Below are 57,671 nucleotides of genomic sequence, written 5' to 3' on the forward strand. Positions count from 1 at the left end.
AGGCTTCTTTACATTTCAATCGATTCTCGGTGCGAGGTTTCGACAAGGTCACCAAGGAAGCCGGAATCGTAATACTGGCGTTAAATATTATGAAACTGGTCACGGTAGGGACCAACTTTAAAAATCAAAGGCGTAAGCGAATGGGACGAGAAACCAAAATTCGGTTTCTCGTCCCATTCGCTTATACAGAGGCTAGTTATGTCACAGCCTCTACTCAACATTGCTATTTTTATTCGATAACACATTCGGTTCGTGATTATTCAGTATCAGTCATGATTAAAACGTGCCAAGTTTAGATTATTGTTCGTCAGCCGGTGTGCGTCCTATGCCGACCTCCGGGGCTGGGTGCCAATTGCTGGAACGCAGCCGACGTCGATTTGAGCTAACGCATAACCCGCGTCATCTCAAATACGAGTCTTATTCTAAGCCGGAAGCAGACCACTTCCAGCTAAGAATAATTTGGCTACTGAGCATTGTCACCCAGCCCCTCCAGTCTCAAGCCTGTGAGGGGTCACGGGTTGAAGCCGAGCATTGCCTAGCCAACGGATTAATGCGGTTTTGGCATTAGTCCGTTGGCGTAGCAAGCACAAGGCTTTAGTGGCACCGAACACGTTTCGGGAAACCGCTCGAATGGCTGATGAACGACCACCTAATTTGGTACAATTAGTCGCTGACTATTTTGATGCTGGAAGTTTAAACAAAGCGCTAGGTACATTAAGCACTCTGTCAAGAGATTAAATCCTACTACACCGATTCAGGATTAGTGAGCCATCTCAATATTATTTTCAGTCTGACAGTTGATTAACAAAATTATCGTTTATAAAAAGCAACGACAAATTCATCAAAAGTTGGTGCATCCATGTCAGCCATTCGAATACTGTCCCGACTGGAAGGCGTTTCGGCCAATGCCCAGTGGTGAAATTTCACTTAGCAAGCGTCTTGTGCTTGGTTAGTGAAAGGCCAGTATTTGAGACGTGATTTTTCGGCTCAAATCTGTGCCCACCACGTTCCGGCAATTGGCAGAAATGCCTGGAAGTCGGTGTAAGGCGCACACACCAAGCAAGTCTACGCTAGTCCGAACTTTTTCCAGCGGTCTTAAGCTGGCTGCTTTTGAACTTAAGAAATGGCACGTTTTAATCATAATTCATGAAATATTTACTTGCACAATGCGGATCGATTACGAATCATACTAAAGTAACGAGTACGCCGCCAATAATCACTTTAATCACGTGCTTCATGACTATCCTGAATTCGTTTGAACATCCGTTCCATGTCTGAATTCGTGAAGTGTACCGTCACCGGGCGGCCATGTGGGCAATTGAACGGATTCTCGCAGGTCGGTAACTTGGCTAATAACGCGCGGGCCTGCTGATCATCCAAATGGTGATTGGCCTTGATTGCCCGTTTACAGGACATCATGATAGCTGACTTTTCCCGAAATTGGGCGACCGTCAACTTATCATCCTGTAAGAGCCAATCAATCATTTCACGAATCGTATCTTCTTCTTGCCCAGCTTTGAACCAGGTCGGATGGGCATGAACAATGAAGCTGTTGCCGCCGAATGATTCCAGATGAATCCCTAATTCTGCTAGTAACGGCAATTTTTCCTTGATCTTTAAAACATCGCTCGTCGGGTAATCTAAAATAATCGGAACCAATAAATTTTGTTGATCCGCACTAACCTCACCTATCGCTTGGCGATAATATTCATAGTTGATTCGCTCCTGGGCCGCATGCTGATCCAAAATGTACATACCATCATCCGCCTCAGCTAACAGATAAGTCCCGTGCATCTGACCAAGATAGCGTAACTGTGGAAAACGTTCCGTATCCGGCGCTTCACTAGTCGGCGCGCTTGCAGCCGTGCTGGTTTCTAACGGTTCAGCAGTTTCACCAAAGGGTAAAGCGCCTGATTCTGCCTGGTAACGCTGGTCAAATGCTTGAACTGGAGTAGCTGTCAGTTCGTCGCGATGGCTAATCATAATCGGCGGGTTGGCAGAACTTGCCGCTGATTCTGACGGAACAACCGCACTAACTGCTGCACGGTTTACCGCTGATGGCTGTGCTGAAGTAGTACTTACCATGGTCGTTGCCGAGCTGGGCTGCATGGTTGCCGCTGCCAGCGAGGCTGCAAACTGCTCAGTCGATGCCGGCGTTGTCTTATCCGCTACTTGATACTGTGACGAAACGGCGTTCAAATCCATCGCCAGCTGGTCTGTATTTAGATGTTCACGCCGATGGCTGCCAAGATTGGTCAATGCTGACGGAATCAAGTTCACATCCACTAACCGGTCCGTAATCGTGGTGCTGACCAGTTTGGCTAATTCTGGTTCCTTACTCAAACGGACTTCTTGTTTCGTGGGATGAACATTGACGTCCACCAATAAAGGATCCATTGTTAAAGCGATCACCGCGATTGGATAACGGCCGACCATCAACTTAGAACCGTAACCTTTGATGACGGCTTTGGTCAATTGCTGGTTCTTGATAGCACGACCATTAATCAGAACAGTAATATACTGGCGACTGGCCCGCGTCAGCTCAGGTAAAGCCACAAAGCCACTCAATTTAAAATCAGTGGTCGATCCTTGAATGGCAACCATCTTGCGCGCATTTTGGACACCGTAAATACCAGCAATGACTTGTTGTAAGTCACCGCGACCAGCCGTTTTTAATAGCTCTTTCGCATTATGAACTAACCGAAATGCCACCGCTGGATAGCTAAGTGCGATGCGGTTAACCACGTCTAAAATATTCGCTAATTCCGTTTGGGGGGACTTCAAATATTTTAGTCGCGCAGGTGTATTAAAAAACAAATCGGTGACGGTAATGTCCGTCCCTTGCCGCAACGGAGCGGGCGATTGTTGTAATAGCTTACCGCCGCGATAATGAATACTCGTCCCAGTGGCGCCGGTACTCGTATTCATCACCACGTCCGCTACTGACGCAATACTTGGCAACGCCTCACCGCGAAAACCTAAAGAATGGACGCGAAACAAATCTTCACGTGATGTGATCTTACTCGTCGCATGCCGTTTAAAAGCGGTCAGGACTTCAGCGTCATCAATACCGTCACCGTCATCGATAACCCGAATTGACTGAACACCCGACTCTTGCACCAAAATATCAACCTGCGTCGCGTGCGCATCAACAGCATTTTCAACCAGTTCTTTAACGACCGAGGCGGGCCGCTCCACAACTTCGCCGGCAGCAATCTGGTCGGCCAGCACAGAAGATAACTCATGAATTTTTCCCATTTCCATCGGTCCTTTCACATAAAATAATTAAGCTCGTGTCCTGCACGAACATTTTCGATTACCACAACTAGCAATAACTGACTAGTGTCGACCTACCTGTCCGTCAGACGCACCAATAGCCCATCATAACAGCTTATTGCGCTCATTTATGATGAGTTAAAATGCGCCTACTTGCCTAATTTTTGTTGCCATTTATACAGCTGGTTCATTACATCCATCGGAGTCATCGCCATCAAGTTCAACGTCTTCAGCTGTTGTAAAACCTTTTCACCCTTCGCATCCGTCACCGCCGGCTCAGCAAATAACGACAGCTGTTCATCACCGGCTTCAGCGACCGGAGCTTCGGCAACCGGGGTCTCCGATTCTACTGGCTGTGACTCATCGGCGGCCTCAACCGGCATTGAAGCCGCTGTGTTAGGTGCCACGCTATTAGCAGCATCACTAGCAGCAATCGAAGCCGCTGTCGTCGATACCGTACTCGTTTGATTTTCCAAACTCGTTAAAATCTTATTGGCCCGTTCCAATAAACTCGTTGGCATCCCAGCCAACTTGGCAACGTGCACCCCGTAGGACTTATCGGCGGCCCCGGGCTCAACTTTATGCAAGAAGACGAGCTCGCCATCCTGTTCAGTCGCACCCACATGCACGTTTCGTAACCCGGATAATTCTTGATCTAACGCGGTCAACTCATGATAATGCGTCGAGAACAGTGTCTTGGCATGAATATGGTTATGCACAAACTCAATAATTGCTTGGGCAAGCGCCATGCCATCGTAAGTCGCCGTCCCCCGGCCAATCTCGTCAAACAACACTAGACTATTGGCTGTCGCATGTTGCAAGGCATTATTGGCTTCCTGCATCTCCACCATAAACGTACTTTGACCGGAAATTAAGTCATCCGTGGCACCGATACGTGTAAAAATTTGGTCAAAAATTGGAAGTTGCGCTGATTTAGCCGGTACAAAACAACCAATTTGCGCCATGATGACCGTCAATGCTAATTGACGCATGTACGTACTTTTACCGGACATGTTAGGACCAGTAATCAAAAGGACCGTCTCATCAGGTGACATTGTCACGTTATTTGGGACGTAACTCTGGTTACCCATCACTTTTTCAACGACCGGATGACGACCATCAACGATCTTCAAATCATGTGATTTAGTTAATTTCGGTCGAACAAAGTGGTAATCTTCACTAACGACGGCGAAACTTTGCAAGACATCAATTGCTGCGACCGCCTTCGCCAATGTTTGTAGCCGCTGAATTGCCTTTTTAACCGTTTCACGAACCTTTGTGAAGAGTTGATACTCAAGATCCGTAGAATGGCTCTCAGCTTCTAAAATCAGGCTTTCATGCGATTTCAGTTCAGGAGTACTAAAGCGTTCAGCATTCGTTAACGTTTGCTTACGTTCATAGCGGTCCTTCGGTAATTGGGCCAAGTTGGCCTTCGTGACTTCAATATAATAGCCGAAAACCCGGTTAAACCCTATCTTAAGATTCTTGATACCGGTTGTCGCCCGTTCCTGGGCTTCCAACTCAGCAATCCATTTTTTCCCATTATTCATAGCATCCCGATATTGATCGAGTTGCTCGTTATAACCATCCTTGATCACACCACCGTCCGTTACTGACAAAGGCGCGTCTTCAACGATTGCCGCGTCAATCAAATCCGCAACGTCTTCGACTGGATCCAGCTGATTAACTTCATCATTAAATACCTGCGTATCTAATTCCGATAAGATATACCGAATCTTTGGAATCTGACGCAAGGATGTCTTGAGTTGCACTAAGTCACGCCCATTCACGCTACCAAAAGCCACCCGGCCAGCTAAACGCTCCAAGTCATAAACTTTAGTCAACTCTTCTTGTAAGTTACTACGTTCAAAATAATGATCTAATAACGTCGCAACCTTATTTTGACGCGTTTCAATATCGGCCTTCACAATCAATGGCCGGTCGATCCACTGCTTTAATAGTCGTCCGCCCATCGCCGTCTTAGTTTCATCTAATAGCCACAGGAGAGTTCCTTGCTTTTTACCAGTTCGGATGGACTTCATTAATTCCAGATTATACTTGGAATTATGATCGAGTTTCAGGAAGTATGACGGCTCATAAGCGATCGCCTTTTGTAAGTGCGCGAGGCTCCGCTTTTGAGTCACCGTAATATACATCAATAACCGTTCCACGACCTGTTGTTCCAAATCGACCGTCAAGTCCTGAGTCAAGTAGCTCAATTCAGCCTGGGGGGTGACGTTATTCTGTTCTGAAATTAGAATTCCTAGCGTCTTAATTTGATCGCGCAAATCGCTAGCAACAGAGTCGTCGACCACAATTTCTTTAGTTTGCAAGCTGGTCAACTCGTTAATTAGGGTATCGTTAGTCGTTAAGACACTCGTTTTTAGTTCCCCAGTCGACAAGTCGGCGTACGCAAAACCATATTGTTGATCACGCTGAATCAGCGCAGTCAAGTAATTGTTCGTCTTAGCTTGTTCCGCGCCCCGTTCCAACGTCGTACCAGGTGTCACGAGCTGAATCACTTCGCGTTTGACCATGCCCTTGGCTAATTTGGGATCTTCCATCTGTTCACAAATAGCGACTTTGTAACCTTTATCTACTAAAATATCAATATAATTTTGCACGGCTCGATGGGGAACCCCACACATCGGTATGGGGTTTTCCGCCGAATGATTCCGCGTCGTTAAGGTCAACTCTAATAACTGAGCACCTTTAATCGCGTCATCAAAAAACATTTCATAAAAATCACCAAGTCGGTAAAATAAAAACGCATCGGGATATTGATTTTTAACTGCAAAATATTGACGCATCATCGGTGTATCTTTTGTTTTCTGTGGCACGCTTAATCCTACTTTCTATCGTAAATCTTAGTCATCAAAATATGGGTGGTCCGGATTAATCAAAATCCGGGCAATCTTTTTCGCCCGACCACTCTGACCATCAACGTCGATCACACAACCCGACAACACTGCCGGACTATCCTCTTGCACGTTGAAACGGGTCGGCATTTGTTCCAAGAAACGCTGAATAACATTCTCACGGGTCATTCCTAAAATACCATTATACGGACCCGTAAAACCAACGTCACTTAAAAAGGCCGTCCCATTTGGCAATACGCGTTCATCACTCGTCTGCACATGGGTATGGGTGCCAACTACCGCACTCACCTGACCATCCAAATACCACGCCATGGCTTCTTTTTCACTTGTCGTTTCAGCGTGAAAGTCGATGAAGATGTTAGGTGTCTCTTCCCGCAATTGCTCGACCAATGGTTGGACAGTCGTAAAAGGATCCGCTAAATTTTGCCCCATAAAGACGTTTCCTTGAAGATTAATCACGGCCAACTTCACCGTATTGACCTTCACGATCGTATAACCAACCCCCGGAGTCGTCGCTGGCGGAAAATTCAACGGTCGAATCAACTTCTTAGCACCATTAATAAAATCAAAAATTTCATTATTATCCCAGGTGTGGTTGCCCATCGTAATGACATCAGCCCCCGCAGTCAAGATGTCCTTATACACTTCCTGATTAATGCCGCGGCCGCGGGTGGCATTTTCCCCATTAACAATAGTAACTTGTGGCTTGTAGCGCCGTTTTAACTTAGGTAGGTACGTGGTGACCGCCGTTTGGCCGACATTGCCCATGACATCCCCAACAAATAGAATTCGCATAGATTGCTCCCTTGTTTTAACGTTATACCAATTATTTTAGCATTATTTAGCCTTGAAAACGTGATTGAATTCTGCTGGCAACTAAAAAAATGAGCTTAGGTCAAGACCTAAACTCATTTCCCGGTTATTTAGCGTAATCCACTGCTCGAACTTCCCGAATAACCGTAACCTTAATATGACCGGGATATTCAAGTTCATTTTCAATCTGCTTTTTGACATCGTGCGCCAAAACCGTTGCCTGTAAATCAGAAATCTCGTTTGGCTTAACGATGACTCGAATTTCACGACCAGCTTGAATCGCATAGCTCTTCTTGACGCCATCCTCATTATTAGCGATCGCTTCCAGCTTCTCGAGCCGATGAATATAATTCTCCAGCGACTCACTCCGAGCACCTGGCCGGGCGGCTGAAATTGAATCAGACGTCGCAACCAACACCGCGATAATCGACTTAGCTTCCACATCACCATGATGGGAGGCAATCGTGTTAATCACGACGGGGCTCTCTTTGTACTTCGTTGTTAATTCCACGCCAATTTCAACGTGGGAACCTTCGACCTCATGATCGACGGCCTTACCAATATCGTGTAATAATCCTGCGCGTTTCGCGAGTGTAACATCTTCACCAAGTTCAGCGGCTAAAACGCCCGCTAACTTCGCAACTTCAATTGAGTGATTCAAAACATTTTGACCATAACTGGTCCGATAATTCAGCCGACCAACAAGCTTGATCAAGTCAGGATGCATCCCGTGCAATCCTAAATCAAAGACAGCTTGTTCACCAGTTTCACGGATCTTTTCGTCCATTTCCTTACGCGCTTTTTCAACCATTTCTTCAATTCGAGCTGGATGAATCCGCCCATCTTGAATCAGCTTTTCAAGCGCGATCTTTGCGATTTCACGACGAATCGGATCGTAACCACTTAAAACGACGGCTTCTGGCGTGTCATCAATAATTAAATCAATTCCCGTCAGCGTTTCCAACGTTCGGATGTTACGACCTTCCCGACCAATAATCCGGCCTTTCATGTCGTCATTCGGCAAAGAAACGACCGAAACCGTGGTTTCAGAAACCATATCGGCAGCACTTTGCTGAATCGCTTGGACAATTAAGTTTTTGGCTTCTTTTTCAGACTGCGCTTTCACTTCGTCCGTATTTTCTTTAATTAACACGGCCCGTTCATGCGTTAATTGTTCGCGCGTTTGGGTCAAAATCTGATCGCGAGCTTGTTCTTGCGACAAGGCGGCGACCCGTTCTAACTCAGCTTGACGTTGCGTGATTAGTGAAGCTGCACTTTGTTGCTGTTGTTCAACGCGTTTTTGCTCATTGGCAATCTTATCTTCTTTTTTACCTAAAGCATCCTCGCGCTTTTCAAAAGTATTCTCTTTGTGATCTAAAGTTTCTTCACGTTGAAGCAACCGGTCTTCTTGCTTTTGAACTTCATTCCGACGTTGCTTTAACTCCGTTTCAACTTCAGCCCGGTAGCGATGACTCTCTTCCTTAGCTTCAAGGACTTTTTCTTTCTTATGAGTCTCCGCTGCCCGTTTGGCCTCAGAAATAATACCTTCGGCTGTGTTCCTGGCAACGTCCAATTCTTTTTCATGGACGTTCTTGCGTACATAGTAACCAATCCCATAACCGACAACAATTGCGATGACTGCGAGGATTATACCGAAAACATTCATGTTTCCACCTCCGCACCACCAAAATCCAGTTAACATAAAATCAACTACAAATTTTCAGATGTTATATTTTGATTATTTACACACTTGTTATTCTAATGTTAGAAACGAATAGTGTCAACTTAAAGTCTTATGGCAACCGCTCTCTGCAGGCTACTTTTGTCGTGCAAACAAGCTAAGTATGTACAAAAAACGCCCAAAATAAATATTTTGGGCGTTGCATAACAAACTGTCTATTTTTCGGTTGGTTGGTCGCCGAGATCGAGAGCAGTTTCCGCTGGTGTCGCTTTAGTGGACTTACTTTGACCCTTACTGCCATTCTTAGCAGTTCCCTTATCCTTAGCTTCTTTGGCCTGATCATCAGTTTCAGACGTTTCTTCACCAGTTGCATCCATACCATATGCATCACGAACCTTTTGGCGAATCTCCGTCATGACATCAGGATGCTCGTCCAAATACTTCTTGGCATTTTCACGGCCTTGACCAATGCGATCGTCACCATATGAATACCAAGAACCACTCTTCTTAACAATATCCTTTTCAGCAGCCATATCAACAATTTCACCAGTTTGTGAGATACCTTGACCATACATGATATCCACTTCGGCACGCTTAAATGGCGGTGCAACCTTGTTCTTAACGACTTTGATCCGGACACGGTTACCAATAATATTGGTTCCTTCCTTGATCTGTTCTGCCCGCCGTACTTCCAAACGAATCGTGGCGTAAAATTTCAAGGCCCGACCACCAGGAGTCGTTTCAGGATTACCAAACATCACACCAACTTTTTCACGAATTTGATTGATAAATAACGCGATTGTCTTGGTTTTGTTCAATGTCCCTGATAACTTCCGGAGCGCTTGTGACATCAGCCGCGCTTGTAACCCAACGTGTGCGTCACCCATTTCACCTTCAATTTCGGCACGTGGCACTAAGGCCGCCACCGAGTCAACAACTAAAATATCGACCGCACCACTGGAAACTAAGGCATCTGCAATTTCAAGCCCTTGTTCACCAGTATCTGGTTGCGAAAGTAACAGGTCATCAATGTTGACCCCTAGGTGTTCCGCATAAACGGGGTCTAGTGCGTTTTCAGCATCGATATAGGCCGCCGTACCACCCTGCTTTTGAACTTCAGCAACCGCATGTAGTGCCACGGTCGTTTTACCTGAACTTTCAGGACCGTAGATTTCCACGATCCGACCACGTGGGTAGCCGCCGACACCCAACGCGTCATCTAAGGCCAACGATCCACTTGAAATCGTTGAAATAGTCGTCTGGGCAGCGTCACCCATCCGCATAATCGCCCCTTTACCGAAATTCTTTTCGATCTTTTTCAGGGCAGTATCTAGTGCTGCTTTCCGTGCATCAGCCAAATTATTTCCTCCTTTGGTGCTCGTTTCTAACTCTTAATATCATAGCTGTTCAAAGTTAGAATTGCAAGCAAAAAGCGAACAAAAGTTCGTATTATTTTTTTAAGTCCGTATCTTCATTCAATGCATGTCTCAATAGGTCTAACCCGGCCATCACACTGCGTTCCCGAATTTGTTGTCGATTACCAGCAAAATGGTACTGCTTGGCCTTCACGGGTCGATCACGGTAAGCAAGACCAATCCATACCGTTCCAGCCGGTTGACCTTCCAAGGTTCCTGGACCGGCAACGCCTGTAAAACTGATACCAACATCAGTATTTAGCTGCTGCTTAGCACCACTCGCCATGGCCTTAGCGGTCGCTTCTGAAACCACGCCCTCAGCGTCAATAATTGCTTGTGGAACGTTCACTAGCTGATGTTTGGCCTCATTCGCATACGTTACAAAGCCGCCCGGAAAGATTGCGGAGACCCCGGACACACTGCCGATGGTACTCTGAAACAGCCCAGCTGTTAAGCTTTCAGCGGCTGTAATACTCAGCTTAGCCGCAATCATTTGATTAATAACAGTAGTAACTAACGAGTTATCGTCTCCATAACCGTAAAAGTACGGCCCAATGGTAGCCTTGATCTGGTGGTCAACTTTGTCGATCATTCCCCTTGCAGCCGTTTCCGTCATAGCTTGGGCACTTAATCTGAGGGTAACCTCGTTAGTCTTGGCATAGGGTGCAATCGTAACCGCCTGCTGTTCATCAATCAAGGGTTGCAACCGGGTCGCCAATTCAGACTCACTGATGCCATAAAAACGCATCACTCGCGAATAGATTTGGGCTTGTTCCCCATATGCAGCTGCCAATTTCGGTTTTGCCTCAGAATCAAACATTACGGCTAACTCACGGGGTGGACCTGGCAATAACAAGAAATCAGCACTATTTTCTGACTGATAAAACGCACCAACAGCCATTCCGTTATGATTAGTCAACGGTTGCGCGCCTGCCGGATACAATGCCTGTAATCGGTTGTTGGCCGTCATTACTTTGTCATTAGTGGCAAACCAGGCCGTAATTTTTTGCATTGCTGCCTGATCTTCAACCAAGGCAACATTCAAATAATGCGCGAGCGTCTGCTTCGTCAAGTCATCCTTGGTCGGCCCCAAACCACCCGTTAAAATAACTAAGTCATTCCGCTGGGCCGCAATTTCAATGACGGTCGACAAACGTTGCCGATTATCACCAACCACCGTTTGATAATAGCTATCAATTCCTAATTCGGCCAATCCACGTGCGATGTACGTACTGTTCGTGTTCGTAATCTGACCCAGTAAAATCTCGGTACCAACCGCGATTATTTCTGCTTGCATGCCATATATGCCTCCCCGTAATCCTATCGATTACACTCAGTGTGGGCGCGATGATTATCGTCCTACATTAAGTATATACGAAAATGACGATCGACCCCATTAAAAAGATTAGCATTTTCAAATACCTTCATTTGACATAACCTGCCAACGCGACTCATCGTTAAAATTATCGACTGACAGGAGTCATGATTAATTAATAAGGGCAACACGTTAATGGTATACAAAAACGTCTCACCGAATGCAAGACTCGGTGAGACGCTCATGATTAATTTTATTTGAAGCCATCTGCAAACACGTCACGATTCTGAACAAAATAATCAATGCCAGAATAAATAACGAAGAATAAGCAGATATATAACATAATTGCCGCAAATGGAATGTGGATTGCCGCAAATAAGACATTGTTCAGCAGCAGGAAGATGATGGCAATCATTTGTGTCGTTGTCTTAATCTTCCCGGGCATAGCAGCAGCCATCACTTTACCATTATTTTCAACAATCAATAATCGTAACCCCGTTACCGCGAGTTCACGACACATGATAATGGCAACGACCCAATCAGGGGCCGCATTTAACCGAACTAAGATGATGAACGCGGTCATTACTAACATCTTATCTGCCAGTGGATCCGCAAACTTCCCAAAATTCGTAACCAAGTGTTGACCCCGGGCAATCTTGCCGTCCGCTAAGTCAGTTAATGACGCAACCGCAAAAATGACAGTTGCAACCACTTGGGTGACTGGAATTGTTGTTCCAGCCCACACAACCTGTCCCCAACTAAGGGGTAACACCATAATAAGAATGAAAACTGGAATCAGAATAATCCGAAACACCGTTAATTTATTAGGTAAATTCAAAGTACCCGCCTCCTCCGCAACGTTATTTGATGGTCAAGGTAATCGTCCGAACTTGTGACGTACTGTTCTTCGGATTAAAATTGAACGCCTTACCATTGATTGTTACGGTCGTGGCAGTTGCGTTCCCAAACTGGAACTTAACCGTCGTAGCATTACTTGGTAACGTTAATGTATGTGAGCCATCCGCCTTTAGCGTTCCTTGCCAAGTCTGAGTACCGTTAGTCGTAACGGAAGTCCAAGCAGCCTTAGTAGACTTGATGACCACTTTGTTCTTATCCGCACCATTCGTCAAAGTATAAGCCGTATCGCTACTGCCGTTAGCCTTGATTGTTTGTTCCTTGGCAGAAGACGCTTTAGAACTAGACTTTGCTGATGAACTAGCTTTCGACGAACTCGATTGCTTCTTAGAACTCGAAACTTGTACAGAAGAACTGTCCGCACTCGTGCTAGAGCTTGAACCAGCGTGCGTGCGAACCGCCATAAACCAAATAAATAACAAAATCAAAACCACAATGGCAGTGACGATGATCGTTGGTAAATAGTTACGCACGCGGCTCGCTGGTGAAGCAGGTTGTTCGCGACTAGCAACCCGGGTAGGTTGAACTTCATCAACATTTTCAACGATGGTTTCAGTATGAACACTCGGTAATTGGTCTCGATATTCTTCTAACAACGCGTTACCATCTAAAGCGACTGTTTCCGCATATTGCTTAACAAACGCCCGAACGTAAAAATCACCGGGAAGTTTATCGAACTGTTCATCTTCGATTGCAATCAAATAGCGTTTCTGAATCTTGGTGATTTGTTGCAAATCATCAATTGTGAGGCCTTTCGCTGTCCGGGCAGCCTTTAAGCGCGCCCCAATCGTTGTTGTTTCTTCGTTATTTTCACTCATTGACTTTTTCTCCACCCTAAGTCTATTTTCAAAATCTTACGGTTAATAGTATATCACAGCAACTAAATTTAGCAGCCCCATGACCATTAAATTTCAGATTTCCTTAACTCTTTGCTTGTGGTCGAATCTGGTATTCACTGATTGCCTGAGAAGTCAATAATTGTTCAGCAACCGTCTGCAAGTCTGCAAGGGTCAACTGATCAATTATACCCGGTTCATCAAAGATTGTCGCCGTCCCGAATAGCCGTTGATCATACCGGTTCGCGATTGCCTCCAAGGAGTTCGCCATGAAGACGACCCGCCCAATCATTTCCTTCTTGACTAATGCGAGTGCTGCTTCCTGACCAACTACAGCCGTCCGCCAGTTTTCTAGCACATCAATGATGGCTGCATCAAACTGGGCTGGATCATCCGTTTCACCACTAAAAGTGACAAAATTAAATCCAGACTGTAATTCGAAATCATAACCAAACGTATCATCGATGATACCCTGATCATATAATCGCAAATAATCTGCTGACGTATCGCCAAACAATAATTCTAATAAAACGTTAACCGCTGCACGGTACTTCAAAGCAGCAGCCCCCGCTTCAATCGGCAGCAAGCCTTTGACACCAACGATTGATTTGGCCCGATTGACTGGCATATCAATCGTCCGATAAGGAATAATGTCATGTCCATCCGTTGCGGTTTCAGGAATCTTACGTTCAATCGGTTGAAAGGCAGCAAATTTTTTAGTTGCTTGATTAGTCGTAATCCACCCTAACACTTCGTCTGGATCAAAATTACCAACCACAAATAACGTCATGTTCTCAGGATGATAGAACGTCCGATAAGCGGCGTACAAGTCATCAGCCGTTATCTTAGCAATCGACTCAGTCGTCCCCGCAATATCATATTGTAGTGGGTGGTTCGGATATAGATTACCAATCATTCCGAAATACAGGCGCCAACTTGGATCATCATCGTACATCTCAATCTCTTGCCCAATAATGCCCTTCTCCTTGTCAACTGTCGCTGGCGTAAAATACGGATCTTGAACAAAATCTAAGAGGGTCATGAGGTTGTCCTGCAGGTGCCGGGTAGCTGAGAACAAATAGCTCGTCTTCGTGAAGCTAGTGAAGGCGTTCGCGCTCGCCCCGTACTGACCAAAAATTTGAAACGCATCATGGTTAGCCTTCTCAAACATTTTATGTTCCAGAAAGTGGGCAATTCCATCTGGGAAGCGTTGCATTTCAGTACTTCCGGCTGGAACAAAGGTATTGTCGATCGAGCCATAGTTCGTTGTAAACGTTGCGTACGTTTTGTGATAACCGGCCTTAGGTAACAACGTCACCGTCAGCCCATTATCCAACTGAGCTTGATAACAACTTTCATTAAATTGATCATATTTTTTTACTTTCATGCGGTTACCCCACTCAAGAAGAACCCATTATTAAGGGTCACCATCTTCGCGACTGCAATGATCTGTTCACGCGTCACACTTTGAATCTGCCATAGCCATTCAGTATCCGTAACGCGTTGTTGCGTTAAATCATCGATCAAGGCTTGCACAGCGAATGTCCGTTGACTATCCAAACTGGACTCAAAATCGTTGATCAAGCCCAGCTTCAGCTGTTCAACTAAATCATCCGTAAAATCACCGGCTTGAATCGCCGTTAATTGGGCCGCAATAATTGCTAACACTTGGTCATGATTTTTGCCATCAATCCCAGCTTGCACCTTAAGCACCCCACGGAAAGTATCCAATGAGCTGCTGGCATAGTAAGCCAGACTCGCCTTTTCACGTACATTCATAAACAATTTAGACAGCGGTGACCCACCAAATAGTTCGTTGAAAACCAAGGCCGCGTAATAATGATTGCCACGATAAAAGACTGGCAAATCATAACCTAAATTTAGCTTTGCTTGGCTGAGTGCCTGTTGTTCACTCACTTCGACGTACTGGTTTGTATTATGATGTTGATAAAATGGCCGTGGGCGCCCCGTCAGTCGATCCTCAAAACCAGCTTGTTGCCACTGAGCTAAAACGGCCGCCTCATCAACGTCACCCGTCACGATAATATCGATTTGATCATTTTGGATCATCATTTGATAATAGTCGTACAAACCTTCCGCAGTGAGGGCTGCCAAATCACTCGCCGTACCGTAACTTGGCACTTGTTGCGCAGGTTCGTCCGCAAACAACGCCGTATTTAACTGCTGTGCAGCATAATATTGCTTATCATCAGCGACCGACATAATCGCCGCTTCCAAATTCTTTTTTTGGCGGTCAAACGTCGCTTGATCAAACTGACCGTCCGCCACTAGCGGCTGTAAAACGACTTGTTGTAAAAACTGGATGGCCTGATTTGTCAGTGGCTGATCCGTTGCCAAATACCGTTCATTCGCAACGGTGATGGCTAATTGCAAGTTATGCGTTGGTCCCTTACGACTAACACCCGCACCAAACGCAGCACCATACATGGCAGCCAATGCGTTGGCTAACGCTCGCTGATCTGGATAATCACGAGAACTTGTTTCTAATAAATTCGATAGTAGCGACCGCTGAGTAATTGTTTCACGTGCAAGCGGTGCCCGAAAATTGATAATAATCTGGTTGGTTTTAAATTGATGACTCTGAACCGTCGTCAATTGGACCCCTTTTGCTAACTGAGTTTGCAACATGTTTCCTCCTTGCATATGTAATAAATAATAAGCGAAAGGCCGGATTGACGCAACTTTCCGTCCTATTGTTTTTTTTATTTTCAGATTATGGTCGCCAAAATGATTATTTTCACGATTAAATTAAATTCTCGTGAGTGGCAATTAACATTGCCAAGTCGCGATTTGTCTGCTATTCTTTTCATTATTGATAAAATTAAGGAGCGGTTAATGTGAAAGTAATTAAATTTGGTGGCAGTTCCCTTGCTAGTAGTCAGCAACTGCAAAAAGTCCTCGCGATCGTTGAGGCTGATCAAAAACGTAAATATGTGATTGTATCGGCACCTGGTAAACGGTTCGATGGCGACACCAAAGTCACTGATTTACTTATTCAATATGCCCGTCAAACGATCCATCATCAAGATACGCAAGCCGTTACCGCAGCTATCATTGACCGTTATGCAGAAATCGGTCACGGGTTTAACGTTCCCGAAGCACAATTGACTCCGATTTTTGAAACAATTCGCAACTTACCAAAACAATCATACGCCGACAACACCTACTTGATGGCAGCTTTCAAAGCGCACGGCGAACGTCTCAATGCGCAACTGGTCGCCGCTGTTTTTCAACAAAGCGGCCTCAACGCTCGCTACCTTGACCCTAAAGATGCGGGAATGGTCGTTACGGACGTTCCTGATGATGCTCAGATTATCAAGAGTAGTTATGACCAGCTCGCTAAGTGGGCCAACAGCGAACAAATCCTAGTTATCCCCGGATTTTTCGCCTACAATCGTAACGGCCAAATTTGTACCTTTTCACGCGGTGGCTCCGACATTACTGGCGCAATCATCGCTCGGGGTGTCCATGCTGAACGTTATGAAAACTTTACCGATGTCGATGCAATTTACGCGGTCAATCCTAGTTTGGTCGCAAAACCAGCGGCCATTAGTGAAATGACGTTTACTGAGATGCGCGAACTTTCTTACGCTGGCTTTTCTGTCTTTCACGACGAAGCGTTGATTCCAGCAATCGAAGGCAACATTACCGTCAACGTCAAGAATACGAACCATCCCGAGGCCCCGGGAACTTTGATTCAGTCAACTCGCGAACCCAATCCCCACTACCCGGTGACTGGGATTGCCAGTTCTTCTAGTTTTTGTTCACTATACTTACGTAAGTATCTGCTCAACAAAGAAGTTGGGCTGGGCCGTAAAATTCTAACGATTTTAGAAAATCATCATATTAGTTATGAACACATGCCATCTGGGATCGATGATTTGACCATCATCTTTGATGAACATCAGTTGACGCCCGAATTAGAGAAAACGTTAGTTGCAGAAATCTCAGCGGCCATCAATCCCGATGAAATTTACTTTACGCACGACTACTCAATCTTAATGCTCGTTGGCGAAAACATGCGCAACCGCGTCGGCATCATGTCACGTGCCGCCACCGCATTAGCCAACGACAATATTAAATTAATCATGGTCAATCAAGGCGCCTCCGAAATTTCTATTATGTTCGGTGTACACGACAATGATGCCGATCAAGCCGTTATTGCGTTATATAAAGAATTTTTCGATTAACCCATACGTCCGACTAGTCAACTAGTCGGGCATTTTTTATGGCCGTGTTTTTCATCAATTGTTGTTGAAAGGTGCCGGCAATTGACCCCGGATACTCGTTCGTCAGCATGTACGTGTCCTATTCCGACCTCCGGGGCTGGGTGACAATTGCTGGAACGCAGCCGACGTCGATTTGAGCTAATGCCCAACCCGCATCATCTCAAATACGAGTCTTATTCTAAGCCGAAAGCAACCCACTTTCAGCTAAGAATAATTTGGCTACTGAGCATTGTCACCCAACCCCTCCAGACTAAAGTGTGCGAGGGATCACGGGTTGAATTTAAGCATTGCCTAGTCAACGGATTAATGCGGTTTGGGCATCAGTCCGTTGGCGTAGCAAGCACAGGATTCAGCGTCACCGCGCGCGTTTCGTTAAGCCGCTCGAATGGCTGATTAACGGCCACTTAACTTGGTGTAATTGGTCTTTTAATACCGGAGCTTCAAATAAAGCGTCAGGTGTAAATCTCTATGTTTATCGAGAAGTTCAATTATTGCTACATTGGTTCAGAAATAGTGAACCATAACAATATCATTTTCTGTCTGACCGTTGCTTGACAAAGTTATCGTTTATAAAAAGTAATGACAAGTCCATCACAAGTTAGGTACATCTTCGTCCGCCATTCGAATACTGTCCCGACTGGAAGGCATTTCGGCCAATGCTCAGCGGTGAAATTCCACTTAGCAAGCGTTCTTTGCTTGGTTAGTGGAAGACCAGTATTTAAGACGTGGTCTTCGGCTTAAATCTGTGTCCACCGCGTTCCAGCAATTGGCCGAAATGCCTGGAAGTCGGCTTAGGACGACGCTAGCCAAGCAAGTTTATGCAAAACTCGAACTTTTTCCAGCGGGCCTTAGCTGGTTGTTTTTGGCCTTATAGCGGCACCTTTCAACAATTTTTCGTGTATAAGTTTAAGCCTTCAATCCCATTTTGTCTGCGTGCCAATATAAATAGGCTTTCCAAGACATCGTCCGTCTTGGAAAGCCTATTTATGATTAGTTGCTCACCGATAACTGGGGTCACTGAATGACAAGTCCTGCCACGTCACGCTAGTTTTCAACTTTTTGATTACCAAACCATTTCTTGTTGATCTTATCTAACGTTCCGTTAGCCTTCAACGTCTTTAGGCCGGCATTAATTTTGCGTTTCATCGTTTTGTCACCCTTACGCATCCCAACTGCGAAGTCTTCCGACTTAAAGGTGCCTTGCGTTTCTTGGTAATCCGCAGAGTTCGCTTCGTGCTTAATATAATAGCTCGCGTAGACGCTATCAATCAAGAGCCCTTTAATTCGTCCAGCATTCAAGTCGAGGAAGGCATTCGTGAAGGTATCGTATTGAACTGGCGTTTTCTTAGCAATCTTATCCTTCAGCAGTTTCGGATTGTTTTCCAATGACTCATAGCCCGAAGAACCTGACTGAACACCCAACGTCTTACCAGTCATATCGTCAAATGAGTTAATATGATTTTTCTTTAAAGAAACGAGGACTTGCTTGTTCTTCAAATAAGTATTACTGAAAGCCACCACTTTTTCACGTTGGGGATTTTTCGTGTAGCCGTTCCAAATCAAATCAATTGTGCCATTGCGCAATTCGGTCGCATTCATGGACCAGTCAATCGTTTGAAAGCTGATCTTAATACCGTACAACTTAAAGACGGCCCGGGCGAGGTCGATATCATAACCAACTAGTTTCCCAGACTTTTCGCGAAAGCCCATCGGGACAAAACTGTCGTCCAAACCAACGACAACGTAACCGCGTTTCTTGATTTTAGACCAAGTATCTTGGGTGTCAGCGCGTTTAGTCACATTTTGACCACAGCCACTTAACGTCGTTGCCATACCCAGGAGCATCACAACGATCAAACTGAGTGCAAATAATCTTTTCTTCATTCTGACGCCCCCTATTGCTTCTTGGTTGGTTCAACGTGGAACATTTCATCCGCGATATTTTCAGCAAAGGTTAAATCATGGGTCACCACAATTTGAGTCATGCCATCAGCCTTTAAGCCTAAAATCAACTTTTCAACTTCCTGTCGTAAGTTCGGGTCAAGTGCTGAAGTTGGTTCATCATAGCATAAGACATTCGGTTTCATGGCTAATGCCCGGGCAATCGCCACTCGTTGCTTTTGACCACCTGATAATTCGAAAGGATACTGGTCAGCGTGATCACCGAGATTCAAACGATCTAATAAAGTCTGCGCCTGCTGTTCTGCTTCTGCGCTAGACTGCTTTAAGACCGTGGTCGGTGCTAAAGTAATATTCTGCATGACTGTTAAATTGGGAAACAATTCAAAATTTTGGAATACAACACCAATCACACTATCGTTACTCCGATTAGTATAGGGGTCAAATGGTTGGCCGTCGACTAAGAACTCACCGGCATTCACCTTTTCAAGCCCCGTAATACAGCGTAATAACGTTGTTTTACCAGCACCTGAAGGGCCCACAATACTTAGAATCTCGCCATCCTTAACGGTTAAATTCAAATTCTTAATAATTGTCCGTGAACCAAAGCTTTTTGTAATATTTTTTAGTTCTAACATATGATGGCCTCCCTATTTCCAGTAACTGTAGTGTTTTTCGATTCGTCCAAGCACAAAAGTCGTTACGGCTGTCAGTGCTAAGTAAATGATTCCGACTAATACTAAGGGTACCAAAGTAACATCGCGCGCTGTCGCAACGTTACCGGCACGTAACAAGTCGCCGAGACCAATGACATAAACTAACGATGAATCCTTGACCAAGTTGATGACTTCATTGCCAACTGACGGTAAAACAATTTTGATCACTTGGGGAATAACGATTTTACGAATCGTCTGCCAGTAGCTCAGCCGCAAGACCCGTGCACTTTCATATTGACCATTGTCAATCGACTGTAACCCACCACGGAAGATTTCCGCGAAGTAGGCCGCGTAGTTCAGAATAAATGCGAATAACGCGGCGTAGTACCGTGGAAAAACAATCCCAATCAACGGTAAGCCGTAAAAGACAAAGATTAATTGCAGTAACAACGGGGTACCACGCATTAACCAAACGTAGAAATGCAATAACCATTGCAGCGGCTTGAAGTTAGACATTAATCCCAGACCAACAACTAACCCCAATGGTAGCGACCCAATCAGGGTCCAAATGAAAATTTTCAGTGTCATAACGGCACCGGATAATAATGATGGCAAAATTTCTAAAATATACTGCATGTACTTTCCCTCCCAAATTTACAGGTCACATTGTCCTGCGTCCACTAATCGGTCACGACTCAAGTACACAAAAAAGTCCCCTTGAGTCGAATACTCAAGAGGACGGTTATCCGTGGTGCCACCTCACTTCGTAATAACTTCACAGTTATTACCTCAGGGAGTTTTGTGATAATAAAAAAATCGTCCTTAGGCCAGCATGCCTAAGAGGACGATTTAATCGCGGTTCCACCTCATATTCACTAGTTGCTCACACAACTAATCTCAACGAGTTTATCACTAAACTCCGCCGCTAACGAGGCCAACCGAAACAGCTTACTAACTTCAGCTGTCCAACTCACAGATGTGGTTCGTTGTAATCCTTGGTCATCTTCCCATCATCGATAACTCGCTCGGCAAGGTCCTTACAACTACTCTTCTGTTCCCTGTTTTTTAATGTTGAGTTCATACTAATCGAAAATTAATCAACCGTCAAGCCTTTTTTACTTGCCACGATGAAAAATTCCGGCGATTCGTGACCAAACACCCGGTTTAGGTGTATCCAAATTCATTAATGGCACCGTTTCACCTTCGATTCGGCGGGCAATGTTGCGGTAGCCTTGTGAGGCTGGATTCTTAGGATCAAGAACGATCGGTTCACCGTTATTTGAAGTCCGAATGACGGCATCGTCATCGAAAACGATTCCTAGCAAGTCGATCGATAAGTGATGCGTAATTTCATCAATATCCATCGTCTCACCATCTTGCATCATGCGCGTCCGGATTCGATTAATCACTAACTTAGGTGCTTCGGCTAACGGATATTGTTCCAATAAACCAACGACCCGATCCGCATCACGAATTGCTGAAATCTCGGGTGTCGAGACGATAATAGCCGCATCCGCACCAGCAATCGCATTCATGAAACCTTGTTCAATTCCGGCGGGACAGTCGAGCAAAACGTAATCAAAATCTGGTTTCAACTCGTCTACGATTGCCCGAACTTGGTCAGGATTCAATGCATCCTTGTCCGCATTTTGTGCAGCTGGCAATAAAAACAATAAGTCATCAAACCGCTTGTCTTTGACCAACGCCTGCCGTATTTGAGCACGACCTGCAACTACATCCACAATATCATAAAGGATCCGGTTATCGAGACCCAAAATAACGTCTAAATTCCGCAATCCAATATCTAAATCAACTAAGCAAACTTTCTTGCCCATCAAAGCAAGGGCCGTCCCTAAATTGGCCGTAGTGGTCGTTTTGCCGACCCCACCCTTACCAGAGGTGATGACAATTGCTTTTCCCATCAAACACGTCCTCCATTTCGAGTAAATAGCTTCGGTCGTACCCGTTTTAATTGCTGGAGCGGCTGGTAGTCCAACGCTTGAATGTCATTAATATAGACGACGTTCGTCCCATCAACAACTTTTTCAAGGTCCACTAATTCTAACAATTCACCGACTCGAACCCGCGGGACGGTCGCTAAGGGGCTAACGATCACCGCATCATTGTGATCGGGATAACCGGCCTCAAGCGCACCGTTTACCTCACCCATCACAAAGATACTACCCGTCGCCCGGAGCACCCCACCTTCATGGATCTTACCGAAGAACAACACGTCCCCCGTAATCTCAACGACCTGACCGTTGCGAATAATCTGATTAACCAGATGCACCGTATCACGTTCAATCATCGCTAAAGCATCCGCCGTCAAAATAACATCTGCCGTTAGCTTATGAATACTGAATAACGGATATCGTTGAATCAACTGTGTCACTTTTTGATTTTGTTCCGCAGTCAGTAGTCGACTAGCCGTATCCAGGTCAAACGAGATTTGTTTATCAGTCGTATTATCAGCCTGCAACCGATCCAACAAGACCTTCAAGTCGACCATAATATCATCGAAACTTGCTTCTTGCCGTAAAATCAGTTCATAGCCGTCATTACTGGCCTTTAAAACTACACTCTGTTGCATGTTAGAATTCCTTTCTGCCGACTAATTAACACTCAGATATAACCGACGCATTGGATAATATAATATGACAAAGATGGCTAGGTTGACCGCAATCGTCGGTCCTAGCGTGTACACCGCAAAGTCTGCTAACCCACTAGAGATCACATGGCTCATCGTGTACCAAATATACGTAAATGCTTCCAAAATGGTCAAATTAATAATATAGATCATCAGTAACGTTAAAAAGTTCAGGTCGATCCATGGCTTGATTTGTCGACATATATAGACTACCAACGGTAAGCCAATCATGTAAACGCCTAAAATCCCAGTATAGTACCAGTCAAACACCAAGCCCACGAATGCAGACCAGATTCCAACCGACAGATTATCACGGTCGTCTAAAAAGACAGCGAAGACAATCCACAGTAAAACTAGGTGTAAGACACTGGCGTACGGGTAACTAAATAGTTTACCGGCAAAAACATTTGACACCGAGCCGTCTAAAAAGAGTGCAACAAATAACCCAATTGGAAAGATGATTTTTAATCTTGAGTAACGCACCGTTGCACCTCCCTACTGTTCAGCGACCGTCACAACTGTTAAGTCACTAAGGTCCGCTGCGGGTGTGATTTCCACTTCGGATGCTAGCCCGTAATCATCCTGCTTGACACTAGCAACCGTGCCGACATAAAGTCCCTTCGGCGTATTGCCGCCTAAACCACTCGTCACGACTTTATCGCCTTTTTTGATTTTAACGTTAGACGTCACGGAACCCATCTCTAAAAGATTATTGCTCTTATCATAACCTGAAATAATCCCGTTAACAGTCTTACCAGCACTATTCGTAATCTGAATAGCAAACTTATTCGAAGACGAACTCGTATTAGAAATTAATTCAACCTTAGAATTCGTTTGGTTAACTTCCACGACCCGGCCAATTAAACCCTTTTGTGACATGACAGGCATATTCTTCTTTACACCGGATGTCGCACCCTTAGAGATCACGAGTTGGTTCATCCAAGATGATGGTGTCCGCGTCAAAACATTGGCGGTCACCGTCGTATAATCAGATAACGAATTATTTAATTTCAACTGCTTGCGTAACTGCTTGTTTTCCGCACGCGTCGTCTGGGCACTAACCTTGGCCTGCGCCAGTTGATCAACTTGCTTCTTCAATTTTTGATTTTCTTGATAGGTGTTCAACAAGTCAGAAACTGAGTTGGTCGCACTTTGTAAGCCATTGACTGGCCAAGCAATCACCCGGTCAACCGCACCAGCCACATCGTTTCCAAATTGTTGGATCAATGGTGGTGTCGATTTCTTATCACGAATGGCTACTGAGACACTCATCAAGCCGAAACTAATAATGAACACGACAATCGCAATCACTAGTTTTCGGTTAGAAAAAAACTTTTGCATAATGAACCCCCGGTCGAAAATTCAATGATTTAACAATAAATAAGCGGGAAGACGTCTTCCCGCTCACCTGTTATCGCTTTTTCATAACGTCGATGCTCTTGAGTGATTCACCGGTCCCAACTGCAACACAGTCAAGCGGTTCGTTAGCGATGAAAACCGGTACTTTGGTTTCGTCCGCAATCACTTCGGAAAGATTCTTCAATAAGGCACCACCACCGGTCAAAACAATCCCGTGGTCAATTACGTCAGAGGCAATTTCTGGGGAAGTTTCTTCAAGGGTTTCTTTAATGGCTGAAATAATTTCAGAGACCACTTCTTGGATGGCTTCTGAAACATCTACAGATGAGATTTCAACCGTCTTTGGTAAGCCCGACAAAAGATCTCGTCCACGAATCGTTGACCCTTCCAAGTCTTCAGCGGCTTCCAAAGATGCTGAGCCACAGTCGATTTTAAGTTGTTCGGCTGTGCGTTCACCAATTAAAAGATTAAACTTCTGGCGAACATGGTAAATGATTGAGTCATCGATCTTATCGCCAGCCATTCGAATTGAACGGCTTGATACGATCCCACCTAAGGAAATTGTCGCAACATCGGTAGTCCCACCACCAATATCAACGACCATGCTCCCAGTTGGATCCATGACTGGCAGCCCTGCACCAATAGCGGCTGCAAATGGTTCTTCAATGACATATGCATCCCGCGCACCTGCAACCCGTGTTGCATCAATAACGGCCCGCTTTTCAACTTCGGTAACCCCACTTGGTACACAAACCATGACGTATGGCTTACCATTTGAGCGGCCGAGTGTCTTTTGAATAAAGTACTTCATCATCGCAACGGTCGTATCGTAGTCCGCAATAACGCCATCCTTCATTGGCCGAATCGCCACAATGCTTGCTGGGGTTCTCCCAATCATATCCCGTGCTTCTGAACCAACTGATACAATTTCACCAGTTTTCGTGTTCTTCGCAACTACGGATGGTTCACGTAATACGATGCCCTTGCCGTCAACGTACACAATTGTGTTGGCCGTACCGAGATCGATCCCGATATTCTTTGTCCCAAATCCGAACACTACATTCATCCCTTCATCATTAACAAATTTAATTTTTTATTTAGTCATAATAGTAAGTATTATAGCATAGTCGCACTGCATTAAAAAAGCATTGCCTGAATCCTAGCATACCGTAAATTAATGAAAAATACAGTCCCACTATTTAACTTAGATAAAATTTAACAAAAAAAACGCGATCAGGCCGATTAAATTATCGGTCCTAACCCCGTTATTTTACCACATTCTGTTACGAATCCGTATTACAATTTAACACGCCCTGCTCGGCAAAACTAAAGTAATCGTTTACACCGATAATAAAGCTATCCAAGAGCGGTAACCCCATCAGTTCACAAGCCAGTTGTAACCGCTTGGTAAATTCAACGTCTTTTTTTGACGGCGTCACATCACCACTCGGATGATTATGTGCAATAACGACCCGGGCAGTCGGTGTCGTTAGGGCAACTTTAATAATTTCCCGCGGTTGAGCCGGACAACTATTGAGCGTGCCCTGAAAGACGACCTGGCGTTTGATCACTTGATTTTTCGTATCTAAGCATAACAATTGCAACTGTTCCTGCTCTAAGTTGGCAAAGTCCCGTGCTAAAACGGCTCCCAGTTGTTCACTACCATATACCTGCCCCAAAATTAATCGACTTGGCCGGGGTAATAGTTGCCCACATCTGAGCGCCACGATTAAACCTTGCCAGCGCGGATTTTCAGACGACTCATGTAACCACTCTATAGCGTCCTCTATCGGGTACTCACGCTCAAAGGCCTGCATCGCGCTAGTCACCGCGTCGTTGGGTAAAAACGTCCCAAAGTAGGCTTGCATTAATTCACGAACTTGTGCTGTCGGTATTTGTTCTTCGCTGATCATCGTCATTGAAACCACCCTTTCTACCTAGTAGTTTCGTAAAGTGACCGGCTAACCATTAATTCACCGACATTTTAACGCAATTTTTTCAGTTAACTCACAATCATCTTTGATAATATCAGTACCAAGGACGCAGTATTATTTCTTGCGCAATTGTCTTCTAAGCATCCGTGTCAGCCCCTAATCAGTTTCTGAGTCGCTGCCATCCTTGAAATAAGCCCGTACGTCACTAATAAAGTACAGCGACCCCGTTAGTAGTAACGCATCATCACTCGACATTTCTTGGAGTGTCTGCATCAAGGCAGCTTGCCAATTATCAAATACTTCAGCGGTCCGGCCATTTGGCATTTCATGTGCCAACATCGTCGGGTCGGTCGCTGGACGTTTTGCGTTCGGACCTTCGAATTGTGTCAACCGTAATTGAACATTAGGTAATGCGCCCAAGGTCTGAATCATTTGTTGATGCTGCTTATCCGCTAAGACCGCAAAGATGACATAAACGGTTTGCTGTCCAAATCGCTCACTCAAAGTAGCTGCTAATTCAGTTACTGCCGGCTCATTGTGCGCACCGTCAATCATGATCAGTGGGTCCTGATTCAAGCGTTCGAAACGGCCAGGCCATTGTGTTGCTGTCACAGCCGCTTTGACGTCGCTAGTGACCACGGGTAGCTGAGTCGCTTGGTGGTAAGTTAGGTACGCCGCTATTGCAACGGCCGCATTATCAACTTGATAGTCTCCCAGTAGCGGAGTTGTCAAGTCTTTAAAATGCGCCTCTAACCCGTCAAAGTTAAACCGTTCTTGCCAGCCTTGGGGCGGTAATAATTTGGTTGTAAAATCAACTCCCAACGTCCGCAACGGCGCCCGTTTGCTCATGGCGGTATCAATCATCACTTGCTGTGCTTCAGCCGGTAATTTACCAACAATTACCGGCACCTGCGTCTTAATGATACCTGCTTTTTGAGTCGCAATCGCCGTCAATGTATTACCTAGAATTTGCATATGATCATAACCGATCGTAGTAATCACACTAACGGCTGGTGTCCAAACATTGGTAGAATCGTATAACCCACCCAACCCAACTTCAATAATGGCAATATCGATTGGCTGAGCAGCAAAGTAAAGAAACATCATTGCGGTAATGATCTCAAATTCTGTGGGGCCCCCACTTGCCAATGTCGCGTCAAGCTTGGCAACGATCGGTTGAATCTGTTGCACCAGACCAACAAGTTCTTCATCGCTGATGGGGGTGCCGTCAACACTGATCCGTTCATTGAAGCGAACAATGAACGGCGACGTGAAAGTTCCCACCGTTAGCCCATCTGCCATAAATAATTCGCGTAAATTCGCAACCGTCGACCCCTTGCCATTGGTCCCCGCCACGTGAATGCCGGCCACCTTTAACTGTGGATCACCCAATTCATGTAAGAATTGGCGCATACGACTGAGTGTCGGGGCTTTTTTGAACTGAGTCCGGCCGTGAATAAAGGCTAATGCTGCTGAATAAGTGTCAATCATGTTGGTCTTCCTTCCTGTAAACCGCGCGAATCATCATTTGGCCGTTTGCTCACCATACTTCTAGCTAATGAGCCCTTATATTTTACGTTTTAATAATAAAATGGTAACCATCCCAAAACGGGACGATTACCATTTTACCAGTAACACACATTTCAGTTAACTATTATCGCAAATTAAGCTTCAGCCTTAATATCAACTAAACGTTGCTTTAAGGCAGCTAGTTTTGTCTGATTGTCCGCTAACTTCTCTTTTTCACTATTAACGACGTCTTCAGGGGCATTGGCAACAAAGCGTTCGTTACCTAACTTCTTCGTCGCCCGTGCGGCTTCGCTTTCAAACTTGGCTTGTTCTTTTTCAAGTTTTTTGACTTCTTCATCGAGGTCAACAAGTTCAGCTAACGGAATGTAAACTTCCGCATCACTAATCACTTGTGTCATGGCTAACTTCGGTGCAACCACGTCGGCGCCAATTGACAGTGTCTTCGGATGTGCAAACCGTTGAATATAATCTTCATTAGCTTTGAAAACAGCTTGTAACCGAGTGTTGTCCGTCTTAATTAATAGATCCACGGCTGATGACATCTTCGCATTAGCTTCTGCTCGAATGCTCCGAACGGCCGTAATCAATTCAATAAGTGAGGCCATATCACTTTCCGCCGTTTCGTCATCAAATTCAGGATGGTCAACAGGATAAGCAGCGACTACTAAGGATTCACCAACGTGTGGCATTGATAACCAAATCTTTTCGGTCACAAATGGCATGATTGGGTGCAATAACCGTAAGATTTGATCCAAGACATAGGCTAACACGTTTTGGGTATTGGCCTTGGCTTGAGCGTCATCACCGGTCAAGACTTCCTTACTCATTTCGATATACCAGTCACAGAAGTCATTCCAGATAAAGTTGTACAAGGCTCGACCAGCTTCACCAAAGTCAAACTTATCAAAGGTAGTCGTCACTTGTTTGACCGTCGCGTTCAAACGACTCAAAATCCACTTATCTGCTAACGTCCAGTCACTTGCAGCTGGTAATTCCGGTTTGTCCATGGTGCCCAGGTTCATGATAACGTAACGGCTGGCGTTCCAAATCTTGTTAATAAAGTTCCATGCAGCATCCATCTTTGTATAGCTGAACCGCACATCTTGGCCGGCCGTCGACCCGTTAGATAAGAACCACCGTAATGCATCGGCCCCGTACTTTTCAATCACATCCATTGGATCAATCCCGTTACCGAGTGATTTGCTCATTTTAACACCATGTTCATCACGAATCAGGCCATGTAAAAGAACATTCTTGAATGGTCGCCTTCCTGTAAATTCAAGACTTTGGAAAATCATCCTTGAAACCCAGAATGGCAAAATATCATAGCCAGTCACTAAGGTATTCGTTGGGAAATAGCGCTTAAAGTCTTCCGCATCAGTGTTTGGCCAGCCCATTGTTGAAAATGGCCAAAGTGCACTTGAGAACCAAGTATCCAACACGTCTGGATCCTGTTCCCAGTTTTCTGGATCTTTTGGTCCATCAACACCGACATACGTTTCACCGGTCGTCTTGTTATACCAAGCTGGAATCCGATGTCCCCACCAGAGCTGGCGTGAAATAACCCAATCATGGATGTTTTCCATCCACTGCTTAAAGGCATCTTCAAACCGCTTAGGAATAAAGTCAACGGCATCGTCACCCTCTTGATTCTTCAAAGCTTGTTCGGCAAGTGGCTTCATCTTCACAAACCACTGGGTTGAGAGCCGCGCTTCAACTTGGACATCAGTCCGTTCAGAATGCCCAACGCTATGCACAATTGGGTCGATTTTAATCATCAAATCTTGATCTTCAAGATCCTTGACCATCGCTTTACGTGCTTCAAAACGGTCCATACCTTCGTATTTACCCGCATTGGCGTTCATTGAAGCATCATCATTCATGGTGTTAATCCGTTTCAAATCATGCCGGTTGCCGACTTTAAAGTCATTCGGGTCATGAGCAGGCGTGATTTTCACCATTCCAGTTCCAAACTCAGGGTCAACGTACGCATCGGCGATAATTGGAATTTCACGTTCTGCTAATGGCAAGATGACTTTTTTGCCAACCAATTCCTTGTAACGGTCATCACTCGGATTAACCGCAACGGCGGTATCGCCCATCATGGTTTCAGGACGAGTCGTGGCAATTTCAATGTAATGTTTACCATTGAAAGTATAGTCTTTGTCAGCAAATGGGTACTTGACGTGGTAGAACGCACCCTTGTCATCCTTATGAATCACTTCGATATCAGACAAAGCCGTCCGTGCTTGAGGATCCCAGTTGATGATGTATTCACCACGATAAATCAAGCCCTTGTTGTAAAGATCAACGAAGACTTTCTTAACCGCATCTGACAGGCCATCATCCATGGTGAACCGTTCACGAGAATAGTCCAATGACAATCCCATCTTAGCCCACTGTTGTTTGATAATCGACGCGTATTCGTCTTTCCAATCCCAAACTTGTTGAATAAACTTCTCACGACCAAGATCGTAACGGCTGATCCCTTGTTCGCGCAGTTTGGCCTCAACCTTTGCCTGTGTGGCAATGCCGGCATGATCCATTCCTGGTAACCATAAAGTATCAAAACCTTGCATTCGTTTCTGACGAATAATAATATCTTGTAACGTGGTATCCCAAGCGTGGCCTAAATGCAACTTACCCGTGACATTTGGCGGTGGAATCACGATTGAATAGGGTTTAGCTTTCTTGTCGCCCGAAGGCTTAAATAAATCTTGGTCTAACCAAGTCTGATAACGACCTGATTCCACGGCGGTCGGATCATACTTAGTTGGCATATCAGTAGTTGGTTCTTCTGACATTGGGGCACATCCTTTCTTTTGGCACTAAAAAAGTCCACTCATCCTATTAGACTAGGACGAATGGACTTCGCGGTACCACCTAATTTTAAAGCCATCACAAGTGATCGCTTTACAGCTTAAACATCGTTGTTAACGAACGGTGTATCCCGTCCGGCTATTCCTACTAAAACAGTTCAGAATAGCAGCTCGCAAGCTACCTTCACGCTAAAACCGCCAAGCGTGTTTCACTGTTCACGCTCTCTCTGTTGACGTTGTTTATCGCTACTCTCTTGCTCATTGCTGGTTGTCACTATTGTAATGAATTTCCTGAGTGCCGTCAATCCTTATTCGAATTGTTTTAGGGCATCCAGTGCCGCAACGTAATTTGGCTCGTGACTAACATCTGGCACGATTTCATGATAAACGATTTTACCGGCCGCATCAGCGACATAAATCGCCCGGGTCAACGTCCCATTGTTGGGCAAGTATAGATTGGTGGCGTAACCAAAGGATAGTTCTTCATCGGAAGCCACCGTTAAGTTCTTAACGCCTTCCTTAGCGCACCAACCAGCTTGGTCAGCAACCGCGTTATTGGAAATGGCTAAAAATTGAACGTGGGGGTACTTATCAGCCTGTTGATTGAACTTCTTTGTTTGAATAGAACAAACTCGCGTATCAATATCTGGCATCACACTTAACAAGACAGGCTTACCTAGCAAGTCCTTAGTCTTAATCTTTTCATCATGGGTAGTGAACACTTTGAACTTCGGTAACTGGTCACCATCTTGTAACGGTTCACCGACTAAGTCTAATGCTTGATCATGAAATAATACTTGCACGTAAAACACCCCTTCGATAACTAATGGTTTTCTAATATTTGTGGTAGTAATAGTATAGCTCAAATTTAACGCAATTTCAGTTTCCGCGCAAATAATCGTCTCAAAAATTATCATTCTTGACATGCGACGCGTTATTTGACGTTAGTCATGGTTTAAACGTGCTTATTAGTTGGTTTGTTGTTCGTCAGCCGATGTGCGTCCTAACGTGCCAACACGTGTGTACGCCGATTTCAGTATATTCAAGCATTAAAATGTGGTGTCGTAGCCAGCTGGAGTGCAAGTTGGGTTGCACGTTCGAGCGAATCGTTTGTTTGTTGTTCCCAGCGGGCAGCGAGTGTGTTGGCCGGGTCGTGCAGACTAGTTAAGATATGTTGGGCGACTTGCAACGCGTGTGGTTGATGTAAACTGGTAGCCATAGTTTGTAGCGCGTCAGCTAGTTGTTCGCCTTCAGTTAGCTGTCGAGTCACTTGCATGGGGGTTTCGATGGCAACTTGTTCGTTGGCGCGCTGACCCGCCTGAATCCAATTATCCGTACTAGCTGGCACTGGTAACCAGAGCATCAGTAAAACGAACCACGTTAAGCAGGTCAGTTGGGACAGATCGATGCCCGCACCGGCCCATGGGTTCAGATCTAAGTTACGTAATTCCAAGTATTGAATCCCATCCTGACATAGTTGTGAATGACCACCAGCATGACGCAACCGAACCTGACCGTAAAATTCCTTGGTCGCACTTAATTTTCCATTATCAACGGCCGCTTGCAGTGTTTGACAATAATCATTTAACGACGCGTACGAGACCGTAACACCCGGCCGATTGGTATACCCGCTAGAACTGTTGCGTAAGCTTCGAACGGGCTGGGCTGGTGGCGTAAGACCAGACTGTGGCCAGCAGCATGGTGAGCAGCCATAAAGATACGTCAGTAGCCAGCGATAGTGCAAATAATTCTGCGCAATGTGCAGGTAACAGTGATTTTGAAAGGTGGTGAAATCACGACTATCTGTCTGGGCCTGATACAATCCCATCATCAGACTAGCCGCCAAGCTCACATTACAGTGAACACCTGACAACATTTGACGTCGTCGGCCATAGCGGTGAGCAAGTCCTTGTCGATAGGCGACAGCGGCCGCATCCAACTTAGCGATTGGAATATCCCGGTCTTCTCGTGGAAGTATGGGCGGCATGCTTAGCGGCCAAATCAGTTCAGGCAGAAGCCTTTGCCGGACTTGTTGTGTGAGCATCGTTAAGGCGTGCAACGCAGCAACCGCACTTGCTTGCGGTTGGGTGACTAACTCCAACTGTGTCTCCGCAAAGTCCCGTTGCAGGCCGGACAACTCGCTGATAAGTGTTGGTGATAATGCCGTATCCGCCAAATGACCGGTCACCGTTACCCGCTGGCCTTCCCGTTCCAGCCCAATCTGAACAACCTGTGCATTGATCAACGCCGTATTTTCCATTAATAATTGTTGCCACTCCATCCACTCACCTCGCTGATTCAATCTAAATTTATCGTAGCATAGTCACGACCTTGGTTCGCTGATTATGACCTATTATTTAGCTGACTTACCATTACGAAATGAGCTTCCGCGCGTCCCTGCTTGATCATCCAAAAAATCAAAAAAACGAGTACCCAGTATTACCGGGTACTCGTTTTTAGGGTAATAATATCACCCGTTTTTGACCTACAATAGTTCAGCAAAAACGTCTTCTTGTGTATTCAAATAATTTTCACCCGGCTTGATCTCAGTCATTTTAACACCAGCCAAAGCGCGTGCCATCAGTCCTTCAACATCAATCCGTTCTTCGTAGGACCGTGAACGGTCTAGCTTCGGATGCGTCTTGGGTGCTGGCGGCGCAAAAATCGTACAACAATCTTCAAATGGCATGATCGACAAGTCATAGGTATCAATATCTTCGGCAATCTTAATAATTTCCGTCTTGTCCATGGAAATCACTGGGCGCAAAACCGGCAAGGTGGTCACATCATTGATGGCAATCATGCTATCCATCGTTTGTGAAGCCACTTGCCCTAATGATTCACCATTAAAAATCGCCTTACCATGCCGTTGACGCGTAATGGCGTCCATCAAACGCATCATTAGGCGCCGTTGAACGGTCATAAGATAACCCTCGGGCACTTTTTCTTTGATTTCTTCTTGAATCTCAGTGAATGGAATCTGAATAAACTTCACGCTACCAGAGTAACTTGCTAGCGTTGACGCTAACTGCTTGGCCTTTGCTAACGCCTGTTCACTCGTGTATGGCGGACTGAAGAAATGGACCATTTCCATGTCCACACCACGCTTCATGCCAAGGTAGCCGGCAACTGGTGAATCAATCCCACCAGAAAGCATCAGCATTCCCTTGCCAGCGGTGCCGACCGGTAATCCCCCGGCACCCTGAATCGTTTCTGATGATAAGAAGATACCGTTTAACCGAACTTCAACACGTAACACAATGTCCGGATTCTTCATCTTAACTTGAATCCCGTCAACGTGGTCCAAGATTTGCCCACCGAGCATGTCATTGATTTGATTTGTATCGTATTCAAACTGATGATCGGAGCGCCGTGTGTAAATTTTAAAAGTCATCCCCGGTTTAAACTGGGCTTTGACCATCGCAATCGCCGTTTCATAGACGGCATCCATGTCGGCATCGACGCGAATACTTGGTGAAAAGTTTTGAATTCCAAAAACTAGCTTCAAACGGCCCATGACTTTATCGGCATCCTCACCATTTAACATGATGTGCATCCGGTCACGGTTCGCGTGGACCTTTAGTTCTGGAAAGTCGTGCAACGCTTTGCGTACGTTACGGCCTAAGCTATCGATAAAGTTCCGCCGGTTTTTACCCTTGGTCGATAGTTCACCATAACGTACCATGATTTCAGTGTACTGCATGAACAAGTTCCTTTCCGTTATGCGTCTGCATTAATTTTTGAGAATTTTTGATAAAGTTGATCAAATACTTTAATAAACTGGTCAGCTTCTGCCAGCGTATTATTCTCATCGAGGCTGACCCGCACAGCACTCGTCGCAATGTTTTCTTGCACGTGCATCGCCATTAAAGTACTGGAGGCCAAGTGTTTCTTCGATGAGCAGGCACTCGTTGTTGAGATATAAATGCCCTGATCTTCAAACGCGTGAACAATGGTCTCGCCCCGCACACCGTTGATCGTAAAACACAGTATGTGGGGTGCGAACCCCGTCGTTGGCTGACTGAAAATCGTCACTTTAGGAAACGACTTAATGTGCTCGTAGATTCGCTGTTTGATAGCTCGCTCACGAGCTACCTTACCATCTTCATCCGTGAGCAACAATCGCAGGGCCTTCGCCATGCCGGCAATTGCTGGTAAGTTCTCAGTTCCAGAACGCCAGTTACTTTCCTGACCGCCGCCATTCATTAATGGCGCTAACTTACGACCATTGCGCGCGTAAATAAAGCCAACCCCGCGAGTCGCATGAAACTTGTGCCCTGAAAAGGTCACAAAATCCACCCGGTCATTCATGATCATGTTCTGGATTCCTTTACCAATTCCTTGGACTGCATCAATATGAAAATGAATTTTCGGATATTGTTTCAGTAGTTCCGCCACTCCAAGTAAAGGCTGAATCGTACCGATTTCATTATTGACTGCCATCGTTGACACTAAAATCGTGTCAGGCCGAATTGCCGCTTTCAAGTCCGCCACGTTGATGCGGCCTTCCTGATCGACCGGTAAGTAAGTCACTTCATAACCAAGTTCCTTCAATTGTTCCATCGAATTATGAATGGCAGGATGTTCCACCGCCGTGGTAATTAGATGCTTCCCAAAGGCCCGCTTTTCAATCGCTGTACCCTTCAAAACCCAATTATCGCCTTCCGTCCCACCAGACGTGAAGAAAATTTCGTGGGCTTGCACACCTAGTAAGCCGGCAATTTGTTGACGTGATTGTTCCAACAAATGAAAGGCCGTTTCACCAAAGTTATGCAAACTAGACGGATTACCCCAAATTTTTTGGGAAACCGTTGTATACGTCTCCAGTACGGCAGGAGCAGCTTGCGTCGTCGCACTATTGTCAAAATAAATCATTACTACGCCTTCTCTTTCCAAGAAAGTGTGCATTGCACTTACTTTCGATAAGAATTCTTTGCAATTATACCAAATATTACTAGTGAAACAAGGGTTTTTGTTTCAAATTTCTGATTAATCACACGACAATTGCGTCCTAAACACCATTTTTGTTGGCCGTTCCCAGTCACCCTTCTCAGAACCATCACGACTACTTGCATCATGATGCCAACTAAAAACCAGCTGGTGGCGGTTGTCATTTAACAATCACCACCAGCTGGTTATTTTCAGTTAACTAAAATTTTGCATATGGGCGGTCCCAACTATCCTCGTCAGGCCTCATCGTTCATCTTATCAGCTTGTTTGTTCGCATAGTAACTGTCCTCAATCCGTTTATAGGACCCCGGATCAACTTTATCCACAGCTGTTGCAATTACTTCTAAACTCCGCGCGTAGTCATGAGTCTCGGTAAACAACCGTTGTGCTTCCACGCTGGCTTCTTGCACCTCTTCATGATTCGTCTTGTAACGGTTAGCGTATTGTAAGAGCTGTTCCGCCATAACCGCAGCATCCGTTAAATCACTGGTCTTTTCCTTTAAGGTCGCCATGTCCGCCTGAATAACAATCAACTGTTTCGTGATGTCTTCCATATTGATCACAAGCTTATTAATATCATGGTCAAGCCGTTCGATTTCCTTGGCAACTACTTTGAAATAGTCCAAATAGTCTTTCGGTAGTCCAGGCAAGTTCAAATTTTCAACCTGGCGTTTGATCGCGTGGATTTCAAAATCGAACCGTTGCAGCGTCTCGTGGGCTTTGGACTCTTCAGCGGTCAAACTCGCCACACCTTTGTTAATTGCCACTTGTTCTTCTTCAATGCCTTTCAACTGCTCATCTTGTTCGGCAAAATGAGCTGCGATCTCACTAAAGACAGCTTGCTTACTAGTAATAGCTGTGACGTCCGCCTGATAAACAGCTTCGATATTCTTCAGTTGTTCGTTCAATTCACGCGTCCGTTCAACTTCGCCATTATTCAACGTATAGCTTTGTGCTAATCGATCCAACTCAATTTGTAAGCGGTGATTCTGATTCATGGCATGTGTCAAGAACTTACTGATTTCTTCTTGTTGTTGATCAACAACGGCCTTAGCATCGATCTCTGCTTGCATCACGTCGTATAAGTGGTCGATCCGCTTTTCAATCGCATGATTGCCGTTTTCAGCATCCGTAACTTTCAAATCACCAAGTAACGCAATATTATCGTCGATTGCTTGCTGTAACGCTTTGATTTCTGGATCAATCGATTCGACCTCAAAGTGAAAATGTTGAGCCGTTAATTGTTGATAACCACTAGCCAGTTCGGCTAACTGATCAGGAAACCCACTCACTAGGTCCTTATAAATCGGTGGAATCCGATCAATATCCATTTCAAGAGTGCCAGTATCGTGATGTAACTGATCCAAAACCTTTTCAGCCGCGTCATGATCGCCAGCCTTGGCTAATTCGGAAAAATGATCAAAATCACTTTCTAAGTTAGCTAACTGATCCTCCAATTTGTCGATGCTCGGACCAAATGAAAAGTTTTGCGATAATAACGTCTTCCGTATGTTTTGGTACTTCTTCTCTAAACTAGCCACTGCTTGGCGGTGCGCGGCATCCGCGTCATCTAAGGCCTGCAAGCCCTGACGAATTTCTGCCTGTCGTTGTTCAATCGTATCTAATGTGGCCGCAACCTTCTTCAGATTCTGCTGAGCATCGAGAAATCTGATGCCCCGCGCCTGCGAAGTAATGGCCGTTAATTGCTCACTAACGGCGGGTAACTGATCATTATCAACTTCTTGACCAGCGCTCTGCAACGCTTCCAACTTCGCTAACGATCCGCCCGTTAGTCCGAGTTGTTCAATTTTTTCGAAATCTGTGGTCTGCGATTGCTTGACTAGCGCCTGTTGCCGTTCCGTCAATTGACGGACTTGCTTGTCGATATAAAATTGAAAGCCTTTGACCGCCGCGTAGATGACAATCGCAACCACAACAATGCCGATTGCTACTTGCATACGAATACCCCTTACATTATTTATTCCGTTTTAATTGCGTTGCGCCTCACCCTGTTGAGAACCGTAACCTTGCTTTTTTCTGAAAATCCAATTAAAATCTATCTTAAATTATAACATAGACGTAACTAGCGGACAGTAACAATTTATTAACATTCAAGGAGGATTTTTTACATGGCTACCACGGAAACATCACTTATGAACCAACAACTCGACGCCCTACTGTTTCAAGAAACTAACCTGGTCGCGAACTTAGCTAATGCTAGTGCCCTCCTCAACAGTACTTATGACAACCTTAACTGGGCCGGCTTTTACTTATTTAACGAACAAACTGGCGAGCTCGACTTAGGTCCCTTCCAAGGCAAAGTCGCTTGCATGCACATCAAAGTTGGGGCTGGTGTCGTCGGAACTGCTTTTGAAACGCAAACGAACCAACGGGTAGCCGATGTCCATCAATTCCCCGGCCACATCGCTTGTGACAGCGCCAGCAACTCTGAGATCGTGGTCCCAATCACCAAGGACGGCCACCAAATCGGCGTACTCGACGTCGACTCTCCATCATTAGACCGATTCAATGCTGATAACGAAGCTGAATTGACCGAATTTGTGGCGATTCTGACGTCACACATTGACTAATCAGCATTAAACGTGTTATGCTACTCTTTGTGTAAAATAATGCAGCAGTGAGTGGGTAAGCTCGTCAACAGATTGGTGCCAATATTTTGGTCAGTTAGTAACCTGCGGCTGCAATGGTGAAACCTGCAGTCCAATCTGAACGAATATCGAACTTACATCGGATTATTTTACTCCAACTAAAATTATTGGAGGAAACATTTTATGTCTCGTTATACAGGTCCAAGTTGGAAAATTTCCCGTCGTTTGGGAATGTCCCTTTCAGGTACTGGTAAAGAATTAGCTCGTCGTCCTTACGCACCTGGTGATCATGGCCAAGGTCGTCGCGGTAAGCTTTCTGAATACGGTACACAATTACGTGAAAAGCAAAAGTTACGGATGATGTACGGTTTAACTGAACGTCAATTCGCTAACTTATTCATCAAAGCTGGTAAGATTCGCGAAGGTAAGCATGGTGTTAACTTCATGATCTTACTCGAACGTCGTTTGGATAACATGGTTTACCGTTTAGGCTTAGCAACAACTCGTCGCCAAGCTCGTCAATTAGTAAACCATGGTCACATCACTGTTGATGGCAAGCGTGTTGACATCCCTTCATACGAAGTTAGTGTCGGCCAAGTTGTCTCAGTTCGTGAAAAGTCCAAGAAGTTGGCTGTTATCACCGGTGCTGTTGAAGCCGTTGTTGCACGCCCTAACTTCGTTCAATTCGATGCTGATAAGCTTGAAGGCTCATTAACTCGTTTACCAGAACGTGAAGAACTTGAAGCAGATATCGACGAATCATTAATCGTTGAATACTACAACAAACTTTAATTTCCGGTATTTAAAAACCGTCGCGTTTGCGGCGGTTTTTTTGTATGTTCTGTTAATTTCAGACCTGACGCTCAGCACTCACAGCCGCCATGACCGGTTGATAAATCGACAATAATTGTTTGAATGTTGTGATGATCAATTTATTCAACGTATCAGCATCTTCAAATAACGGATCACCGACCAAGACTGCGCGGCCCACGACCAACTCGCTGTGTTTATACTGATCGAATTTCTTGATGGCCTGCGTAATATTGGCCGGTGTTGCAAGTTGCGTGGCCGGCACCCCATGATTATTACTGATAACATAGCCCGCCGGCAAGGCCTTCAAAAGTGGTGTTAAATCTGCGAGTTGCATCTTTGCCTGCACGGCCGGTTTACACTCATCCAAAATATCAAAATAGATAAACAAACGGTCAGGCCATAGCCCCAATTCAAAATGTGGCCAGGCTTTGTAGCTCCGTTTGTTTTGACTAAAAGCGACCCAAGTGTCTACCGGTGGATTCTTAAATCGCCGTAAATGTTTGGCAACGTGCGCGTAGAACGGTGGCTCGCTAGGTGTTTGTAAACTCGCTATAATCGTTGGTGCGACCTGTTCGAACTTAGGATCGATCACCGTTTTGATTAAATGCATGCGGCCCGCTAACGTCTGGTCATTAAAAATTTCAAAATCTTGATTTGTAAACAAGTTTTATCATCCCCAAAACTAATTTAGATTAACCATACCGCATTCACTAACGCAACGCTACCCCCCTTCCCTTCGCTATTATTGGAGGAACATGCTACAATGATAATTACTATCAAGGAAAGGATGTTAGACAATGGCTGAAACAGATAAACAACCAGTTGACCGCATCGAAACGGCCATGCACGGGACGCCAAAGTTGCATCCCGACGAACAACGCAAGTACCTGGGGACCTTTCGGGAACGCGTCGAAGTCGCAGTGACCGTTGCCCAAATTAAACAGGCCAATTACGTCGACGCACTTCATCAAGCATTTACGAGCCATCCGGATGACCAATTATATATTAATGGTAATTTAGACCAGGAACTGATTGGGCCGTATATCAAGGCGGCTAGTCAAGCCAATATCAAATTCACTATCAAAACGGATGACATCTACCACACTGCTGATGATGATTACGCGCTTGTATTCACTGCTGCAAGCGCCATTAACCAAGATATTATTGATGTTGCGCAGCGTTATCCCTCGCAGGCTTCATCAGCAACACCCCAGGCCGAGAAAACACCTGGGTTGCTAGATAAATTCAAAAAGTTACTTTAATACAACAAAGGTCCCCATCCACGCACGGATGAGGACCTTTTTACGTTTGACTGCGTTAATTACGCGCTAGAGTGCCATAAAGACTCATGATAACTAAGGCCGCAACAATGATCCCCATGAGGCTGACTGAAACCCATGCTGTTGTGACGATACTCAGTAGTAACAATATCCCACCACCAACTAGCGTATAGCCCAACCAATAACGAACACGCCGCCAAATCATTGGCCGAATCGTGTGACCACCTCGGTGCATCTGCGCGTATTGATTTGCACTGATTGTTGGCAAATAATTCCCGATGGCCATGAAAATAAAGGCAATCAAACTAACGGCAATACGCCAAATATCCAATTGATGGTCTAAGTTATAACTGATAGTTGTCGCATAGATCACACTTGATAGTACAGGCACGATCCAAATGATCATCTGTTCAAACCGTGGCGCCGGTGCCTTATGATTGGCATTCAACCGTGTCACCCCAACGCAAATCAGCTGAAACGCCATCATCATAATTGGAAAGCCAACGACCACTAATAATTTTGCGGCCATTCCATTAGGTTGATTATCCAAATTAAAATGAATAGCCATTTTGGCGGGCAAGGCCGCATAATTCACGACGCCGTAGCTCATTGGTAACAGAATAACAATATAGCTCAGCCACAACTGCAAGTTCCTTTTTGTCATCACTTTTCATCCCCCTGCTTTGGACTAAAACGATATAGCCACGTCAACATTTCCTCAAATACGCTCGCATTTAGCTCATAGTACACATAATTTTTTTCCTTGGTCACGGTAACTAAACCAGCTTGCTTCAAAAGCTTGAGATGATAAGACACCGTTGCATTACTTAACTTGAAATGAGCCGCAATCTCACCAGCCGATTGCCGATTCTGGCGTAAATCTTCCAAAATCTGGCGTCTGACAGGATCTGCAATTGCTTTAAAGGTCGTATTCAACGCCATACGGGCTACCTCCAATCACCTATTTAGATATATATCTAAATAGAGTATAACAGGCAACCAGGAATTCAACAAGAGATATTTAGATAAAATTCGAAATAGGTGTTTTCAATCATGACACTTAATTATGAGCTATCAAAAAAGCTGGACAAGGCCAGCTTTCTTGTTTTTAATCTTCATTTTTAAACAATGCATCCAACAACTGCCCCGCCACTGGTTGGGCAGTACCAAACATTGGGAACAAGTGCGGATACAAGTACGGCGCCGCATGAATACCCAAGTATACCGCCATTTCAGGATGCTCTGGCACTAATTCGGCATAGAGATTGGGAATCATCACGTCGACCCCAGCGACCGCTAAGTGTAAGTCTGCTACCAGCTTTTCCACCGCCTGCACATAGGATTGATGCATATCAGCCGTCGCGTCTAACACGTCCGCCCCGTTACCAAAAGTCGCATCCTCTCGTAATAAGATTTGAGTTCCCCGGCTGACCACAGAATCTAAGGTCAAGTGATATGAGTCCAGGCGATACCGTTCGATCGTTCCTAACTGTAGCGCTGATTGAGGCCACTTAAAAGCGGTCCCGCGCAACGCTCGACCATTTTTGCGGTCAAGTAACGTCTTGACTGTTGAGCGACCATCACCAACAATATTGGCTGGAATTCGTTCGACGATTGCTTGCACACGACCATCGATAACCAAAAAGCGATAACTTGATGCGACTACCACTTCCTCGGCCATTACCGCGGACGTTTGCTCAAATAGTTGCCGGACGACTTGTTCAAACAGTCCGCGTTCGGGCATAATCCGAAAGACAATTACTTTGTGCGACTCATCCGCCGCTTTTAATACGATCCCACCAGCTTGAACGTACCGATCATAATCAGCAATCAACTGATTAGCTGTATGATATGTCTGTGAAGCCGGCACCGGAACCCCGTGCTCAGCCAGAATTTGTTTGGCCGCTGCTTTATGTGTCAGTACGGTCGTTAGCGCCTGTGGATTTAAATCCGTTCCGCTCCCATTCACAACTAATTGCGACCGTCCTAACTTAGTCAATCGTAAAATGTTAGCGTGTGGGTCAACAACGTCCACCTGCACTCCCCGCGTCAAGGCCTGCTGGGCTAGTTGCTGGCTCGATAGATCTAGCGCGGTAAAGCCCGCAAGTTCAAACGGACGTTCATTGCTCGATTCCTGATAGCGTGCAGCCCGTTCGAGTGCCCATGCTAACGGATCGGCTTGCATGGCAATCTGCGCACTCAGCGTCTTCTTTGGATCAGTGACCTGCGACTTCAACTGTTTGAGTAACACGGCATCTTCATTTGGTAGGCCATAGGTTTTAACAAAATCAGCAAGTGCATCTAAAACTTGAACAGCCGGCACGGCCTGAGCACTAGCCGTCGTTGGATTTTCACCCAAAACTTGACGGGTCAATTGGTCAGCTTGAGCGTTGACTTGGGATACCATCTTAGCTGGAAGTGCCGGCATCATTACGAAATAACTCGCCAACAAACGAACAAATGCCACCGCGTTCGCGTCCACCCCGACTGGACTAGTTGGATCGAGATCCAAGCCCCGGTATTCAAGATAATAGACCCCCTGCCGGGCCATCATAGCTAGCTGCCCATTACTCCGAAGCCGAACTGGCCCGTCAAAATCATTGACCGACAACAACTGCTGTTGACGAACAGCCGCCGTCAACTTGGCCACGTAGCGATCAATTGACGTATAGTCTCCCGTCACTTGACTGTAGCGACCATCGGGATGTTGAACACTACTGCGCTGTGGACGACTCGTAGTATCCGTAACGGCTAGGCGTGGTGAAGCGCCAAATAAATACTGAATCAGCCAGTTCATGCGCACCAATCCCTGAGCGACTTTCAGATAAATTGCATTGCGAAAGTCAACATAACTGTGATACTGCTGATGGAAAGTCTCAGTATATAAACGGGTGAATAAAGCTTCATTCAAGCTCATATTCACGTGACTACCAGTCGTCATTAATCGCTGTAACTCATACTTACGAGCTAAGTCGCGACGACGCTGATAGCTGACTTGATCAACATCAGCCAGTGGCACGTTCGTTAGATCATCCGGCAACACAGGCGTACTCGACAGTGGCCAAAGTCGTTCGTCCGCATCGAGTGACCGCCGTGCTGCGGTATTCAAGCCCTTCAGATACGCCATCAATGCAGGAATGTCACGACGCACCGGCGTAGTAAACTTTAAAGCACTTGCGGAAAAGCCCGGACGTAACTGATGATTTTGTTGCGCTGATCCAAACGCTTGCGGGTGTGCTGTCGTCGCTAAGTGACCATGGTCGTCCACCCGGTGCATGGTGACCTCTAGTCCTAAATTAGCCTGATGAACGAGTGGGACTAAGTGATACTGTACAATTGCCTTACCAACGGCATCTAATTCCATAATGATCAATCCTTTATAATTATTTTGTTCGTTAAACTGATTATTCGGTGTCCTTCATTGTAAATGCTATAATAGTTGGGACTAGTTTTGCAAGGAGGGATTTCAAACGATGCAACAACCATTAGCCTACCGGATGCGACCAAAAACGCTGAAAGACGTTGTCGGCCAGCAACAATTGGTCGGCCCAGGCAAGATCATCGCCCGGATGGTCAAAGCCAAACGACTATCATCAATGATTCTATACGGCCCACCAGGTACTGGCAAGACTAGTATCGCGAGTGCCATTGCCGGTTCCACCAAGTATGCTTTTCGCATGCTGAATGCAGCTACCGACAGTAAAAAACAACTTCAAATCGTAGCCGAAGAAGCCAAAATGAGCGGGACGGTCATTCTTCTGCTGGATGAAATCCACCGGTTGGATAAAACTAAACAAGACTTTTTATTGCCTCACTTAGAAAGTGGCCGCATCATTTTGATTGGTGCTACGACCGAAAATCCATATATTAGCATTAATCCAGCCATCCGTAGTCGAACGCAGATCTTTCAAGTTTTCCCGCTCACTGACGATGATATTCAGCACGCGGTGGAACGAGCCCTCGCTGACGAAAAAAACGGTCTTGGCAGTTACCACGTTGATTTAGCACCTGCGGCCATGCACCACCTGTGCACCGCTACCAACGGTGATTTGCGCAGTGCCCTTAATGGGTTAGAATTGGCCGTATTATCATCGTCTCCGGCCGATGACGGCACCATCGCCATTTCACAACAAACGATTGAAGAATGCTTGCAAAAGAAAGCCTTATCCGCAGATAAAGATGGTGACGCCCACTACGACGTGATCTCGGCCTTTCAAAAGTCCATACGCGGTTCCGACGTAAACGCTGCATTACACTACTTAGCCCGGCTAGTTGAGGCGGGGGATTTAAAGAGTATTATGCGTCGGCTGATGGTGATTGCCTATGAGGATATTGGATTAGCTAATCCAGCCGCGTGTGCCCACACCGTCGCAGCTGTTCAAGCTGCCGATCAATTGGGATTTCCTGAAGCACGGATTCCGCTAGCTGACGCTGTGATTGAATTAGCCTTATCGCCAAAGTCAAATTCAGGGATCAGTGCCATTGATGCCGCGCTCACAACGGTCCGTGACGGCCATTTCGGTGATATCCCGGCCGACATCAAGGATGCGCATTATCAAGGCGCTGCCAAACTCGGTCATGGTGTTGGATACGATTTTCCACACGATCACCCGGGTGATTGGGTCGCTCAACAGTATTTACCAGATGCCATCAAATCAGCCAAGTATTACGAGCCCAAAACAAATGGCCGCTACGAAACAGCCCTTGCGCAACAATACGAAAAATTATTAAAGGCTAACGAGAGAAATCGCTAACAATACCTTGGTTGTGCTAATAATTGCAACTTTTATTTTTATATGCTAGACTAAGAGTCGAAATTACTAAGGTGTGCGCATTGCTCTAAACAAAGTGTTGCCGAACAATTAATACTACTTTGGGATGTCCGTTAGCTAATTCCATAACATGCCTTATCCTTTGGTAGTTAGCGAATTAGTCAGAACGTCCCACCTGCCTTAAAGCGGGTCAATACTGAAGGGCGATTAACGGCACCACTAGTTTTTCCGGAAGTTTACTTCCGTTGGTCAGGACTTGTTCCTGGCCTTTTTTTGTGGCGTGAAAGCGACCCAAGTTCACAACGTCATTTTACTAACACCGTCCAAAACTCATGGGGAGAATGGTTAATTGGGAAGCCGGTTATACATGACTAATCTCGGCTACTGAAATACAGTCCATCACGCTGGTTTGGGTATTTCTGCAACAATCCGGCACTCCTGAACAATTACTCATCCTCATAAAACCAGCATGACGTGTGTCGCAATCATTTGACGCTAAATTGTGTTGTGTGAACTACTAGTACTAATCGCTTATCTTTAGCTAGCATTGCATTTGTCTTCTCTTCCGGAATCAACTAAAATAAGATTAACATCACCTGTTGGAGGTTCATTTTGATTACATTACTGCTTGTCATATACACGCTCATTGCGGGTTGGCTCAGTTATTATCTGCTGACGCACCAGTCCCGACCATTTCTCTTTTTTGACCCGAACAAAGCGCCGACAATCAAACACGTCGCACGCTATGGTGGCGGCTTAATGTTACTAGTTACCATCGCCTGTTTCGTGACCATCTTTGTTCAAGCGACAATGCTAATTGCCATTGTACTGGCTAGCGGTTCACTGATTATGATGGCAATTGCACTAATTTTAGTGAGTTTCATGCAAATCTCATAGAAAACGCTTTTTATTTTTTGCGAAAACCTTTACAATATAGTTATAAAGTAATGAGGGGTGAGAATGATGTTACAACAATACCAACACATTTTAGTTCCTGTTGATGGTTCTTATGAAGCGGAATTAGCATTTAAAAAGGCGGTTGCCGTCGCGAAACGGAACGGACCTAACGCCTCAGTTCACATGGTCCACGTGGTTGATACCCGTGCTTTCCAAAACATTTCTAGTTTTGATACGACCATGGTTGAACAAGTGACCGATACTGCTCAAAAAACGTTGGACAAGTACGTTGCAGAAGCTAAGGCGGACGGCTTAGATAACGTGGATTATTCGATTGAATATGGCGCACCTAAGACGATTATTGCGCGCGACGTTCCTAAGGATATGGGCATCGATTTAATTATGATTGGCGCAACTGGTCTCAACGCGGTTGAACGCTTATTGATCGGGTCAGTCACCGAATATGTCACTCGGATGGCTGTTTGTGACGTTCTCGTTGTCCGGACTGACTTGGAAAATAAGCCAGCTCCTAAACCAAAGAAAAAGTAATCTTTTGATACACGTACAATAAAAATCGGCTCAGTGAAGTTACTTACCTCACTGGCCGATTTTTTACTATTTGCCAAAATCATACCACTTACTGCTCTAAAATTGCCCGGTAAAGCGCCTGACCAAGATCATTCATCGCGACCGTTTGCGCGGTACGTTCCCCACTAGCAGTCATCATCGTCATGATAAAAGTTCCCTGACGATTCTGAACGATGGCCGCATCATTTTGAACACCGTATGCTTGATAGTCCCCAGTTTTGTTATAGATCGTCGCGCGTGTTGGCAGATTTTTGACCAACTTACTGTGATCCGTGTTCGCCTTCAAAATCGTTAACATCGCGTGATCGGCTTTGTTCGAGATCAAACGCAGGTTCGCCAGTCGTTTCAGCACCGTTGCCACATCCCGAACCGAAGTATCGTTATCATGCCCGGCCTTTAGTGCGGCAGTATCCATTAACCGCCGAGCCATTTTTGTATCAGTCAGACCCAACTGTGCAATTTCCGTGTTGACCGCCGAGAAGCCGCCAACACGATCCAACATGATATTAGCAGCCGTATTATCACTCTCCGTAATCATGCGTTTCGTGATTTCAGCATACGTCAACTGGCTTCCAGCTGGTAATGTGTGCAACGTCCCGGTTCCACCAACTTTATCGGCAGCACGCAGGGTATAACGATCCTGCATGCGCCAATTATTTTGATGGACCTGATCAAAGGCAGTGACCATAATAAATAACGTGATCAAACTGCCAGCACGTTGCGCTCGATTATTCAAAACCACGGTCTGGCTACCCGTTAATGGCATCACCGCTACCGAAGTTTGACCAGCCAACCCATTCGTTGCTTGCGCAACCAGATCAGTAACTGTCGTAGTCGGAAATGTCTGTGTTGCCTTCATCGGTGCGTCAGAATCGCTGGCAGCCGGCTTATGCACCTGGCTTTTACCTGCCGACTCGGCAGTTGCCGATGTCGTAGACGACCACAATAGTTGTCCCACGATATAGCCGCCACCCAGCAATAGTAACCCCGCAATTAATACCCCAAGGAGTGTTTGTGGCCTAAAGCGACTCGAAAAAGTTGTCCGCCGTGATTGTTGACGCCGCCGCTGGACTCGGCTTTGCTGATTGACATCACCATTCACTGGCGTTAGACGATGACCACATTTTAGGCAAGTCACGGCATGCGGTGAATTTTGGTAACCACAGTTTTGACAACTCATCTTCACATTCCCCCCGGTATTAAAAATAGGACAGTCAGCGGTGTGCCGTGCCTAATGGGAACCGCAATATCTCCCATTAAGCGCGGCCGTTCACCGCTAACTGTCCTATCACGTTATCTAAGCGTCGTTAGCCACTTGCAAGGGTGCAATATGGTACTCGGCCATTTCTTTCGTGATTTTTTCGGTCAAACTACTGTTATGTGTCACCAGACTTAACGCATACGCCACGTAATAGTGATCATGCGCTGACTGGACATTATTTAAAACAACTTCATTGGCCGCCTTTTGTGCATACAAACGGTCTAATAAATAAAGTGACTGACTCTCCTGAGCCTTCTTGAGTGCCAAGTCGATCAACTCCAAAGCTTCCTCTGGAAAATTGATCTTAGCATACAATTGTGCGGCTGAGGCGTAAATCAAAATTTCATTTTGTAAGTAATCGTCGTCACCCATCGGCATTGCTTGCGCATCCATTGTGTGTAAGGTAGCAACTGCCTGTTTGACAAAAATTTCAGCCTTGTCATAGGCCTGCTTACGTTCATAAGCTAAGCCGGTTCCAAGTGTGGCCAGGATGGCAAACATATCGTGACTAGACTTGACGAACTGATTAAGCAACATCCCAAAGTTAAAGATGGCTTCGTCAGCATTGTCATTGAGCACTAATTGAAGATAGCCCTCATAGTAATAATACTGTTTCTTATCCGTATTACTACGTAACTGCTTCGGACGGATATGCTGGAACACATCCTGAGCCTCTTCCAGTTGTGTATGTCGAATCAAAGTATCAATTTTTTTGAAGGTCCGATATAACTGGTCGTCATTTTCAATAATGACTTCCGATAAACGAATTCCTAATCGATTACAAATTTTCATCATAATCTTCATACTTGGAATTTTACTTTTTTTCTCGATTAGACTAATCGTTGCCTGAGTACAAATCCCATCAGCCAGTTCCTTCTGCGACATGCCCTTCCGCTTTCTGAACTGCCGCACTTTTTCTCCTAATATTCTCATGCTTAACCCCTCTTCATTGATTGCCTTAAACCAAACTCATTTTGTAACTCCCCTTGCTGCCCCCACTAAATGAACAAGGGTATCGTGACACCTAATCAATCCTCGTTAATCCGTTCGAATAATTGAGCACTAACCAATTGGACAATACCAATTACGCATATAATTATATTCACATAACGGAATTTTAGCAAGAAATACGCGTAATTCTTATTTAATATTAAGTTTATACCATGATATCGGCCGAAGGTCATTTATTAATTATCCAGGCTTACAGTTCGTTAACCACCCTAATCAAGGACTTGTTCATTAAAAGTGAGAACTACTGAAAGCGATTTAAAGGGGAGCGAATTAACCTTATTAACAGCAAACATCAATTGTCATGACACCCTCAATTAATCGGTTGACGTGGCTTAATAATTAAGATTAGTTCTCATACTTCTTTCAGTAGTTTATAACCAACTAACTAACCAATTTATCAATTGATAAAAATAATAATGCTTAGATTGACCCTGTAATCTTCGTAGTTGGCCCGGTCGATTTGTGATCAGCCCGTCAGCCCCCATGGCCGTCAGTCGCTGCATTGCAAGCGGCCGATCAACAGTCCAGAAGTAGACGATCCGATGTTGGCGGTGGGCCGCACTGATCTGCTCACGGGTCGCGGTCAGTGCTTGTAAAGAATAAAATCCCGCGACGGAATTAGAAAAATCCGTCAGATAAAACGGCGTTATGAAGCCAACCGGTAGTTGCGCCGCCCGTTGATGTAATCGTTCAATCACACGATAGTCCAAAGAGTGTACCGCCCCTTTTTGTTGTATCAGTCGTTGTGCATAGTTGTCGGCAAAAATCCCCATTAGTTGATCAGCCGTCCCAACTGACTTGATTTCGACTAATAAAGGTTGCTGTAATTTGTGTGCCACCGCAAAGTACTGCTTAAACGTACTCAAGTAGCCTTTTTGACCATGCTCCCGTAGTGGTAATCCACTCAACTTATCAACGGGGTACTCATGAACGGGACCGGGTTGACCCGCTAAAGCTTTCAGCGTTGGATCATGCATGACGACCCAGTGGCGATCCGCTGTCGGCTGGATATCCATTTCGACCATATCAGGCTGAACTTGCTTTACAGTCCTTTTAAGCGCCGCTGTGGTATTTTGGACACCGTCACGACCATTAACACCCCGATGTGCAATAATTGCTAGCGGCGCCGTTGGTGGCGTTCCTAGCCACCAGCCTGCGTAACCACCCAAGACTAGCAAACCGGTCAACGTAAGTAGCCCAGTTTGCCAGTTAGAGTGACCGGCGATTGCTGTTTCTGGCCAAAGGCGCGACCACCATCCCATAAACATTAACCAAGCCAGCAGTTGCAACACAGTCATCATGAAAACTGCAACAAATTGACTGACCAGCTGGCTAACAGCGCCACTAGCCCACACTATGCCACCACCAATGATTGCCATAACGAGCCAGCTAATCAGGAACAGCCACACATTTCGACTTTTTTTAAAGACTGTCCACCAGGAAATCCGCCAACCCGTTCGCCAATAATTACGCCAGCTGGTCGGAGCGGTCAATTGGCGTTGGAGTGCTGGTAACCACTTCCAGCTAATCAGCCAGCCCAACAGCCAAAGTGGTCCCGCCACAGGAAGCCAGTCATAACGCGTATTAAAGATTATATTTTGAACAGTCGCTGGCAATTGTATGCTCGCTTGTAAAGTTGCTAAATAGCCTAACCAACCGAGTGGTAACCACCACACCGCCGTAAACATTAACAGCACCCAGCGATACAAAAATTGACCGGCCTGCCACGACTCATGATTACTACGAGCGACCATGGCTGGTAACCAGGCACTCAAAAGCAACAAGCCTAGCAAGCTGACTACCCCACCGACCAGAATCCCGAGCACCTTAGCGAGTACCGCCAGCAATATGCCGGCCAACCACCAGCAGGCTAGCGGTCCAGCCAGTTGGCGCGCTCCCTGCATCACTAAGTGCCATCCGCGACTTAACAACCTGACCCCTCCTCACAAAAAAAGGCGGCCGTGATGAATCGCTTCATCCCAACCACCACAAAACTCATTACTATCTTATTCCGCGTCTAACGCAACGAAATCATAGTGAATATCAGATTGACGTTTGAATTCATCAAAACCAAGTTGGATCAATTGATCGATCAACGCCGTATAACTAATGCCCGAAACTTCCCATAGCTTTGGATATAAACTAATGTTAGTAAAACCAGGTAACGTATTGATTTCACCCAAGTATGGTTCACCATCTTCAGACACTAAGAAATCAACGCGTGCCATTCCTTTTAGACCAAGCGCTTTAAACGCGTCTAGCGACATCTGTTGAATCCGTTTCGTCAAATCAGCTGGTAATTCGACTGGTAATTCGAACGTCACACCACTCGCATCCACGAACTTATTATTATAGTCGTAGAACGTGTCCGTCTTCGGCACATCAATGGCACCAAGCTTAGATGCCTTAGGATTTTCATTGCCTAAGATCGAGCATTCCACTTCACGCGGATTGTCAATCGATTCTTCAACTAAAATCTTGTAGTCATATTTGAACGCATCGGCCAAACCATCCAAGTATTCTTGTTCATTCTCAGCTTTATGAATCCCAATCGACGATCCTTGATTGGCTGGCTTAATGAATAAATGATCACCCACGTGGACTTGTAAATAAGCGTACGTCATTTGGTCCCGGTTTTCCGGTGTAACCACCACGTACTTGGTGTTTTGAATATGATGATGCGTTAAAATCTGCTTCGTAATATCCTTATCAAAACTAGCTGCCGACGCTAAGACACCACTACCAACATACGGCTTTTTCAATAACTTGAACAGCCCTTGTAAAGTACCATCTTCCCCTAAGTTACCATGAACCACTGGATAGAAGATATCAATATCTTTGGCCAGTGTCAGGTTCTTGATGGGAGCTAATGGATCACTCATGTCCAACTTTGGCATTTCTTCGGCGACGACTTGATCTTCTGGTTCACCATCAAATACGCGCCGAGTTGCAGCATCACTCAAGACAATCCCGTTCTTCGTGATTAAAAACAAGTCAATCTCGTACTTATTCTTGTCCATGGCATCATAAATGTTGTGCGCTGAACGCTTCGAAACATCATGTTCTGAAGAGTTACCACCAAACAACATACCAACATGGATCTTTTTTTGTGTCTCCATAATTTTGTTCATCCTATCAAGGTTTATTTCATACTACGGCTTAGTTAATTCTACAATATCTGAGCACAATTGAAAACATTTTTACAATAAAACGTTGTTTTTTACGCGTCAAATGGCGCAGTCAAGACAATCTTACCCAACATTTGCCCCGTCTCTACGATTGTGTGCGCAGTTCGCAAATTTGCTGCATTAATTCCAGCTAAAGTCCGCTTGGTCGTCGGTACAATCACCCCGGCATCGGCCAGTTGCGCTACCTGTGCCAGAATACTCCCCTGCGTCGCCATCGATGGCAACTGATAGTTAGCCTTCGTAAACATAAACTCCCAAGCAAAATTCAAACTTTTCGGCTTTAGTAACGCCATTGGCAAGGGGTGCTGATTTGTCACTACGGCGACGATCGTGCCAAGTGGCCGGACTAGCGGTGTCACTAATGGCAAGTATTGATCCGTAGAGTGTAATAGTATCGCATGATCGACAGCCTGCAAACCGGCCGCAGCTAATTGCGATCCCAGATCTTGATGGTAATCTAAGACGATATCAGCACCTAACCGCTTAACCCATTCAGTGGTTTCTGGCTTACCAGTCGTCGTAATAACTTGAAGACCCGCCCACTTTGCCAACTGGATGGCCATCGAGCCAACCCCACCAGCACCATTGATGATAAGGACGCTCTGACCAAGATTCGCGTCAGCCGCTGCAGTGAATGGTAATTTTTCAAACAATGCTTCCCAAGCTGTCAGTGTCGTTAGCGGCAGACCAGCTGACTGCGCCGGCGACCACGTTTTCGGGGCACACGCAACTAACCGTTCATCAACCAATTGATACTGAGCATCACTCCCCGGCCGATCGACGGCGCCAGCATAATAAACGACATCATCTGTCATAATCGTTGTCACTGCTTCACCGACCGCCAACACTTTAGCAACGGCATCAAAACCTAGTATTCGCGGCGTTGTCACTGGCGATTGACCTTGCCGCTGCTTCGTATCGATTGGATTGACTGCGGTTGCTAAGACGGCTACTAAGATATCACGGCCACGAGGTTGATTTACATTAATGGTGACATCTTGTAAACTATTCGGATCGCTCACTGGCAACCCTTGCGTTAATCCAACTGCTTTTGCCTGCATTCAAAAGACTTCCTTCCAAAACTAACCTAAAAATTCTAATTCATCATCCAAATAATCTACGACGGCCGTTGGCAGATCATCGTGTAATGCAAGTGCTTCCAATAATCGATTACGATTGAAAATCTGCGTCCATTCAGCTTCACTAGCCGGACGAGTATGCATCATCAACTGCTGATGCCAGTCCTTCATCGCAGTTAACAAATAATCACAATAAAGCTCATGTTTGTTTGTAATCAAGGTCAAATAAGTCGATAGTCGTTCTGGCTCGCCAAAAATCAACGGCGTTGTTAACTTTTGATAACGAGCAATCAATGCGGCCAACAGTAATAATTTATCCGCACGTGCGAGTTGAGACTCATCTGCCAGTTCATCTAAGATATTACCAATATGCGTGTACGCATGCGCCCAACCGGTGGTGCCCACAAACCCCCGAGTATCCTTTTCGAGTAAAATGTAGACTGTCATTTGCTCAACAACTAGATCCAGCCGCGCGGGTGTCATAAACTTGAGACCCGCATGGTCCGCATACAAGAGCACTGACAGTAATAGTATCGCAAATGACCGCTGATAAATGGCATCATTTTGCGGCTCATCGATGTGTGCAAATAACATCTGATCTTGAATCAACTGATCAAAAATATCGCCCAACTGTTCCGGTGTGAGTACCTGCTGCTGTAATGCCTCGTTTAACAAATAGTAGACGCCTTGATCACGAACCAGCGGATTCAGCGAACCAACGTGTGCCATCAATAATTTGATTTGATCGTCGCTCATCGCGGTCAACGTGCCTTTCTTCAACTGCTCATGAAGTGTTGCAATCAGTGGAAGCACCTCTTCGTCGCTCGGAATCGTTACCGTGGTTGTCACGGTACTCGGTAACTGCTTAATCAGCGTTGCCATTCGACTGGGCAGTGACTGATAGATTTGTCCCGCTCGAAGTTGTTGTCTTAACTTTAACACTGCATCCTTAACCTGCATCAATTTCTCTGCTTGCATAATGACCTCGTAATCTCGAATTTACCTTCTATTTTAGCATGTCAGCGCCTGTCTGCCCAAAAGAACCATTCAATCATAAAACGTGACCTAATTATAGACGTCACGAAGCCAACCTGAGCCAATACCCAAGTCCACACCGCACACCCTGATTAGGCCACGTTTAATGACAAGATGTTTCAATCCATGCTTAGAAAAAGCTTATGCTTGCGGTAAAACGTCCACTTGCGACTTGATAAACTTCGCTGACGCTGCTAACGACGCTCGTTCATCAGTGGTCAGATCTAGTTGAATTAATGATTCAATCCCGTTTTTACCAATCACAGCAGGCATGCCAACGTATGTCCCATATTGCGGATCAAAAGCTGAAACTGGGCAAGCCAGTTGTGCATCCGCGCTGACAGCTTCTGCCAATCGGACACCACAAGTAGCAATCGCAAAGTTTGTATAATGCTTACCCGCCATGACTGCAAATGCCCCTTGCCTTGCATCTTCTTCAAGTTGATCAAGGTTCAGACCTGGGAAATTTTTGATAGGCTGCCCATTGACGCTAACCGTTGACCAAGCTACAAATTGTGAGTTGCCGTGTTCGCCATATACGTACCCCGCAACATTTTTACCATTCGTACCAGCTGCTTGTCCGACATACTTTTGCATCCGCGCCGTATCTAAGAAGGTCCCCGTACCAAAAACCCGTTGCCGTGGAAAACCTGTCATTCGTTGTAAATAATCCGTCATGACGTCACACGGATTCATAATATCGATCAAAATACCCTTGAAGCCAGATGCCACAATCTTGGGCGCGATCTCCCGTACAATCGCTTGGTTTAAATCATACTCACCAAAGCGACCCTTGGAACTATTCATATCAATGGCACCAATATTGCCAGAAGCCACGATCAACACTTCGGCATCGGCCAAAGCTGAATAATCGTTTAAAATAATCTTAGTGGTTGAGCTTAGACGAGGTGACGCGTCGTCTAAATCGAGTTTTTGCGCCTTGGCCAAGGCCTCATTCTTATCGATTAAAACTAATTCATCAACGGTTCCTTGTTGAACCAACGTATAAGCCACTGTCGCACCGACTTGGCCTAACCCGATCACACCATATTTACGCATGCTGCAAACCCCAATCTGTAGTTTATTTAACTTGGTTAGCGTACCTTGCAACCGCTATAAAGTCAAGCAGGACGCTGTCTCATAAGAATTTAATCAATAGTACTACTTAGATAATATCAAACGTGCATTTTCATTAACCCGCTTCGGAAAGTTACCGTAGTCAAACTCCGTGAAAAAAGCTAGCCTCAGGGAATCCCTGAAGCTAGCTCAATCAATCAATATTCTGATTTAAGATGGTCCGTTTAGTCGGCCGAAACTGGCAGGATGGCACCCTTGTACTTCTTTTCAATCCATTTCTGGGTGCTCTTAGAACGTAAAGCTTTCATTAGTTTCTTAATAGCTGGCTTGTTCTTATCACCCTTACGAACAGCCACAATGTTGGCATATGGTGAATCTGATTTTTCAAGTGCAATCGCATCCTTCTTAGGATTCAACCCAGCTTGAACCGCGTAGTTCGCGTTAATAACGACCGCGTCACCCTCGTTATTTTTGTAGAATGTTGGCATTAACTTAGCTTCGTATGAATGTTTAAACTTCAAATGACGTTTGTTGGTCTTAATGTCATTAAAAGTTGCTGAAGTTAAATCTGTCCCTTTTTTCAAAGTAATTAAACCCGCATCCTTAAATAACGTCAGGACCCGACCATAGTCAGCCACGTTGCTGCTGACCAGAACGGTTGCGCCGTCTTTCAAGTCTTTTAGACTCTTAACTTTCTTGGAATAAACACCGATTGGTTCCAAGTGAACCTTCCCCGCTGATACGAGGCTCCCATTATTTTCCTTATTCCAGTTATCCAAGAATGGGATGTGTTGGAAGTAGTTGGCATCTAATTCTTTCGAAGCCAATGCCTTATTAGGTAAGACGTAATCTTGAAAGACTTTGATCTTCAAGTTAACGCCTTCCTTTTTCAATTCTGGCTGCACGTGCTTCAAGATTTGTGCGTGTGGCACTGAAGAAGCCCCTACAGTAATGGTTGTTGTCTTTGTTGACGATGACTTCCCACAACCGACTAACAAAATTGCCGTTGCCGCAACTGCTAATAATCCTAGAATTCCCTTTTTTTTCATAATTCCGTTTCCTCCTATACGAACTTTAATTAACCCGTTTATCAATATGCCGAACTGCAATATCCCCGATAAATTGGAAGATAAACACGATAATCACAATGATTACCGTCGCCACTAATGTGATGGCGTTGTTATTGGACTGAAACCCGTCTTGGTAGGCCAAATTACCCAGACCACCAGCACCAATGGCTCCTGCCATCGCGGTGTAGCCAATTAATGAAATCGTCGTGACCGTGATTCCAGAAACTAATGCCGGCATGCTTTCTGGCAATAGGACTTTTCGAATAATCTGCCACCGGGTCGCCCCCATTGATTCAGCGGCCTCAATCACTCCATGATCCAATTCATGGAAGGCCAATTCAACCATCCGCGCATAGAATGGCGCAGCAGAAATAATCAGTGATGGTAAGGCCGCGCGCGGTCCGATAATCGTTCCAACTAACTTAGACGTTACCGGCAATAATAGCACGATCAAAATAATGAAAGGAATCGACCGGAAAACGTTGACGAACAGCGCAACAATCCAATTCAAGGCCTTAGCCAGCGGATTCTGACTCCCCGCCGTCTCATAAAGTAACAGACCTAAGGCGATTCCGAGAATGGCAACTACGACCATCGACACAATCGTCAACCAAATTGTTTCCCACGTGGCCGACATCATGCTACCCCAATCGACATTTGCAAATTTAAAATATGAATCTAATCCTTGATCATTCACGGTTCAAGACCTCCGTTTCCACCCGCATCGTTTGTAGGTACGCTAGAGCGCCCTTAATCTGTTCCTGATCACCCGTTAGTTGTAAGTACAGCGAACCAATCGCCCCTTCTTGGGTTTGGTGAATCCCACCCTCAATAATATTTAAATCTAACGGATACTTCTTCAACATCTCTGAAACAATCGGTAGCTGGGCTTGATCGCCATGGAACGTCAGTTGTACGATGGTTCCCTTTGGATATTTCGCCAGCAGCTGGTCCACGACCACCGTTGTGTCATTCAGCGACGGCGTGACCTCTTCATTAACAAACCGCTTAGTCACAGCCTGCTGTGGTCGCTTGAAGACTTCAAGTACTGGTCCTTGTTCGACGATTTTACCAGCTTCCATCACCGCGACATGATCAGCAATCTTGCGAATCACGTGCATCTCATGCGTAATCAATACGATCGTCAAATGGAGCTTCTGGTTGATCGATAACAACAGATCCAACACTTCATCAGTTGTCTGCGGGTCTAGGGCACTAGTGGCTTCATCAGAAAGTAAAATCTGAGGATCATTCGCAAGTGCCCGGGCAATCCCGACCCGTTGCTTCTGACCACCTGATAATTCTGACGGATAAGCCGTTTCCCGACCGGCCAACCCAACCAAGTCTGCTAAGTGTTCGGCTTTCTTACGGGCATCCACCTTGGACAGACCAGCAATTTCAAGTGGAAACATAATGTTCTCCAAAACGGTCCGCGACCATAATAGATTAAAATGTTGAAAAATCATGCCGATCTTTTGACGTTGGGCGCGTAACTTGGCCCCGCTCAACGTTGTAATATTGACATCATCAATCACAACTGACCCACTAGTGGGTGTCTCTAAGCCATTCAGCATCCGTACCAGAGTACTTTTACCAGCACCCGAATAGCCAACAATGCCATAAATGTGACCATCTTCGATTTTTAAATTAACATCTTGAACGGCGTGAACCGCCCCTTGCTTAGCATCAAAGGTTTTCGTCACATCTTTAAATTCAATCAAGTCAATTCCTCCTTACGCATCAAAAAAAGCTCCTCATCCCAGACAATTACGACAATAATCATCAATAGGACGAGAAGCTTAGCCTCGTGGTACCAC

At 45.4% G+C, this 57,671-nt stretch carries 47 protein-coding genes, 1 other RNA gene, 1 pseudogene and 2 other annotated features; of the genes and pseudogenes, 9 read left to right on the plus strand and 40 right to left on the minus strand.

From position 1 onward, the window contains the following. Positions 1-296: pseudogene (locus ACOV1R_RS00005) on the plus strand (IS1182 family transposase); the annotation flags it as partial. Between the two features lie 925 nt (positions 297-1,221). On the opposite strand, the gene mutL reads toward ACOV1R_RS00005, so the two are convergent. From mutL to yfmF, 10 genes are all read right to left on the minus strand, one after another. Then, positions 1,222-3,258 carry a DNA mismatch repair endonuclease MutL gene (gene mutL / locus ACOV1R_RS00010; protein ID WP_027822494.1) on the minus strand — a complete coding sequence of 679 codons (2,037 nt, stop codon included), beginning with the start codon at positions 3,256-3,258 and terminating at the stop codon, positions 1,222-1,224. A gap of 167 nt (positions 3,259-3,425) precedes the next feature. Then, a complete protein-coding gene (gene mutS / locus ACOV1R_RS00015; RefSeq protein ID WP_003641507.1) occupies positions 3,426-6,116 on the minus strand; it encodes a DNA mismatch repair protein MutS in 2,691 nt (896 codons plus the stop codon). Positions 6,117-6,143: 27 nt separating this feature from the next. Continuing rightward, positions 6,144-6,950 (minus strand): TIGR00282 family metallophosphoesterase, encoded by an 807-nt coding sequence (locus ACOV1R_RS00020; RefSeq protein WP_003641506.1) that lies wholly within the window; start codon positions 6,948-6,950, stop codon positions 6,144-6,146. A 124-nt stretch (positions 6,951-7,074) separates the two neighbouring features. Beyond that, a complete protein-coding gene (rny, locus tag ACOV1R_RS00025) occupies positions 7,075-8,634 on the minus strand; it encodes a ribonuclease Y (protein WP_003644638.1) in 1,560 nt (519 codons plus the stop codon). A 230-nt stretch (positions 8,635-8,864) separates the two neighbouring features. Beyond that, the gene (gene recA / locus ACOV1R_RS00030) at positions 8,865-10,007 is read right to left on the minus strand and encodes a recombinase RecA (RefSeq protein WP_003641504.1); all 1,143 of its coding nucleotides are present in this window, start codon (positions 10,005-10,007) and stop codon (positions 8,865-8,867) included. Positions 10,008-10,098: 91 nt separating this feature from the next. Continuing rightward, positions 10,099-11,361 (minus strand): competence/damage-inducible protein A, encoded by a 1,263-nt coding sequence (locus tag ACOV1R_RS00035; RefSeq protein ID WP_003646118.1) that lies wholly within the window; start codon positions 11,359-11,361, stop codon positions 10,099-10,101. Positions 11,362-11,632: 271 nt separating this feature from the next. After that, positions 11,633-12,217: a CDP-diacylglycerol--glycerol-3-phosphate 3-phosphatidyltransferase gene (pgsA, locus tag ACOV1R_RS00040; protein WP_003641502.1), complete on the minus strand. Its 585-nt coding sequence runs from the start codon at positions 12,215-12,217 to the stop codon at positions 11,633-11,635. 22 nt (positions 12,218-12,239) lie between these two features. Then, complete coding sequence (locus ACOV1R_RS00045) at positions 12,240-13,112, minus strand: helix-turn-helix domain-containing protein (RefSeq protein WP_027822493.1); 873 nt, start codon at positions 13,110-13,112, stop codon at positions 12,240-12,242. 103 nt (positions 13,113-13,215) lie between these two features. Continuing rightward, entirely contained in the window at positions 13,216-14,517 is a 1,302-nt protein-coding gene (gene yfmH / locus ACOV1R_RS00050) for an EF-P 5-aminopentanol modification-associated protein YfmH (protein WP_015380568.1), read from the minus strand. Continuing rightward, positions 14,514-15,779: an EF-P 5-aminopentanol modification-associated protein YfmF gene (gene yfmF / locus ACOV1R_RS00055; RefSeq protein WP_015380569.1), complete on the minus strand. Its 1,266-nt coding sequence runs from the start codon at positions 15,777-15,779 to the stop codon at positions 14,514-14,516. The genes yfmH and yfmF overlap by 4 nt, the downstream gene beginning before the upstream one ends. Positions 15,780-15,988: 209 nt before the next feature. Here yfmF and ACOV1R_RS00060 point away from each other — a divergent pair, with 209 nt between their 5' ends. After that, the gene (locus ACOV1R_RS00060; protein ID WP_003646116.1) at positions 15,989-17,341 is read left to right on the plus strand and encodes an aspartate kinase; all 1,353 of its coding nucleotides are present in this window, start codon (positions 15,989-15,991) and stop codon (positions 17,339-17,341) included. A gap of 1,083 nt (positions 17,342-18,424) precedes the next feature. On the opposite strand, the gene ACOV1R_RS00065 is transcribed toward ACOV1R_RS00060, so the two are convergent. From ACOV1R_RS00065 to ezrA, 16 genes are all read right to left on the minus strand, one after another. After that, positions 18,425-19,264 carry an amino acid ABC transporter substrate-binding protein gene (locus ACOV1R_RS00065; protein WP_003641494.1) on the minus strand — a complete coding sequence of 280 codons (840 nt, stop codon included), beginning with the start codon at positions 19,262-19,264 and terminating at the stop codon, positions 18,425-18,427. 11 nt (positions 19,265-19,275) lie between these two features. Continuing rightward, on the minus strand, positions 19,276-19,917 hold the full coding sequence (locus ACOV1R_RS00070) for an amino acid ABC transporter ATP-binding protein (RefSeq protein ID WP_003641493.1): 642 nt from the start codon (positions 19,915-19,917) through the stop codon (positions 19,276-19,278). A 12-nt stretch (positions 19,918-19,929) separates the two neighbouring features. Next, entirely contained in the window at positions 19,930-20,571 is a 642-nt protein-coding gene (locus tag ACOV1R_RS00075) for an amino acid ABC transporter permease (protein ID WP_003641492.1), read from the minus strand. A 201-nt stretch (positions 20,572-20,772) separates the two neighbouring features. Then, positions 20,773-21,003 (minus strand) — a binding site (T-box leader). A gap of 47 nt (positions 21,004-21,050) precedes the next feature. After that, positions 21,051-21,857, minus strand: a complete 807-nt coding sequence (minD, locus tag ACOV1R_RS00080; RefSeq protein ID WP_003641491.1) for a septum site-determining protein MinD — start codon at positions 21,855-21,857, stop codon at positions 21,051-21,053. After that, the gene (locus ACOV1R_RS00085) at positions 21,857-22,525 is read right to left on the minus strand and encodes a septum site-determining protein MinC (RefSeq protein ID WP_003645400.1); all 669 of its coding nucleotides are present in this window, start codon (positions 22,523-22,525) and stop codon (positions 21,857-21,859) included. Before ACOV1R_RS00085 ends, minD begins: the two co-directional genes overlap by 1 nt. A gap of 21 nt (positions 22,526-22,546) precedes the next feature. Further along, entirely contained in the window at positions 22,547-23,065 is a 519-nt protein-coding gene (gene mreD / locus ACOV1R_RS00090) for a rod shape-determining protein MreD (protein ID WP_003641489.1), read from the minus strand. A 12-nt stretch (positions 23,066-23,077) separates the two neighbouring features. Next, on the minus strand, positions 23,078-23,923 hold the full coding sequence (gene mreC / locus ACOV1R_RS00095; protein ID WP_003641488.1) for a rod shape-determining protein MreC: 846 nt from the start codon (positions 23,921-23,923) through the stop codon (positions 23,078-23,080). 70 nt (positions 23,924-23,993) lie between these two features. Continuing rightward, entirely contained in the window at positions 23,994-24,998 is a 1,005-nt protein-coding gene (locus ACOV1R_RS00100) for a rod shape-determining protein (protein ID WP_003644642.1), read from the minus strand. Between the two features lie 226 nt (positions 24,999-25,224). Then, positions 25,225-25,860 carry a JAB domain-containing protein gene (locus ACOV1R_RS00105; protein WP_003641486.1) on the minus strand — a complete coding sequence of 212 codons (636 nt, stop codon included), beginning with the start codon at positions 25,858-25,860 and terminating at the stop codon, positions 25,225-25,227. 171 nt (positions 25,861-26,031) lie between these two features. Then, complete coding sequence (locus ACOV1R_RS00110; protein ID WP_003645402.1) at positions 26,032-27,366, minus strand: bifunctional folylpolyglutamate synthase/dihydrofolate synthase; 1,335 nt, start codon at positions 27,364-27,366, stop codon at positions 26,032-26,034. A 173-nt stretch (positions 27,367-27,539) separates the two neighbouring features. Next, the gene (locus tag ACOV1R_RS00115) at positions 27,540-30,209 is read right to left on the minus strand and encodes a valine--tRNA ligase (protein WP_015380573.1); all 2,670 of its coding nucleotides are present in this window, start codon (positions 30,207-30,209) and stop codon (positions 27,540-27,542) included. 49 nt (positions 30,210-30,258) lie between these two features. Next, positions 30,259-30,495: a binding site (T-box leader), on the minus strand. A 37-nt stretch (positions 30,496-30,532) separates the two neighbouring features. Next, a complete protein-coding gene (gene tpx / locus ACOV1R_RS00120; protein WP_003644643.1) occupies positions 30,533-31,027 on the minus strand; it encodes a thiol peroxidase in 495 nt (164 codons plus the stop codon). Positions 31,028-31,266: 239 nt separating this feature from the next. Next, complete coding sequence (locus ACOV1R_RS00125; RefSeq protein ID WP_054519023.1) at positions 31,267-32,505, minus strand: glutamate--cysteine ligase; 1,239 nt, start codon at positions 32,503-32,505, stop codon at positions 31,267-31,269. Between the two features lie 204 nt (positions 32,506-32,709). Beyond that, complete coding sequence (gene thiI, locus ACOV1R_RS00130) at positions 32,710-33,927, minus strand: tRNA uracil 4-sulfurtransferase ThiI (protein ID WP_003641480.1); 1,218 nt, start codon at positions 33,925-33,927, stop codon at positions 32,710-32,712. A 17-nt stretch (positions 33,928-33,944) separates the two neighbouring features. Further along, on the minus strand, positions 33,945-35,099 hold the full coding sequence (locus ACOV1R_RS00135; protein ID WP_003645405.1) for a cysteine desulfurase family protein: 1,155 nt from the start codon (positions 35,097-35,099) through the stop codon (positions 33,945-33,947). A 311-nt stretch (positions 35,100-35,410) separates the two neighbouring features. Further along, positions 35,411-37,132: a septation ring formation regulator EzrA gene (gene ezrA, locus ACOV1R_RS00140; RefSeq protein WP_015640641.1), complete on the minus strand. Its 1,722-nt coding sequence runs from the start codon at positions 37,130-37,132 to the stop codon at positions 35,411-35,413. 171 nt (positions 37,133-37,303) lie between these two features. Between ezrA and ACOV1R_RS00145 the strand changes: the two genes are divergently transcribed. Then, a complete protein-coding gene (locus ACOV1R_RS00145; protein WP_003641476.1) occupies positions 37,304-37,765 on the plus strand; it encodes a GAF domain-containing protein in 462 nt (153 codons plus the stop codon). 201 nt (positions 37,766-37,966) lie between these two features. After that, a complete protein-coding gene (gene rpsD / locus ACOV1R_RS00150; protein ID WP_003641475.1) occupies positions 37,967-38,575 on the plus strand; it encodes a 30S ribosomal protein S4 in 609 nt (202 codons plus the stop codon). A gap of 58 nt (positions 38,576-38,633) precedes the next feature. On the opposite strand, the gene ACOV1R_RS00155 is transcribed toward rpsD, so the two are convergent. Then, a complete protein-coding gene (locus ACOV1R_RS00155; RefSeq protein ID WP_003641474.1) occupies positions 38,634-39,260 on the minus strand; it encodes a DUF1054 domain-containing protein in 627 nt (208 codons plus the stop codon). 133 nt (positions 39,261-39,393) lie between these two features. On the opposite strand from ACOV1R_RS00155, the gene ACOV1R_RS00160 reads away from it, so the two are divergent. Continuing rightward, entirely contained in the window at positions 39,394-39,858 is a 465-nt protein-coding gene (locus tag ACOV1R_RS00160; RefSeq protein ID WP_003645407.1) for a YueI family protein, read from the plus strand. Between the two features lie 55 nt (positions 39,859-39,913). Here ACOV1R_RS00160 and ACOV1R_RS00165 read toward each other — a convergent pair whose 3' ends face one another. The 3 genes from ACOV1R_RS00165 to gshAB form a co-directional block, all read right to left on the minus strand. Continuing rightward, the gene (locus ACOV1R_RS00165) at positions 39,914-40,540 is read right to left on the minus strand and encodes a DUF1648 domain-containing protein (RefSeq protein WP_015380577.1); all 627 of its coding nucleotides are present in this window, start codon (positions 40,538-40,540) and stop codon (positions 39,914-39,916) included. Next, complete coding sequence (locus ACOV1R_RS00170; protein WP_003641471.1) at positions 40,540-40,818, minus strand: autorepressor SdpR family transcription factor; 279 nt, start codon at positions 40,816-40,818, stop codon at positions 40,540-40,542. The genes ACOV1R_RS00165 and ACOV1R_RS00170 overlap by 1 nt, the downstream gene beginning before the upstream one ends. 166 nt (positions 40,819-40,984) lie before the next feature. Next, positions 40,985-43,240, minus strand: coding sequence for a bifunctional glutamate--cysteine ligase GshA/glutathione synthetase GshB (gene gshAB / locus ACOV1R_RS00175; RefSeq protein ID WP_054519024.1), 2,256 nt, complete (start codon positions 43,238-43,240; stop codon positions 40,985-40,987). Between the two features lie 109 nt (positions 43,241-43,349). On the opposite strand from gshAB, the gene ACOV1R_RS00180 reads away from it, so the two are divergent. The 4 genes from ACOV1R_RS00180 to ACOV1R_RS00195 all read left to right on the plus strand — a co-directional run bounded on the left by ACOV1R_RS00180 (position 43,350) and on the right by ACOV1R_RS00195 (position 46,094). Further along, positions 43,350-44,630: a replication-associated recombination protein A gene (locus ACOV1R_RS00180; RefSeq protein WP_003641463.1), complete on the plus strand. Its 1,281-nt coding sequence runs from the start codon at positions 43,350-43,352 to the stop codon at positions 44,628-44,630. Positions 44,631-44,690: 60 nt separating this feature from the next. Continuing rightward, positions 44,691-44,878, plus strand: a non-coding RNA gene (ssrS, locus tag ACOV1R_RS00185) — 6S RNA. A 382-nt stretch (positions 44,879-45,260) separates the two neighbouring features. Further along, a complete protein-coding gene (locus ACOV1R_RS00190) occupies positions 45,261-45,545 on the plus strand; it encodes a hypothetical protein (RefSeq protein ID WP_003641462.1) in 285 nt (94 codons plus the stop codon). 66 nt (positions 45,546-45,611) lie between these two features. Beyond that, the gene (locus tag ACOV1R_RS00195; protein WP_003644650.1) at positions 45,612-46,094 is read left to right on the plus strand and encodes a universal stress protein; all 483 of its coding nucleotides are present in this window, start codon (positions 45,612-45,614) and stop codon (positions 46,092-46,094) included. A gap of 88 nt (positions 46,095-46,182) precedes the next feature. Here ACOV1R_RS00195 and ACOV1R_RS00200 read toward each other — a convergent pair whose 3' ends face one another. From ACOV1R_RS00200 to ACOV1R_RS00245, 10 genes are all read right to left on the minus strand, one after another. After that, complete coding sequence (locus ACOV1R_RS00200) at positions 46,183-47,313, minus strand: serine hydrolase (RefSeq protein WP_003645410.1); 1,131 nt, start codon at positions 47,311-47,313, stop codon at positions 46,183-46,185. Positions 47,314-47,430: 117 nt separating this feature from the next. Continuing rightward, the gene (locus tag ACOV1R_RS00205; RefSeq protein ID WP_003641460.1) at positions 47,431-48,327 is read right to left on the minus strand and encodes a helix-turn-helix transcriptional regulator; all 897 of its coding nucleotides are present in this window, start codon (positions 48,325-48,327) and stop codon (positions 47,431-47,433) included. Between the two features lie 449 nt (positions 48,328-48,776). Next, complete coding sequence (locus ACOV1R_RS00210) at positions 48,777-50,336, minus strand: glycerophosphodiester phosphodiesterase (protein ID WP_027822660.1); 1,560 nt, start codon at positions 50,334-50,336, stop codon at positions 48,777-48,779. 75 nt (positions 50,337-50,411) lie between these two features. After that, entirely contained in the window at positions 50,412-51,524 is a 1,113-nt protein-coding gene (locus ACOV1R_RS00215) for a D-alanine--D-alanine ligase family protein (protein WP_021357478.1), read from the minus strand. A 101-nt stretch (positions 51,525-51,625) separates the two neighbouring features. Continuing rightward, positions 51,626-52,654, minus strand: a complete 1,029-nt coding sequence (locus tag ACOV1R_RS00220) for a zinc-binding alcohol dehydrogenase family protein (protein WP_003641457.1) — start codon at positions 52,652-52,654, stop codon at positions 51,626-51,628. 21 nt (positions 52,655-52,675) lie between these two features. Further along, positions 52,676-53,650, minus strand: coding sequence for a DUF2785 domain-containing protein (locus ACOV1R_RS00225; protein WP_003645413.1), 975 nt, complete (start codon positions 53,648-53,650; stop codon positions 52,676-52,678). Between the two features lie 198 nt (positions 53,651-53,848). Beyond that, positions 53,849-54,766 carry an L-lactate dehydrogenase gene (locus tag ACOV1R_RS00230; RefSeq protein ID WP_003641455.1) on the minus strand — a complete coding sequence of 306 codons (918 nt, stop codon included), beginning with the start codon at positions 54,764-54,766 and terminating at the stop codon, positions 53,849-53,851. Between the two features lie 242 nt (positions 54,767-55,008). Further along, positions 55,009-55,833, minus strand: a complete 825-nt coding sequence (locus ACOV1R_RS00235; RefSeq protein WP_003645414.1) for a MetQ/NlpA family ABC transporter substrate-binding protein — start codon at positions 55,831-55,833, stop codon at positions 55,009-55,011. A 25-nt stretch (positions 55,834-55,858) separates the two neighbouring features. Next, positions 55,859-56,551, minus strand: coding sequence for a methionine ABC transporter permease (locus ACOV1R_RS00240; RefSeq protein WP_003641453.1), 693 nt, complete (start codon positions 56,549-56,551; stop codon positions 55,859-55,861). Further along, entirely contained in the window at positions 56,544-57,575 is a 1,032-nt protein-coding gene (locus tag ACOV1R_RS00245; protein WP_003641452.1) for a methionine ABC transporter ATP-binding protein, read from the minus strand. Before ACOV1R_RS00245 ends, ACOV1R_RS00240 begins: the two co-directional genes overlap by 8 nt. Between the last annotated feature and the right edge of the window lie 96 nt (positions 57,576-57,671).

The organism is Lactiplantibacillus sp. YT640, from assembly GCF_049745435.1.
GTDB classification, from domain to species: domain Bacteria; phylum Bacillota; class Bacilli; order Lactobacillales; family Lactobacillaceae; genus Lactiplantibacillus; species Lactiplantibacillus plantarum.

Excerpts from the sequence above, each read along its gene's own strand:
- ACOV1R_RS00160 (WP_003645407.1), top strand. The coding sequence starts at position 39,394 with ATGGCTGAAACAGATAAACAACCAGTTGACCGCATCGAAACGGCCATG.
- ACOV1R_RS00085 (WP_003645400.1), bottom strand. The coding sequence starts at position 22,525 with ATGCAACAGAGTGTAGTTTTAAAGGCCAGTAATGACGGCTATGAACTG.
- ACOV1R_RS00065 (WP_003641494.1), bottom strand. The coding sequence starts at position 19,264 with ATGAAGAAAAGATTATTTGCACTCAGTTTGATCGTTGTGATGCTCCTG.
- ACOV1R_RS00225 (WP_003645413.1), bottom strand. The coding sequence starts at position 53,650 with ATGCAAGCAGAGAAATTGATGCAGGTTAAGGATGCAGTGTTAAAGTTA.
- ACOV1R_RS00070 (WP_003641493.1), bottom strand. The coding sequence starts at position 19,917 with ATGTTAGAACTAAAAAATATTACAAAAAGCTTTGGTTCACGGACAATT.
- ACOV1R_RS00215 (WP_021357478.1), bottom strand. The coding sequence starts at position 51,524 with ATGGAGACACAAAAAAAGATCCATGTTGGTATGTTGTTTGGTGGTAAC.
- ACOV1R_RS00145 (WP_003641476.1), top strand. The coding sequence starts at position 37,304 with ATGGCTACCACGGAAACATCACTTATGAACCAACAACTCGACGCCCTA.
- ACOV1R_RS00115 (WP_015380573.1), bottom strand. The coding sequence starts at position 30,209 with ATGTCAGAAGAACCAACTACTGATATGCCAACTAAGTATGATCCGACC.
- rpsD (WP_003641475.1), top strand. The coding sequence starts at position 37,967 with ATGTCTCGTTATACAGGTCCAAGTTGGAAAATTTCCCGTCGTTTGGGA.
- ACOV1R_RS00165 (WP_015380577.1), bottom strand. The coding sequence starts at position 40,540 with ATGACAAAAAGGAACTTGCAGTTGTGGCTGAGCTATATTGTTATTCTG.
- ACOV1R_RS00180 (WP_003641463.1), top strand. The coding sequence starts at position 43,350 with ATGCAACAACCATTAGCCTACCGGATGCGACCAAAAACGCTGAAAGAC.
- yfmH (WP_015380568.1), bottom strand. The coding sequence starts at position 14,517 with ATGAAAGTAAAAAAATATGATCAATTTAATGAAAGTTGTTATCAAGCT.
- ACOV1R_RS00125 (WP_054519023.1), bottom strand. The coding sequence starts at position 32,505 with ATGGAGTGGCAACAATTATTAATGGAAAATACGGCGTTGATCAATGCA.
- ACOV1R_RS00220 (WP_003641457.1), bottom strand. The coding sequence starts at position 52,654 with ATGCAGGCAAAAGCAGTTGGATTAACGCAAGGGTTGCCAGTGAGCGAT.
- ACOV1R_RS00195 (WP_003644650.1), top strand. The coding sequence starts at position 45,612 with ATGTTACAACAATACCAACACATTTTAGTTCCTGTTGATGGTTCTTAT.
- ACOV1R_RS00205 (WP_003641460.1), bottom strand. The coding sequence starts at position 48,327 with ATGAGAATATTAGGAGAAAAAGTGCGGCAGTTCAGAAAGCGGAAGGGC.
- yfmF (WP_015380569.1), bottom strand. The coding sequence starts at position 15,779 with ATGTTGCAAACTCAGTTAGCAAAAGGGGTCCAATTGACGACGGTTCAG.
- mreC (WP_003641488.1), bottom strand. The coding sequence starts at position 23,923 with ATGCAAAAGTTTTTTTCTAACCGAAAACTAGTGATTGCGATTGTCGTG.
- ACOV1R_RS00235 (WP_003645414.1), bottom strand. The coding sequence starts at position 55,833 with ATGAAAAAAAAGGGAATTCTAGGATTATTAGCAGTTGCGGCAACGGCA.
- ACOV1R_RS00230 (WP_003641455.1), bottom strand. The coding sequence starts at position 54,766 with ATGCGTAAATATGGTGTGATCGGGTTAGGCCAAGTCGGTGCGACAGTG.
- rny (WP_003644638.1), bottom strand. The coding sequence starts at position 8,634 with ATGAATGTTTTCGGTATAATCCTCGCAGTCATCGCAATTGTTGTCGGT.
- ACOV1R_RS00020 (WP_003641506.1), bottom strand. The coding sequence starts at position 6,950 with ATGCGAATTCTATTTGTTGGGGATGTCATGGGCAATGTCGGCCAAACG.
- ACOV1R_RS00105 (WP_003641486.1), bottom strand. The coding sequence starts at position 25,860 with ATGACGATGATCAGCGAAGAACAAATACCGACAGCACAAGTTCGTGAA.
- ACOV1R_RS00045 (WP_027822493.1), bottom strand. The coding sequence starts at position 13,112 with ATGAGTGAAAATAACGAAGAAACAACAACGATTGGGGCGCGCTTAAAG.
- ACOV1R_RS00035 (WP_003646118.1), bottom strand. The coding sequence starts at position 11,361 with ATGCAAGCAGAAATAATCGCGGTTGGTACCGAGATTTTACTGGGTCAG.
- ezrA (WP_015640641.1), bottom strand. The coding sequence starts at position 37,132 with ATGCAAGTAGCAATCGGCATTGTTGTGGTTGCGATTGTCATCTACGCG.
- thiI (WP_003641480.1), bottom strand. The coding sequence starts at position 33,927 with ATGCAGTACACTGAAATCATGGTACGTTATGGTGAACTATCGACCAAG.
- ACOV1R_RS00110 (WP_003645402.1), bottom strand. The coding sequence starts at position 27,366 with ATGATTGACACTTATTCAGCAGCATTAGCCTTTATTCACGGCCGGACT.
- ACOV1R_RS00075 (WP_003641492.1), bottom strand. The coding sequence starts at position 20,571 with ATGCAGTATATTTTAGAAATTTTGCCATCATTATTATCCGGTGCCGTT.
- mutL (WP_027822494.1), bottom strand. The coding sequence starts at position 3,258 with ATGGGAAAAATTCATGAGTTATCTTCTGTGCTGGCCGACCAGATTGCT.
- gshAB (WP_054519024.1), bottom strand. The coding sequence starts at position 43,240 with ATGGAATTAGATGCCGTTGGTAAGGCAATTGTACAGTATCACTTAGTC.
- minD (WP_003641491.1), bottom strand. The coding sequence starts at position 21,857 with ATGGGAAAAGCAATTGTCATCACCTCTGGTAAGGGTGGGGTCGGCAAA.
- ACOV1R_RS00200 (WP_003645410.1), bottom strand. The coding sequence starts at position 47,313 with ATGAGTTGTCAAAACTGTGGTTACCAAAATTCACCGCATGCCGTGACT.
- ACOV1R_RS00170 (WP_003641471.1), bottom strand. The coding sequence starts at position 40,818 with ATGGCGTTGAATACGACCTTTAAAGCAATTGCAGATCCTGTCAGACGC.
- ACOV1R_RS00135 (WP_003645405.1), bottom strand. The coding sequence starts at position 35,099 with ATGATTTATTTTGACAATAGTGCGACGACGCAAGCTGCTCCTGCCGTA.